This window comes from Nocardioides plantarum (genome assembly GCF_006346395.1).
GTDB classification, from domain to species: domain Bacteria; phylum Actinomycetota; class Actinomycetes; order Propionibacteriales; family Nocardioidaceae; genus Nocardioides; species Nocardioides plantarum.
The window spans coordinates 448827-505313 of the sequence record NZ_VDMS01000004.1 but is presented as its reverse complement, the minus strand read 5'-3'; the positions used below and the strand labels follow the sequence as shown (position 1 = coordinate 505313).

Annotated in this window: 51 protein-coding genes, 1 tRNA gene and 1 rRNA gene (1 of these 53 cut by a window edge); 33 read left to right on the top strand and 20 right to left on the bottom strand. The window is 72.4% G+C overall.

Going from position 1 to position 56487, the window contains the following annotated elements; genetic code table 11:
* Positions 1–188 precede the first annotated feature (188 nt).
* From rrf to FJQ56_RS18555, 3 genes are all read left to right on the top strand, one after another.
* Positions 189–305: ribosomal RNA gene (gene rrf / locus FJQ56_RS18565) — 5S ribosomal RNA — on the top strand.
* 326 nt (positions 306–631) lie between these two features.
* Complete coding sequence (locus tag FJQ56_RS18560) at positions 632–1339, top strand: tetratricopeptide repeat protein (protein WP_246084241.1); 708 nt, start codon at positions 632–634, stop codon at positions 1337–1339.
* A gap of 157 nt (positions 1340–1496) precedes the next feature.
* Positions 1497–2015 carry a DUF3145 domain-containing protein gene (locus FJQ56_RS18555; protein ID WP_140011059.1) on the top strand — a complete coding sequence of 173 codons (519 nt, stop codon included), beginning with the start codon at positions 1497–1499 and terminating at the stop codon, positions 2013–2015.
* Positions 2016–2037: 22 nt separating this feature from the next.
* Here FJQ56_RS18555 and FJQ56_RS18550 read toward each other — a convergent pair whose 3' ends face one another.
* The 7 genes from FJQ56_RS18550 to FJQ56_RS18520 form a co-directional block, all read right to left on the bottom strand.
* Positions 2038–2466: a hypothetical protein gene (locus tag FJQ56_RS18550; protein WP_140011058.1), complete on the bottom strand. Its 429-nt coding sequence runs from the start codon at positions 2464–2466 to the stop codon at positions 2038–2040.
* Positions 2467–2562: 96 nt separating this feature from the next.
* Complete coding sequence (locus FJQ56_RS18545) at positions 2563–3996, bottom strand: acyl-CoA carboxylase subunit beta (RefSeq protein WP_140011057.1); 1434 nt, start codon at positions 3994–3996, stop codon at positions 2563–2565.
* Positions 3997–4004: 8 nt separating this feature from the next.
* Positions 4005–5270 (bottom strand): beta-ketoacyl-[acyl-carrier-protein] synthase family protein, encoded by a 1266-nt coding sequence (locus tag FJQ56_RS18540; protein ID WP_140011056.1) that lies wholly within the window; start codon positions 5268–5270, stop codon positions 4005–4007.
* 2 nt (positions 5271–5272) lie between these two features.
* Entirely contained in the window at positions 5273–5518 is a 246-nt protein-coding gene (locus tag FJQ56_RS18535) for an acyl carrier protein (RefSeq protein WP_140011055.1), read from the bottom strand.
* 46 nt (positions 5519–5564) lie between these two features.
* Positions 5565–6614, bottom strand: a complete 1050-nt coding sequence (locus FJQ56_RS18530) for a beta-ketoacyl-ACP synthase III (RefSeq protein ID WP_379140343.1) — start codon at positions 6612–6614, stop codon at positions 5565–5567.
* Complete coding sequence (locus tag FJQ56_RS18525) at positions 6611–7801, bottom strand: acyltransferase domain-containing protein (RefSeq protein ID WP_140011054.1); 1191 nt, start codon at positions 7799–7801, stop codon at positions 6611–6613. Before FJQ56_RS18525 ends, FJQ56_RS18530 begins: the two co-directional genes overlap by 4 nt.
* 80 nt (positions 7802–7881) lie before the next feature.
* Positions 7882–9126, bottom strand: a complete 1245-nt coding sequence (locus FJQ56_RS18520) for a PucR family transcriptional regulator (protein WP_246084240.1) — start codon at positions 9124–9126, stop codon at positions 7882–7884.
* Positions 9127–9248: 122 nt separating this feature from the next.
* On the opposite strand from FJQ56_RS18520, the gene FJQ56_RS18515 reads away from it, so the two are divergent.
* Entirely contained in the window at positions 9249–10214 is a 966-nt protein-coding gene (locus FJQ56_RS18515) for an alpha/beta fold hydrolase (RefSeq protein ID WP_140011053.1), read from the top strand.
* Between the two features lie 77 nt (positions 10215–10291).
* On the opposite strand, the gene FJQ56_RS18510 is transcribed toward FJQ56_RS18515, so the two are convergent.
* Positions 10292–11794 carry a DEAD/DEAH box helicase gene (locus tag FJQ56_RS18510; protein WP_140011106.1) on the bottom strand — a complete coding sequence of 501 codons (1503 nt, stop codon included), beginning with the start codon at positions 11792–11794 and terminating at the stop codon, positions 10292–10294.
* Positions 11795–12103: 309 nt separating this feature from the next.
* On the opposite strand from FJQ56_RS18510, the gene FJQ56_RS18505 reads away from it, so the two are divergent.
* The gene (locus FJQ56_RS18505) at positions 12104–12844 is read left to right on the top strand and encodes a ferritin-like fold-containing protein (protein ID WP_140011052.1); all 741 of its coding nucleotides are present in this window, start codon (positions 12104–12106) and stop codon (positions 12842–12844) included.
* Between the two features lie 211 nt (positions 12845–13055).
* On the opposite strand, the gene FJQ56_RS18500 is transcribed toward FJQ56_RS18505, so the two are convergent.
* Complete coding sequence (locus tag FJQ56_RS18500) at positions 13056–13277, bottom strand: DUF3107 domain-containing protein (RefSeq protein WP_140011051.1); 222 nt, start codon at positions 13275–13277, stop codon at positions 13056–13058.
* Between the two features lie 93 nt (positions 13278–13370).
* A complete protein-coding gene (locus tag FJQ56_RS18495; RefSeq protein ID WP_140011050.1) occupies positions 13371–14003 on the bottom strand; it encodes a TetR/AcrR family transcriptional regulator in 633 nt (210 codons plus the stop codon).
* Between the two features lie 163 nt (positions 14004–14166).
* Here FJQ56_RS18495 and moeZ point away from each other — a divergent pair, with 163 nt between their 5' ends.
* The 3 genes from moeZ (at position 14167) to FJQ56_RS18480 (ending at position 16837) form a co-directional block, all read left to right on the top strand.
* The gene (gene moeZ / locus FJQ56_RS18490) at positions 14167–15375 is read left to right on the top strand and encodes an adenylyltransferase/sulfurtransferase MoeZ (protein ID WP_140011049.1); all 1209 of its coding nucleotides are present in this window, start codon (positions 14167–14169) and stop codon (positions 15373–15375) included.
* A gap of 170 nt (positions 15376–15545) precedes the next feature.
* Positions 15546–16427: a hypothetical protein gene (locus FJQ56_RS18485; RefSeq protein ID WP_140011048.1), complete on the top strand. Its 882-nt coding sequence runs from the start codon at positions 15546–15548 to the stop codon at positions 16425–16427.
* 104 nt (positions 16428–16531) lie between these two features.
* The gene (locus FJQ56_RS18480) at positions 16532–16837 is read left to right on the top strand and encodes an MGMT family protein (protein WP_342776489.1); all 306 of its coding nucleotides are present in this window, start codon (positions 16532–16534) and stop codon (positions 16835–16837) included.
* Positions 16838–16849: 12 nt separating this feature from the next.
* Here FJQ56_RS18480 and FJQ56_RS18475 read toward each other — a convergent pair whose 3' ends face one another.
* On the bottom strand, positions 16850–19354 hold the full coding sequence (locus FJQ56_RS18475; protein WP_140011047.1) for an SCO7613 C-terminal domain-containing membrane protein: 2505 nt from the start codon (positions 19352–19354) through the stop codon (positions 16850–16852).
* 137 nt (positions 19355–19491) lie between these two features.
* Here FJQ56_RS18475 and FJQ56_RS23090 point away from each other — a divergent pair, with 137 nt between their 5' ends.
* The 6 genes from FJQ56_RS23090 (at position 19492) to FJQ56_RS18445 (ending at position 31706) form a co-directional block, all read left to right on the top strand.
* Positions 19492–20427 carry a peptidoglycan-binding domain-containing protein gene (locus tag FJQ56_RS23090; protein ID WP_140011046.1) on the top strand — a complete coding sequence of 312 codons (936 nt, stop codon included), beginning with the start codon at positions 19492–19494 and terminating at the stop codon, positions 20425–20427.
* 98 nt (positions 20428–20525) lie between these two features.
* Complete coding sequence (locus FJQ56_RS18465; protein ID WP_140011104.1) at positions 20526–21191, top strand: lysophospholipid acyltransferase family protein; 666 nt, start codon at positions 20526–20528, stop codon at positions 21189–21191.
* A gap of 196 nt (positions 21192–21387) precedes the next feature.
* Positions 21388–24657 carry a M14 family metallopeptidase gene (locus FJQ56_RS18460; RefSeq protein WP_211351158.1) on the top strand — a complete coding sequence of 1090 codons (3270 nt, stop codon included), beginning with the start codon at positions 21388–21390 and terminating at the stop codon, positions 24655–24657.
* Between the two features lie 109 nt (positions 24658–24766).
* Positions 24767–25201 (top strand): cupin domain-containing protein, encoded by a 435-nt coding sequence (locus FJQ56_RS18455; protein ID WP_140011045.1) that lies wholly within the window; start codon positions 24767–24769, stop codon positions 25199–25201.
* A 41-nt stretch (positions 25202–25242) separates the two neighbouring features.
* The gene (locus tag FJQ56_RS18450) at positions 25243–28461 is read left to right on the top strand and encodes an ATP-dependent helicase (RefSeq protein WP_140011044.1); all 3219 of its coding nucleotides are present in this window, start codon (positions 25243–25245) and stop codon (positions 28459–28461) included.
* Positions 28458–31706: an ATP-dependent helicase gene (locus tag FJQ56_RS18445; RefSeq protein ID WP_140011043.1), complete on the top strand. Its 3249-nt coding sequence runs from the start codon at positions 28458–28460 to the stop codon at positions 31704–31706. Before FJQ56_RS18450 ends, FJQ56_RS18445 begins: the two co-directional genes overlap by 4 nt.
* On the opposite strand, the gene FJQ56_RS18440 is transcribed toward FJQ56_RS18445, so the two are convergent.
* A complete protein-coding gene (locus FJQ56_RS18440; protein ID WP_140011042.1) occupies positions 31696–32751 on the bottom strand; it encodes an NAD(P)-binding domain-containing protein in 1056 nt (351 codons plus the stop codon). The genes FJQ56_RS18445 and FJQ56_RS18440 overlap by 11 nt on opposite strands.
* Positions 32752–32841: 90 nt before the next feature.
* On the opposite strand from FJQ56_RS18440, the gene nudC reads away from it, so the two are divergent.
* Positions 32842–33753: an NAD(+) diphosphatase gene (gene nudC / locus FJQ56_RS18435; RefSeq protein ID WP_140011041.1), complete on the top strand. Its 912-nt coding sequence runs from the start codon at positions 32842–32844 to the stop codon at positions 33751–33753.
* 18 nt (positions 33754–33771) lie between these two features.
* On the opposite strand, the gene FJQ56_RS18430 is transcribed toward nudC, so the two are convergent.
* Entirely contained in the window at positions 33772–34020 is a 249-nt protein-coding gene (locus tag FJQ56_RS18430) for a mycoredoxin (protein WP_140011040.1), read from the bottom strand.
* A 76-nt stretch (positions 34021–34096) separates the two neighbouring features.
* On the opposite strand from FJQ56_RS18430, the gene FJQ56_RS18425 reads away from it, so the two are divergent.
* From FJQ56_RS18425 to FJQ56_RS22265, 5 genes are all read left to right on the top strand, one after another.
* Positions 34097–36139, top strand: coding sequence for an ATP-dependent helicase (locus FJQ56_RS18425; protein ID WP_140011039.1), 2043 nt, complete (start codon positions 34097–34099; stop codon positions 36137–36139).
* Positions 36140–36289: 150 nt separating this feature from the next.
* Entirely contained in the window at positions 36290–36553 is a 264-nt protein-coding gene (locus FJQ56_RS18420) for a hypothetical protein (protein ID WP_140011038.1), read from the top strand.
* A gap of 182 nt (positions 36554–36735) precedes the next feature.
* Positions 36736–37086 carry a WhiB family transcriptional regulator gene (locus FJQ56_RS18415; protein WP_140011037.1) on the top strand — a complete coding sequence of 117 codons (351 nt, stop codon included), beginning with the start codon at positions 36736–36738 and terminating at the stop codon, positions 37084–37086.
* Entirely contained in the window at positions 37083–37319 is a 237-nt protein-coding gene (locus FJQ56_RS18410; protein ID WP_140011036.1) for a hypothetical protein, read from the top strand. Before FJQ56_RS18415 ends, FJQ56_RS18410 begins: the two co-directional genes overlap by 4 nt.
* A 148-nt stretch (positions 37320–37467) precedes the next feature.
* Entirely contained in the window at positions 37468–37629 is a 162-nt protein-coding gene (locus FJQ56_RS22265; protein ID WP_170215464.1) for a hypothetical protein, read from the top strand.
* 14 nt (positions 37630–37643) lie between these two features.
* On the opposite strand, the gene FJQ56_RS18405 is transcribed toward FJQ56_RS22265, so the two are convergent.
* Both FJQ56_RS18405 and FJQ56_RS22260 read right to left on the bottom strand, forming a co-directional pair.
* Positions 37644–38447: a hypothetical protein gene (locus FJQ56_RS18405; protein ID WP_140011035.1), complete on the bottom strand. Its 804-nt coding sequence runs from the start codon at positions 38445–38447 to the stop codon at positions 37644–37646.
* Positions 38448–38560: 113 nt separating this feature from the next.
* Entirely contained in the window at positions 38561–38719 is a 159-nt protein-coding gene (locus FJQ56_RS22260; RefSeq protein ID WP_091026547.1) for a DUF5679 domain-containing protein, read from the bottom strand.
* 155 nt (positions 38720–38874) lie between these two features.
* Here FJQ56_RS22260 and FJQ56_RS18400 point away from each other — a divergent pair, with 155 nt between their 5' ends.
* From FJQ56_RS18400 to FJQ56_RS18390, 3 genes are all read left to right on the top strand, one after another.
* The gene (locus FJQ56_RS18400) at positions 38875–39666 is read left to right on the top strand and encodes an enoyl-CoA hydratase/isomerase family protein (RefSeq protein WP_140011034.1); all 792 of its coding nucleotides are present in this window, start codon (positions 38875–38877) and stop codon (positions 39664–39666) included.
* 349 nt (positions 39667–40015) lie between these two features.
* Entirely contained in the window at positions 40016–41062 is a 1047-nt protein-coding gene (locus FJQ56_RS18395) for a PHP domain-containing protein (RefSeq protein WP_140011033.1), read from the top strand.
* 9 nt (positions 41063–41071) lie between these two features.
* The gene (locus FJQ56_RS18390; protein WP_140011032.1) at positions 41072–41611 is read left to right on the top strand and encodes a M48 metallopeptidase family protein; all 540 of its coding nucleotides are present in this window, start codon (positions 41072–41074) and stop codon (positions 41609–41611) included.
* Here FJQ56_RS18390 and FJQ56_RS18385 read toward each other — a convergent pair.
* Positions 41539–42156 carry an NUDIX hydrolase gene (locus FJQ56_RS18385; RefSeq protein ID WP_140011031.1) on the bottom strand — a complete coding sequence of 206 codons (618 nt, stop codon included), beginning with the start codon at positions 42154–42156 and terminating at the stop codon, positions 41539–41541. The genes FJQ56_RS18390 and FJQ56_RS18385 overlap by 73 nt on opposite strands.
* Positions 42153–43529 (bottom strand): zinc-dependent metalloprotease, encoded by a 1377-nt coding sequence (locus tag FJQ56_RS18380; RefSeq protein ID WP_140011030.1) that lies wholly within the window; start codon positions 43527–43529, stop codon positions 42153–42155. Before FJQ56_RS18380 ends, FJQ56_RS18385 begins: the two co-directional genes overlap by 4 nt.
* Positions 43530–43564: 35 nt before the next feature.
* On the opposite strand from FJQ56_RS18380, the gene FJQ56_RS18375 reads away from it, so the two are divergent.
* The 9 genes from FJQ56_RS18375 to FJQ56_RS18335 all read left to right on the top strand — a co-directional run bounded on the left by FJQ56_RS18375 (position 43565) and on the right by FJQ56_RS18335 (position 54798).
* Positions 43565–44020: a molybdenum cofactor biosynthesis protein MoaE gene (locus tag FJQ56_RS18375; protein WP_140011029.1), complete on the top strand. Its 456-nt coding sequence runs from the start codon at positions 43565–43567 to the stop codon at positions 44018–44020.
* Between the two features lie 42 nt (positions 44021–44062).
* Positions 44063–44377: a hypothetical protein gene (locus tag FJQ56_RS18370; protein ID WP_140011028.1), complete on the top strand. Its 315-nt coding sequence runs from the start codon at positions 44063–44065 to the stop codon at positions 44375–44377.
* Positions 44378–44443: 66 nt separating this feature from the next.
* Positions 44444–45544, top strand: a complete 1101-nt coding sequence (locus FJQ56_RS18365) for a YlbL family protein (protein WP_140011027.1) — start codon at positions 44444–44446, stop codon at positions 45542–45544.
* Positions 45541–46230: a PPA1309 family protein gene (locus FJQ56_RS18360; RefSeq protein WP_246084239.1), complete on the top strand. Its 690-nt coding sequence runs from the start codon at positions 45541–45543 to the stop codon at positions 46228–46230. Before FJQ56_RS18365 ends, FJQ56_RS18360 begins: the two co-directional genes overlap by 4 nt.
* Positions 46227–49259, top strand: coding sequence for a UPF0182 family membrane protein (locus FJQ56_RS18355; protein WP_140011026.1), 3033 nt, complete (start codon positions 46227–46229; stop codon positions 49257–49259). The genes FJQ56_RS18360 and FJQ56_RS18355 overlap by 4 nt, the downstream gene beginning before the upstream one ends.
* A gap of 79 nt (positions 49260–49338) precedes the next feature.
* Positions 49339–49412: transfer RNA gene (locus FJQ56_RS18350), tRNA-Met, on the top strand.
* Positions 49413–49617: 205 nt separating this feature from the next.
* Positions 49618–52659 (top strand): Ig-like domain repeat protein, encoded by a 3042-nt coding sequence (locus FJQ56_RS18345; RefSeq protein ID WP_140011025.1) that lies wholly within the window; start codon positions 49618–49620, stop codon positions 52657–52659.
* Positions 52660–52753: 94 nt separating this feature from the next.
* Positions 52754–53974: an acetyl-CoA hydrolase/transferase C-terminal domain-containing protein gene (locus tag FJQ56_RS18340; RefSeq protein WP_140011024.1), complete on the top strand. Its 1221-nt coding sequence runs from the start codon at positions 52754–52756 to the stop codon at positions 53972–53974.
* Between the two features lie 50 nt (positions 53975–54024).
* Positions 54025–54798: an endo alpha-1,4 polygalactosaminidase gene (locus FJQ56_RS18335; protein ID WP_140011023.1), complete on the top strand. Its 774-nt coding sequence runs from the start codon at positions 54025–54027 to the stop codon at positions 54796–54798.
* Positions 54799–54928: 130 nt separating this feature from the next.
* Here the strand turns inward: FJQ56_RS18335 and FJQ56_RS18330 are convergent, their stop codons facing one another.
* The 3 genes from FJQ56_RS18330 to FJQ56_RS18320 all read right to left on the bottom strand — a co-directional run bounded on the left by FJQ56_RS18330 (position 54929) and on the right by FJQ56_RS18320 (position 56279).
* Positions 54929–55150 (bottom strand): hypothetical protein, encoded by a 222-nt coding sequence (locus FJQ56_RS18330; protein WP_140011022.1) that lies wholly within the window; start codon positions 55148–55150, stop codon positions 54929–54931.
* A gap of 69 nt (positions 55151–55219) precedes the next feature.
* Positions 55220–55657, bottom strand: coding sequence for an SRPBCC family protein (locus FJQ56_RS18325; protein WP_140011021.1), 438 nt, complete (start codon positions 55655–55657; stop codon positions 55220–55222).
* An 85-nt stretch (positions 55658–55742) separates the two neighbouring features.
* Entirely contained in the window at positions 55743–56279 is a 537-nt protein-coding gene (locus tag FJQ56_RS18320; protein WP_211351156.1) for a CGNR zinc finger domain-containing protein, read from the bottom strand.
* A 38-nt stretch (positions 56280–56317) separates the two neighbouring features.
* On the opposite strand from FJQ56_RS18320, the gene FJQ56_RS18315 reads away from it, so the two are divergent.
* Positions 56318–56487: the start of an EamA family transporter gene (locus FJQ56_RS18315; protein ID WP_140011020.1), read on the top strand. Its footprint extends 820 nt past the window's final position; only the first 170 of its 990 coding nucleotides appear in the window; its start codon is at positions 56318–56320; the stop codon falls past the right edge of the window.

Below are 56487 nucleotides of genomic sequence, written 5' to 3'. Positions count from 1 at the left end.
GGGCTTGCCACACAAACCCTCAACCAACACCACACACGCGTAACACACACAGCACCTAGTTACGCCTCGCGTCCACGAGAACACAACATGACTTGCCCACCACCCACGGTGGCTGGCGATCGTCCCCCCCCGTTTGTGGGGGTTGGTCGACCAGGATCCCCTGGGGTGGGGTGATGGGCACATAGAGTTACGGCGGCCATAGCGACAGGGAAACACCCGGTCCCATACCGAACCCGGAAGTTAAGCCTGCCAGCGCCGATGGTACTGCAATCGCGAGGTTGTGGGAGAGTAGGACGCCGCCGGACAAACATTGGGTAGAGGCCACCGAAAGGTGGCCTCTACTCTGTTTTCCACCCGTTCGTCTTGGACGGGACCAGCAACGTGAAGAGGGAGAGCCATCGTGGCCGACGAGCGTGGATCGCGCCCAGGGGCAGGCGGCGGACGACCGCAGGGCAAGGGCGCGGGGGATCGCCGTGACGGTGCCCGCTCGTCCGACACCCGCGGAGGGCCGAAGAGCGGCGCTGCCCGGGGTGGTGCCCGCGGCGAGTCCCGAGGCGACTCGCGTGGCAAGCCCCCGACGGGCGGCCGAGGCGGCCGCCGTGAGGACTGGAAGCGCCCGACCGACCGCGACGTGCCTCGCACCGTCGAGCAGTCCGTCTACGACGGTCCGCCGCTGCCCGACGACGTCACGGGGGCCGAGCTCGACCGCGCGGTCGCGGCTCAGCTCAAGGGCCTGCCCGACAAGCTGGCGGCACGCATCGCGCGGCACCTGGCGGCGGCCGGGTTGATGGTCGACTCCGACCCGGAGACCGCCTATCAGCACGCCTTGGCCGCCCGCGCTCGCGCGCCCCGGCTCGCGGTGGTCCGGGAGGCAGCCGGTGAGGCGGCGTACGCGGCCGGGCACTACGCCGAGGCGCTGGCCGAGCTGCGTGCCGCGAAGCGGATGAACGGGGCCACGGCCTACCTGCCGATCATGGCCGACTGTCACCGTGCGGTTGGCAACCCTGAGCAGGCCATCAAGCTGGCCAAGAGCCCATCGGTCGCCAACTTCAGTCCCGAGGCCAAGGCGGAGATGACGCTGGTCGAGTCCGGCGCACGTCGCGACCTCGGCCAGCTCGACGCGGCCCTCCGGGTCCTCGAGCTCGCCCCCCTGACCAGCAACAGCCGGCTGCCGTGGGTGGTGCGTCTGCGCTACGCCTATGCCGACACGCTCGTCGCGGCTGGTCGCGAGAAGGACGCACTGGCCTGGTTCCACCGGGCCCACGCGATCGACTCCGAGGAGCTGACCGACGCCGCCGCCCGTGCCGACGACCTCGAGCGCCGGATGGACCTGACCTAAGGTCAAGGCGTCATCCCGCTCCACTGGTGCGAACGCGCCACATGGGTCACAATGAAGTCCTAACTCCACATCCGTCACACCGACTGTCGACGACACCGTCATCTGATTCGAGCCCGCTGGGGAAGGCGTAGCTCGCGCCGGAGATGAAGGAGATGTCGTGACCGTTCGCACTGCTGACCGCACCACCAGCCGCGGCGTCCTTTTCGTGCACTCGGCGCCCTCGGCGCTCTGCCCGCACATCGAATGGGCCGTCGGTGGCCTCCTGGGCGTGCCCACGAACCCGACTTGGTCGCCGCAGCCGGCTCAGTCGGGTACCTACCGTGCGGAGCTGTCGTGGAGCGGTGTGGCCGGCTCGGCGGCAGCGATCGCGTCTGCGTTGCGCGGGTGGAACCACCTGCGCTTCGAGGTCACCGAGGAGCCAACGGCCTCCACCGAGGGCGCGCGGTACTCCTTCACGCCGGATCTCGGGGTCTTCCACGCCGTCGTCGGCATGCACGGCGACATCATGATCCCCGAGGACCGCCTCAAGGCCGCCGTGGTCAAGGCCGCGCTCGGCGAGACCACGCTGGTCAACGAGGTCGACAAGCTGCTCGGCAAGCCCTGGGACGACGAGCTCGAGACGTTCCGGCACGCCGGCGAGGGAGCCCCCGTGCGTTGGCTCCACCAGGTCGTCTGACCAGCCGGCGCTGTCGCGTGGTTCAGCGGCGCTGGACCAGGCGGAAGTGGGTCGGCGCACGGTTGAGCGTGTAGAGGTCGCGGCCCTCGTTGTAGATCATCTGCATGGACACCGAGTAGCGGCCGACCGGTGCGCTCGCGCCGCACAGCTGGAACGTCAGGTGGCCGTGTGTGCGGCCCATGTTGTTGCCCGCGTTGGCGTCCCAGTAGAAGCTCGCGACGCCCTCGCGGCGCGGATTGCGGATGCGAGCCACGACCGTCCAGTCCTCGGTGGGCGGGGTGAAGCTCCACGGCAGGAGGTAGCCGGCGCATCCGCCCTTGCGGATCTGGTTGGGCACCTTGATCACACCGATGTCGTTGTCGTAGGCGGCTGCCGGGGATGACGGCAGCGTCACGGCGAGGCCGACGGCCAGGAGTATCGAGGCGACAGCGGAACGCGAACGGCGCAGCATGGTGGGACCTCCCGTGGATGGTGGCGTCGACATGGTCAACGCCACGGTCGCCGGGAGGTTACGTGACGGCGGTCACCTCGTGGGGTGCCGCCCGGGTCAGAGCGGGATGTTGCCGTGGGCCCCGCGGCGTACGCCGTCACGCTGGACGGCCTCGTCGATGGCCCGGGCGATGGCCGACCGGGTCTGTGACGGCGTGACGATCTCGTCGACGACGCCGATCTCGACCGCCCGCTCGACCCCACCGGCCAACCGCTCGTGCTCGGCGGCGAGCTCGGCCTCGACCTGCGGCCGGATGTCGGGGGAGACCTCGGCCAGACGCCGACGGTGCAGCACCCGGATCGCGGCGACGGCGCCCATGACCGCCACCTCGGCGCCGGGCCAGGCAAAGACCCTGGTGGCGCCCAGCGAGCGCGAGTTCATCGCGATGTAGGCACCGCCGTAGGTCTTGCGGGTCACGAGGGTGACCCGGGGGACCACGCACTCGCCGAAGGCGTGTAGCAGCTTGGCGCCGCGGCGTACGACGCCGTCCCACTCCTGTCCGACACCGGGCAGGTAGCCCGGCACGTCGACCAGCACGATGAGCGGCACGCCGAACGCGTCGCACATCCGCACGAAGCGGGAGGCCTTCTCGGCCGACAGGGAGTCGAGGCACCCGCCCAGGCGCAGCGGGTTGTTGGCGACCACGCCGACCGTGCGGCCGCCGAAACGGCCCAGCGCGGTGACGATGTTGGGGGCCCAGCGGGCGTGCAGCTCCTGGGCGGTGCCCTCGTCGAGCACCTGCTCGACCAGCGGGTGCACGTCGTAGGCACGCTTCTTGGAAGCCGGGAGGGCGTCCTCGAGGTCACGGTCGGCGACGTCGTCGACGACCAGGCTGCCCTGGGAGCCGAGCAACGACGTCACCGTGCGAGCGCGATCGAGCGCCTCCTGCTCGGACTCGGTCAGGATGTGCACCACCCCGGAGCGACGACCGTGCGGCTCGGGTCCACCCAGACGCAGCATGTCGACGGCCTCGCCGGTCACCGACCGCACCACGTCGGGGCCGGTGACGAAGATGCGGCCCTCGGGACCCAGGATGACGACGTCGGTCAGGGCGGGTCCGTACGCCGCCCCGCCGGCGGCCGGGCCCAGCACCACGGAGATCTGCGGGATCTTGCCCGAGGCCTGCGTCATGACCTGGAAGATCCGGCCGACGGCGTGCAGCGACAAGACGCCCTCGGCCAGACGGGCGCCGCCCGAGTGCCACAGGCCGATGATCGGGACCTGCTCGACCATCGCCCGGTGGTAGGCCGCGACCACGACCCGGCAGCCCACGTCGCCCATGGCGCCACCCATCACGGTGGCGTCGGAGCAGAACGTGACGACACGAGTGCCGTGGACCGTCCCGACGGCAGCCAGCATCCCGCTGTCGTCGTCGGCGGTGATCAGTTCGAGACTGCCGTCGTCGAGGAGCGCGCCCAGCCGGTGGACCGGGTTGCGGGGGTCCTCGGAGCGGGGGAGCTTGGCGGGCTTCTGCGGGGCCTGGACCGTCATGGGGTCTCCTAGTACGAGGCGAAGACGACGGCGACGTTGGCGCCGCCGAACCCGAACGAGTTGTTGAGGGCGGCGATGTCGCCGGAGGGGAGGTCGCGCGCGGTCGTGGCGATGTCGAGCTCGACCTGCGGGTCGAGGTCGTCGAGGTTGATCGTCGGCGGCGAGACACGGTCGCGGATCGCGAGCACCACGGCGACGGCCTCGAGAGCGCCGGCGCCACCCAGCAGGTGACCGGTCATCGACTTGGTGCTGGTGACCACGATCTCGTCGACGTGGGGGCCCAGCGTGGCGTGCAGCATGAGGCCCTCGGCGATGTCGCCCTGCGGCGTCGAGGTCGCGTGGGCGTTGACGTGCTTGATCGCCGCCGGGTCGATGTCGGACTCGAGCAGCGCACGCTTGATGGCCCGCGAGCCGCCGCGCCCGGCCGGATCGGGCTGGGCGATGTCGTGGGAGTCGGCGGTGATGCCGGCGCCCAGGACCTCGGCGTAGATGTGTGCTCCGCGCGCGAGCGCGTGCTCCTCGGACTCCAGCACCAGGACGCCGGCGCCCTCGCCGAGGACGAAGCCGTCGCGGCCGGTGTCCCAGGGACGGCTGACCGTCGCCGGGTCGCCGCCATCGGCGCTGGCCGACTTGGACAGCGCCATCATGTTGGAGAAGGCGGCCATCGGCAGCGGGTGGATCGCGGCCTCGCAGCCGCCGGCCACGACCACGTCGGCGCGCCCGAGGCGGATCTGGTCGATCGCCAGGGAGATGGCCTCGTTGCCGGAGGCACAGGCCGACACCGGGGTGTTGACCGCGGCGCGGGCTCCGACGAGGAGGCTGATGTTGGCGGCTGGGCCGTTGGCCATCAGCATCGGGACGGCGAGCGGGGAGACCCGGCGCGGCCCCTTCTCCTTGAGGACGTCGTAGTTGGCCAGCAGCGTCGTGACGCCGCCGATGCCGGTCGCCATCGCGACCCCGACGCGGTCGTGGTCGAGGTCGCCGGCCTCCTGGGCGGCGGCCAGACCCGAGTCGGCCCAGGCCTCGATCGCGGCGACCATGGCGAACTGGGAGCTGCGATCCAGGCGGCGGGCCTTGACGCGCTCGAGCACCTCGCTGGGCTCGACCGCGACGGGTGCGCCGATCTTCACCGCGAGGTCCTCGACCCAGTCGTGCTCGAGGCGGCGTACGCCGGAGCGCCCGGCGAGCATCCCCTCCCAGGTGGTGGGGACGTCACCACCGAGGGGACTGGTCGTGCCGAGGCCGGTGACGACGACGCGTGTGCGGTTGGCCATTCTTAGGCCGTCGCCCGCTCGATGAAGGCCACGGCGTCGCCGACGGTCTTGAGGTTCTTGACCTCGTCGTCGGGGATGGCGACGCCGAACTTCTCCTCGGCGGCCACGACCACCTCGACCATCGAGAGCGAGTCGACGTCGAGGTCGTCGACGAAGGACTTGTCGAGCTGGACGTCGTCGGGCTCGATGCCGGCGACCTCGTTGACGATGTCGGCGAGGTCGGCGCGGATCTCTTCGGTGGTGGCCATGGTTTCTCCTTGGGTGGTGGTGGGTGGAGCTGGGTGAACGGTGGGCTCAGGGGACGACGACGACCTGGGCGGCGTAGGCCAGCCCGGCGCCGAAGGCGATGAGCAGCGCCAGGTCGCCGGAGCGGGCATCGCCCTCGGCGACCATCCGGTGCAGCGCGAGCGGCACGGAGGCGGCCGAGGTGTTGCCCTGGTCGGCGATGTCGCGGGCGATCCGGACGGAGTCGGGAAGCTTCATCGAGCGCGCCATCGCGTCGGTGATGCGCATGTTGGCCTGGTGGGGGACGAAGCAGTCGAGGTCGTCGACGGTGATGCCGGCTCGCTCGACCGCCTCGAGGCCGACCTTGGCCATGGTGAACGAGGCCCACCGGAACACGGCACTGCCCTGCATCGTCAGGGCCGGCATCGCGGGGGAGTCGGTGGTCATCACGTCGCGCCAGTCGAGGGTCTGGCGGATGTGGTCGAAGTGCTCGCCGTCGGAGCCCCACACGACCGGACCGATGCCGGAGGTCTCGCTCGGACCGACGACGACCGCGCCGGCGCCGTCGGCGAAGATGAAGGCGGTCCCGCGGTCGGTGCGGTCGAGGATGTCGGTGAGCCGCTCGACGCCGATCACCAGGACGTGGCGGGCGCTCCCGCCGCGCACCAGGTCGGCGGCCAGGCCCACGCCGTGGCAGAAGCCGGCGCAGGCAGCGGAGATGTCGAAGGCGGCGGGCTTCGGGCAGCCGAGCTCGTGAGCGATGGCCGGGGCGATGGCCGGGGTCTGCATCATGTGGCTGACGGTCGCGACGATCACGGCGTCGACCTGGCCGGCCTCGATGCCGGCGTGGGCGAGCGCCTCGCGGGCGGCGGCGACGCTCATCATCTGCACCGACTCGGAGTCGTCGGCGAAGCGGCGGGTGCGGATGCCGGAGCGTTGCTGGATCCACTCGTCGCTGCTGTCGATGGCCTCGACGAGCTCGGAGTTGGGCACCACCCGGGCCGGGCGGTAGGCGCCGATGCCGAGCACGGCGGCGTGGGTCGCGCCGGTCGTGGTCGACAGGGCCGGTCGCGGGCTCACGGGGTCGACGGGGTCGACGGGGTCGATGGGGGTGGTCACTCGACACCCTCGGGGTGCAGGCGGAGCAGGGGCTGTCCGGGGGAGACGAGGTCGCCGTCCTCGACGAGCCACTCGACGACCTGACCGCCGTGGGCGGCGGTGACGACGATCCGGTCGCGCAGGCTGATGATGGTGCCGATCTCGGCGCCGGCGGTGAGCAGGTCGGCCCCGCCCGCGGCCCCGTCGAGCTCGAAGGTGCCCTTGGCGGGGGAGACCACCATGCGCCACGTCGGGGTGACGTCGATCAGCGAGCCCTCCCCGTGCTTGGCGCAGAAGGCGCGCGCGTCGTCGAGCTGGTCGGGTGTTTTGAGGGCGAAGGTCTCGACCCCCTGGCCCTTGAAGTAGCGCTTGGCGATGCCGGTCAGCGTGCCGGCAGGTGGCATCTCGAGGATGCCGGTGACGCCCAGGTCGGACATCGCGTCGAGGCACAGGTCCCAGCGGACCGGGCTGGCGATCTGCCCGACGATCCGCTTGAGCACCTCGCGCCCGTCGTGGATGACCTGCCCGTCGCGGTTGGAGATCAGCGGGATGCGGGGGTCGTGCGTCGACACCGACAGGGCGAGGCGGGCGACGTGGTCGACCGCGGGGGCCATGTGGTCGGTGTGGAACGCGCCGGCCACGGACAAGGGCATCAGGCGGGCCCCGGGCGGCGGGTCGGCCTTGAGGGCGTCCAGCTGCTCGAGCGTGCCGGCGGCGACGACCTGGCCCGGACCGTTGTCGTTGGCGGGGGTCAGCCCGTGTCGCGCGAGCGCTGCGAGGACCTCGTCGCGGTCACCGCCGAGGAGTGCGGTCATGCCGGTCGGCGTGGCCGCGGCGGCCTCGGCCATCGCGACACCCCGCTCGCGCACCAGGACCATCGCCTGCTCGGCGCTGATCGCCCGTGCGCCCACCGCGGCGGCCAGCTCGCCGACGCTGTGGCCGGCGACCGCGCCGACCTGGTTGAAGCCGTCACCGGGGTGCGGGAAGAGCTCGAGGGTGGCCACGAGGGTCGTGGCGACCAGCAGGGGCTGGGCGATACGGGTGTCACGGATGGTGTCGGCATCGGACACCGTGCCGTGGTGGGCCAGGTCGATGCCGGCCACGGTCGAGAGCCAGTGCAGCCGGGACGCGAAGACGCGGTCCTCGAGCCAGGGGGCGAGGAACCCAGGCGTCTGGGCGCCTTGTCCGGGAGCGACGATGACGAGCACGTCCCTCACTCTGCCTGGTCCGGCGTCCGGGTCGCGCATCAGTCCTGCACGAACCTGGACCGGGAAACTTTGTCGGGTTCCTACAACGTCGTCGGGGCCGACTGGCCGGCGTGAGGTGGTATGCGACCCGACTGCCGACCGAGCACCAGCGCCACCTGCAGCGTCAGGGCGTCCCGGGGCACGCTCGGGGTGAAGCCGGTCAGGTCGGCCACCTGTCGCATGCGGTAGCGCACCGTGTTGGGGTGCACGAAGAGCGCGCGCGCCGTGCCCTCGACCGAGCCGCCCTGGGCGAGGTAGGCCGCCAATGAGTCGGCGAGCCCCCCGCGGGCCGCGGCCAGCGGCAGGTAGACGTCCTCGACCAGGTGTCGGCGGGCGTGCCCGTCGCCGGCCAGGGCCCGCTCGGGCAGCAGCTCGTTGCTCAGGACCGGCCGTGGGGCGTCGGGCCAGCCGGCGGCAGCCCGGTGTGCCGCCAAGGTCGCGCGCGCCGAGACGTGCGCGTGCTGCAGGTCGTCGCTCACCGGGCCGACCACGACCGGGCCCGGGCCGTAGAGGTCGACGAGCGCGGCCCCGGCGGCCCGTGGGTCGTCGACCCCGCCGAGCAGCACGACCAGCCGGTCGCCCTGCGCCGCGCACAGCGCGTCCATCCCCGTGACCCGCGCTGCCCGGCGTACGGCGTCGAAGAGGTCGGAGTCGGTGCGCCGCTCTGGCAGCGTGCCGAGCACGACCGTCACGTCACCGCGGGCCGACCAGCCCAGCGCCGAGGCGCGCGACAGAGTGGTCTCGTCGCCCTCGGCGCGCAGCACGGCGTCGACCACCAGCGCCTCGAGCCGCGCGTCCCATGCCCCGCGCATCTCGGCGGCCCGGGCGTAGACCTCGGCGGTCGCGAAGGCGATCTCGCGGGCGTAGCGCAGGATGGCGGCGCGGACGTCGGGGACGTCGGCGGGCTCGACGATGCGGTCGACGTCGTGCTCGACGACCTCGATCGAGAGCCGGACCAGGTCGACGGTCTGCTGCAGGCTGATGGTCCCGGCCAGGGCGCGGGGCGCGGCGCCGAAGACCGACGCAGCCACGGCGAACGACTCCGAGGCGTCGCTGCGCTCGTCGGACTCGGCGGCCTCGTCGGCGGCGCCGTACCAGTCGACGAAGGCACGGATGCCGGACTGCAGGATCTGACCCACCCAGGCCCGCTCCTGCGCGCTCAGCAGCCGGAACCAGGCCATCTCGCTGTCCATCCGCGCGATCGCCGACGTGCTGAGCGAGCCGCTGGCCCGCACCAGCGCGGCCGCAGCCCGGGCGTGGGGGTGGCGGGGGGCACGGGGGGGCACGCCTCGAGATTAGTGGGACCGATGGTCGACCGGGTCAGGGCTGGTGACACCCTCAGGAGCGTGTGAACGAGGTGCGAGGTCTGGTTGAATCCTGAGCCTGCCGTCGACGGAGGGGGCTCGGCATGAGCGACAAGCGCCACGAGGTGCAGCACGTCACCATCCACGGCCACCGCCGCGCCTACGTCAGGGTCGGCTCGGGCCCGGTCCTGCTCCTGCTCCACGGCCTCGGCTGCGACCACACCACGTGGGAGCCCGTCATCGACACCCTGGCCAAGCGCTACACGGTGATCGCACCCGACCTGCTCGGTCACGGGGAGTCGGCCAAGCCGCGTGCCGACTACAGCGTCGGGGGCTATGCCAACGGCATGCGCGACCTGCTCACGGTCCTCAACATCGACAAGGTCACCGTGGTCGGCCACAGCTTCGGCGGCGGTGTCGCGATGCAGTTCGCCTACCAGTTCCCCGAGCGCACCGAGCGGATGATGCTCGTCGCCTCCGGCGGTCTCGGGCCCGAGGTGTCACCAGGCATCCGTGCCATCACCTCGCCCGGCTTCCACCAGGTGATGGGGCTGCTCACGCTCCCGGTCGTGCGCCACGTCGGCGTCGCCGGGCTCAAGGCGGCCTCCTCGACGGGACTGAGGGCGACGCGCGACCTCGGCGAGGTCGCCGACATCTACGACTCCTTCAAGGACCCGCATGCCCGCGCGGCGATCCGTCACGTGGTCAGGGCAGTCGTGGACTGGAAGGGCCAGATCGTCACGATGGCCGACCGGGCCTACCTCACCGACGCCATGCCCATGGCCGTGGTCTGGGGCCGCGACGACCACGTGATCCCGGTACGCCACGCGAGCAATGCGGCCGCCCTCGCACCCAAGGCGCGCATCGAGGTCATCCCCAACGCGGGGCACTTCCCCCACAAGGACCATCCCGAGAGGTTCGCCAAGATCCTCCACGACTGGATCCGTACGACGCAGCCGGCGACCTACTCGCGCGCCAAGTGGCGCACCCTGCTCCGCAACGGGCAGGTCGGTCCGGCCGCGCCGGCTGGCGTCACCTCGATCCGACGCGCCGGGGCGACCACGGCCTGACGCACGAGCGCCCGGGTCCACGCTGCTGCGTGGCCCGGGCGCCGGTGGTTGGTCCGTGGTGTCGCCTGCGTGGAGGCTCAGGCGTCGGAAGAGGTGGCCGAGGGAGCCGAGGCCTCGCCCGACCCACCGCCGCTGCGCGAGCGACGGCGACGGCGGTTGCGGCTGGCGCCCCCGGTCGAGCCCTCGGTCACGACGACGGCTGCACTGTCACCGGTGCTGACCGGGCCGTCGGTGCTGGCCGCGCCCTGGCCCTGGGAGCCACCACGGGTGCGGGTCCGGCTGCGGTCGGTGCGCTCGCGGGGCTTGCGGTCGCCCCCACGCTCGCCCCCACGGTCGCCACGGGAGTCGCCCCGCCCGCCACGGTCCTCGCGCGGCTTGCGCTCGACCGGTGCGGCGTCGACGATGCGGCCCTTGGTGCCGGGCGCGATGCCCTGGTCGTGGTAGAGGTGCTCGGACGTCGAGTAGGTCTCCTGCGGCTCGTCGAACGGCAGGTCGAGGGTCTTGTTGATCATCTTCCAGCGGTGCAGGTCGGCCCAGTCGACGAAGGTGATCGCGGTGCCGGTGGCGCCGGCGCGGCCGGTGCGGCCGATCCGGTGGACGTAGGTCTTGTCGTCCTCGGGGCAGGTGTAGTTGATGACGTGGGAGACACCGGCGACGTCGATGCCGCGGGCGGCGACATCGGTGGCGACGAGCACCCGGATCTTGTTCTCGCGGAACTTGGTCAGCGCCTTCTCGCGGGCCACCTGGGCCATGTCACCGTGCAGCGGCGAGGCGCTGAACCCGCGCTCGGCGAGGTCGTCGGCGATGCGCTGCGACTGCCGCTTGGTGCGGGTGAAGACGATGATCTTGTCGGCGTCCTCGGCCTGCAGGACCCGGCCGATGATCTCGGGCTTGTCGAGGTCGTGGGCCTGGTAGATGAACTGGGCCGTCGCCGGCACCATCGTCGTGTCGTAGGACGACTCGGCGCGGATGTTCATCGGGTGCCGCATGTGGGTGCGCGCCAGGGTGACGATCGCGGCCGGCATCGTGGCCGAGAACAGCATGGTCTGGCGGGTCTCGGGCGTCATCGACAGCAGTCGCTGCACGTCGGGCAGGAAGCCGAGGTCGAGCATCTCGTCGGCCTCGTCGAGCACGACGGCGTGCACGTGCGACAGGTCGAGCGAGCGGCGCTGGGCCAGGTCGATCAGCCGGCCCGGGGTGCCGACGACGATGTCGACGCCGTCCTTGAGCGTGTCGAGCTGCTCGTCGTAGCCGACGCCGCCGTAGACGGTGAGGACCCGCAGCCCCCGGTCGGCGCTGGCCAGGGTGAGGTCGCTGGAGACCTGGAGCGCGAGCTCACGGGTCGGGGCGACGATGAGCGCCTGCGGCTTGCCCTGGGGGATGTCGGCGTAGTCGGGGTCCTTGGGCGACACGCTGCGCTGCAGCACCGGGATGCCGAACGCGAGGGTCTTGCCGGTGCCGGTGCGGGCCTGACCGATCAGGTCGGTGCCCATCAGGGCCACCGAGAGCGTCATCTCCTGGATGGCGAAGGGGGTGACGATGCCGGCGCGCTCGAGCGCGGAGCAGATCTCGGGGTGCACACCCAGGTCACGGAAGGTGACGGCCTCGCGGGGTGCCGCGGTCTCGGATCCCTCCGAGCCCTCGCGGGTCTCGTCGACCACGGGGGCGTCGGGGGTGTCGGTGCTGTCGATGTTCTCGGGGGTCTCGCTGGTCACAGCGTTCTGCTTTCGATGAGGTTCGGCCGGACGGCCGGCGCAACCGCGCCGACAGATCGCATCGTGCGGCCGACTCACGGAGCCTGAAGGGCGGAGTCAACCGCGCACATACGGGGGCTGGTCGCGGCGTACGGCGACCGGCTCCTGGGCCCACTGTATCGATAGGGTGCGCGCATGGCTGAATCTGGCGGGATCGACCCGGTGTCCGACCCGGTCTCCGACCCGGCGTCCGACCCGGGCGTCGCCGGTGACGACCCCGGCTACCGGGCGGCGGTGATCGACCTCCTCGGGGTCATCTCGTACGGCGAGATCACCGCCTTCGAGAGGCTCGCCGAGGACGCCAAGCTGGCGCCCACGATGCAGGACAAGATGGCCCTGGCGAGCATGGCGGCCACCGAGCTCGGCAAGGTCGCACCGTTGCACCAGCGGGTCAGCGAGCTCGGGGGAGATCCGTTCGAGGCGATGGCGCCGTTCGGCGACGCCATCGACAACTTCCACCGGCACACCGCCCCCTCCGACTGGTTGGAGGGCCTGGTCAAGGCCTTCGTGGGCGACGGCCTGGCCGACGACTTCTACCGCGAGATCGCGGCCTTCCTCGACCCCGTCACCCGCGACCTCGTCGTCTCCTCGATGGACGAGGACGGCGGGCACGCAGTGTTCGTCGTCGACCGGGTCCGCAGCGTCATCGCCGCCGACCCGACGGTGGCCGGCCGGCTGGCGCTGTGGGGCCGCCGGCTCATGGGCGAGGCCCTCACCCAGGCCCAGCGGGTCGCGGCCGACCGCGACTCGCTGACCGCGCTGCTCACCGGCGGGGTCGACCGCCCGGGTCTCGACCTGGCGGCCCTGGGTCGGATGTTCACCCGGCTCACCGAGCGGCACGCCGACCGGATGGCTCAGCTCGGCCTCGACAGCTAGGCCTGCCGCGAGGCCGGCGCGGGCGTCTTCGCGGTCCTCGACTCCGAGCCTTCGGGGGCGGTGAGCTGGCGACGCTTCCCCGCCGGGGTCCGGTCGCTATCTCACCGCTCGAGGATCGGGCGGTGAGGTGGAGGCCTCGACTGCGGGGGTCTCGAGGCTCAGGCCTGGCGGCCTTCGCACCTCGACCGACGTGGGGCTGCGTCCCGACCGACTACGACCTGAAGCCCACCGTGCCGGCGACGCCGCCACCGATCTCGACGTAGGCGATCTTGGCGGCCGGGACGATCACCTTGCGGCCCTTGGTGTCGGTGAGGGTCACGACGCCCTCGCCCGAGACGGCCTCGGCGACGAGCTTCTCGACGGCCTCGGGCGTGTCGTCGGTGTCGACCAGGAGCTCGCGGGGGGAGTGCTGGACGCCGATCTTGACCTCCATGGGAGGGCTCCTTCTGTCGCGGTGCTGGCGGGTTCGTACGGGTGCCGTTGGGCGTGGAACACCCTGCTGAGCAGGATCACACAGGGGTGGTCGTCAGTCGGTGAGCGGGTAGCCGCGGATGCCGCGCCAGGCCAGTCCGGACACGAGCGCCGTGGCCTGGTCGCGGTCGATGCCGCCGGCCTCGGCGAGCCAGAACCGGGCGCTCACCTGCGCCATGCCGACGAGGGACACGGCGAGCAGCCGCGACGCGGGATCGGGCAGGCCGGTGTCGTCGTGGATGACGGCCGCGATGAGCGACGCGCACTCGGAGGTGACCCGGTCGACGTGCTGGCGTACGGCGGGCTCGTTGGTCAGGTCGGACTCGAAGACGAGCCGGAAGGCGCCGGTGTCCTTGCCGACGTAGTCGTAGAACGCGTCGATGGCGGCCGCCACCCGCTGCTTGTTGTCGTGGGTCGAGTCGAGCGCCACGCGACAGTTGTCGATCACCGCGTCGCACGAGGAGTCGAGCAGGGCGAGATAGAGGTCGAGCTTGCCCGGGAAGTGCTGGTAGAGGACCGGCTTGGAGACCCCGGCCCGCTCGGCGATGTCGTCCATCGCAGCGGCGTGGTAGCCGTGCTGGACGAACACCTCCAGGGCCGACTCGAGCAGCTGGACGCGTCGCTCGCGGCGGGGGAGGCGACCGCCGCGCGGGCGCGCGCCATCGAGTTCGGGGGGTGTCGTGGCCACGAGCGAACCCTACCCGCGGGTCCGGATGGCGGGACCGGCCCCGCCCGGCGCCGGGCGGCGGTGGGAACAATGGGGCGCTGGACGAGCGTTCCAGTAGCTCCAGCAGTGCGCGCAGCGGATGCGCGAGCGCTGGACCACCCGCAGACCCCCAAGGAGCAACCCCGTGAGCCTTCCCGCCCTGGTCGAGCCGGCCGACGAGCTGACCATCGACGAGGTACGCCGCTACAGCCGGCACCTCATCATCCCCGACGTGGGCATGACCGGGCAGAAGCGGCTCAAGAACGCCAAGGTGCTGGTGATCGGGGCCGGCGGCCTGGGCAGCCCGGCGCTGCTCTACCTCGCGGCGGCCGGCGTCGGCACCCTCGGCATCGCCGAGTTCGACGAGGTCGACGAGTCCAACCTGCAGCGCCAGATCATCCACACGCAGTCCGACATCGGGCGGTCCAAGGCGATCTCGGCCAAGGAGTCGGTGCTCGAGGCCAATCCCTACGTCAACGTCGTGCTCCACGAGGAGCGGCTCGACAACGACAACGTGCTCCGGGTCTTCGAGGGCTACGACCTCATCGTCGACGGCACCGACAACTTCGCCACGCGCTACATGGTCAACGACGCGGCGTACTTCCTGAAGATCCCCTACGTCTGGGGCTCGATCTACCGCTTCGACGGCCAGGCGTCGGTCTTCTGGCCCCACTCGGGCCCCGACGCCCCGTGCTACCGGTGCCTCTACCCCGAGCCCCCGCCGCCGGGCATGGTGCCCAGCTGCGCCGAGGGTGGTGTGCTCGGCGTGCTCTGCGCCAGCATCGGCTCGATCCAGGTCAACGAGGCGATCAAGGTGCTCACCGGCATCGGCGACCCCGCCGTCGGCAAGCTGGTGATCTACGACGCCCTCGAGCTGGAGTGGCGCAAGCTCAAGGTCCGCAAGGACCCCAACTGCGCGCTGTGCGGCGAGAACGCCACGGTGACCGGTCTGATCGACTACGACGCCTTCTGCGGCGCCATCTCCGACGAGGCGGCCGACGCGGCCGCCGGGTCGACCATCTCGGTGGTCCAGCTCGAGCACATGCTCAAGGAGCGCGACGAGGGGACCCGTGACTTCGTGCTGGTCGACGTCCGCGAGCCCAACGAGTTCGAGATCAACCGGATCCCCGGGTCGGTGCTGATCCCGAAGGGCGACTTCCTCAACGGCTCGGCGCTGGAGCAGCTGCCGCCGGTCGACTCCGGCACCCAGGTCGTCATGCACTGCAAGAGCGGCGTCCGCTCGGCCGAGACGCTCGCCATCGTCAAGGGCGCCGGCTACGACGACGCCGTGCACGTCGGTGGTGGGGTCGTCGCCTGGGTCAACCAGGTCGACCCCTCGCAGCCCAGCTACTGACGTCGAGGGCCGCTCCCGGCCCCTCGGCGCACCGCCCGTTCGGGACGGGGCCCTGGTCAGGCGTGACCAGGGCCCCGTAACCCGTCCGGGCCAGGATCGTTGCTCCCGTCACACGACCACGTCCGCCCTGCCTCGGTGCGGGACGGCCTATCGGGAGGATCCACCAGCAGATGCGTCTCTCCATGAAGATCGCCGTCGCCACGGCCGCCACCGCCGTCGCCGTGGGCACGTCCTTCGCCGGCACCGCCCCGAGCAGCAGCGCCGCGGCCGCGCGCGCCACGTCGTTCGCCCCAGCTTCGAGCGCCACCATCACGCCCGGGGTGCAGATGTACACCCAGGGCGCCCAGTGCACGGGGAACTTCGTCTTCACCGACGCCTCCGGCGGGGTCTACGTCGGGTACGCCGCCCACTGCGCCGGTCTCGGTGAGGCCACCGACACCGACGGCTGCCTCAACGAGTCGGTGCCGCTCGGCACCAAGGTCACCTTCAACAAGGGCGGCTCGCTGGTCTCGGAGGGCACCCAGCTGGGCACCGGCACCCTGGTCTACAGCTCGTGGCGCACTATGCGGGCCCGCGGCGTCACCGACGCCACCACCTGCGCCTACAACGACTTCGCGCTGGTCAAGGTCAGCACCGCCGACGCCGGGAAGGTCAACCCGACCATCCCGTTCTGGGGCGGCCCGACCGGCATCGACACCGACGGCACCGCCGCCGGTGACCGGGTCTGGTCCTACGGCAACTCGAGCCTGCGCGCCGGGGTCACCGCGCTCTCGCCCAAGACCGGCATCAGCCTCGGTGACGACGCCGCGGCGGGCGGGTGGAGCCACCCGCTCTACACCGTGACCCCCGGCGTGCCCGGTGACTCGGGTTCGGCCTTCGTCAGCGCCGACGGCAAGGCGGTCGGCACCCTGTCGACCCTGGGCCTGGCGCCGCTGCCGCTGTCCAACAACATCGGTGACCTGGCGAAGGAGCTCGCCTACGCCCAGTCCCACTCCGGCATCAGCGGTCTGCGGCTGGCCCTCGGCACGGAGCCCTTCAACCCGGTCCTGTGACCGGGGGGGTCAGCCTCCGCCTGAGCACGCGAGACCCCGTCCGCCCCACGGCGTACGGGGTCTCGTGCTGTCCGCACGACGGCAGGCTCGGTAGCGTCGCGTGCGTGGTGCGGGCCGACGAGGACTTCGTGGAGCGCGTGCTCGCCCTGGTCGAGGCCGTACCGCGCGGCCGCGTGACGACGTACGGCGCCATCGCCGACGTCGTCGGCAGCGGCCCCCGCCTCGTCGGCAACGTGATGGCCCGCCACGGCGCCGGGGTCCCGTGGTGGCGGGTGGTGCGGGCCGACGGCTCGCTGCCCCCGAGTCATCACGACGAGGCCCGGCAGCGCTACCTCGAGGAGGGGACCCCGCTGCGACGCTCGGGCGTCGCGGTGGACATCGTCGCGGCGTTCTGGCAGCCGGGGGACTGACGGGGGACCGGCTCAGCGCAGCCGGCCGACGTAGTGCGCGGCCCGCTGCAGCTCGAGCACCCGTCGCTCCCAGGTGATGCCGACGGCGACGAGCGTGGTGCCGGCCAGGCCGATGACCACCCACTGCGGCGTCTGCACGGCGTACGGCGCGAGCTCGACGAGCACGAGCAGGCCACCCACGACGGCGCCGACGAGCAGCGGTGCGCTCCAGCGGAGCTGGGCGCCCCCGACGACGAGCAGCAGGCAGCCCACGCCGAGCAGGGCGGCCCGGGTCGAGACCGGGTCGGTGGCGAGCACCTGCAGGAAGCTCGGGACGGTCGCGAGCGCCAGTCCCGGGAGGAGGGCGAGGGCGGTCGACGCGTCGCGGTCGCGCCGCATCCGGTGCAGGCCGAACGCGACCAGCAGCATCGCGGTGGGCATCGTGTAGGGCTCGGGGGCGTGGACCCCGAGGTCGACCAGCCGGACCCACGTCGCGAGGACGAGCAGCGCGGTCCCCGCCCAGGCCAGCGGCCGCCGCGACGGGTGCACCAGGGAGTGGACGACCACCAGCGCCCCGGCGAGGGTGAGGTGCAGCGCGAGGCTGACGGTCTCGTCGCTCGCGAGCGGGATCGCCGTGACGACGGCGACGGCTCCGGCCAGGCCCGTGGTCGTCTCGAGCTCGAGGCGGGGGACGGCCATGGCGACGGCCGCGAGGACCACGAGCACGGGGACGGCGCGGTAGCCGTCGAGGCCGGCGAGGTCGCCGAGCACCCACGTCAGCCCGGCCAGGGCCGGTGGCAGCGCGAGCCCGCCCAGCTCGGCCGCAGAGGCGAAGCGCCCCACCGCCAGGACGCTCCCCGCCAGCGCGGTCAGGAGTGCGAGGGGGACGAGCTGCAGCTCGGTGCTCGGTGCGGCGACGAGGAGCCCGGCGAGGAGCAGGCCGCCGGCGGCGAGCGTCTGTGCGACGGCCGCGCTGTCGTCGTGGCGCAGCGCCTCGGCGCCGTACGCCGCTGCGACCGCGGCCAGGGCCACGACGACCGTCCAGAGCGGGACGGGGTGCAGCGCAAGGGTCGCGACACCGGCCAGGAGCCCGGCGCCGAGGGCGAGGCGGACGACAGTGCCCTGTCGCGCCGCCTGCGGCACGAGGGCGAGCAGGAGCGCGACGACGGCCACGACGGCCGGGACCAGCAGGGCCGGGGAGCCGACCGGGTCGCCGGGGTCCAGGTGCAGCGCGTCGGTCGGGGTCAGGGCCGACTCGAGGGCCTGTCCGCCGAGGCCGACGGCGATCAGCACGACGGGGCACAGGGCCAGTGCCGCCGGGACCGCCGGCACGGCCACCCAGCCGCGGGGGACGGCGTACGCCGTCAGGGTCCACAGCACGCCGAGGGCGAGGGAGGCGACCCCGATGGCGGTGGTGCCGTTGTCGAGGACCGGGAGCGCCACGACCCCGGAGGTCATCGTGGCGGCCGCCGTGACGCAGACCTGGACCAGGGCCGCGTCGCGACGGACGGCGAGCGGTGCCAGGAGGAGCAGGGCGGCGACCAGCAGTGCGATGCCGCTCTCGGACGTCCACAGGTGGTGGGCGCTGAGCGCCCGGAGGTCCTCGAGACGGATCAGCGCGCTGAGGGTGAGGTCGAGCCAGGTCAGGGTCGCCGCGGCGAGCGCCGCCCAGGTCGTCACCGCGAGTCCGTGCCCGTGGCGGGCTGCGGCGGCGAGCGCCACGAACCCGAGGGTGGCGGCAGCGGCGATCAGCAGGGGGTGGCCGACGTACGACGGCAGCGCGGCCTGGGCGACGAACAGCCCGAGGACCACGGCGACCTGGGGCGCCAGGAGCCGGCCGGCAGGCGCGCGGCGTACGGCGGAGAGGAGCCCACCGGCGGCGGCGAGGGCCAGACCGGTGGCGAGGGCCAGGCCGGCGGTGTCGAGGCCGTCGGCGCCGCCGATCCACCCGGACCGCTCGGCGCCCAGGACGTCGAGCACGAGGAGGCCGAGGGACACCGAGACCAGCGCCTCGCCGGCGATCCGCAGGCCACGGCCGTGCAGCAGCAGGCCCCCGGCCGCGGCGGTCACGGTGAGGGCGGCCAGGACGGCGGTGCGCCCGCCGACGCCGAGCCATCTCCAGGCGACGGCGAGGAAGATGACCGCCGCGACCAGGAGGCACAGCGCGCCGAGGCTGAGCAGGACCGCGGGGACCGAGGAGGTCCGGACCCCGGTGCGCGTCGGCATGACGAGCGGGGGGACGACCGGGGAGGACGGCGAGGTGGCGGCCGGAGCGACGGCCGGAGCGGCGGTCGGAGCGGCGGTCGGAGCGGCGGTCGGTGCGACCAGAGGGACGACCACGGGGGTGGCGACGGGTGCGACGGTCGTCCGCAGCCGCTCGACGAGAGTGTCGACCCGCTGCAGGGCGACGAACACGTCGGCCGCGAACGGGTGTCCGACGGCGACGCCGCAGGTGCTGCAGCGGTGGTCGGGCGACGTCGGCTGGGGGAGGGGCTCGCGGCAGGACGGGCACACGCGTGTGTCGGCGTAGGTGAGCATGGGGACATCGGACCACCGCGGGGCGGCCCCGTGGCCGGTTCCCATGGCTCAGGTCGGGTGAGCACCCGTGCTCAGCCGGGCCGGTCACGAGGGATTGCCCGCTACCTCTCGCCGGTGTCGGCTGGTGTGGTGGTCGTATGCGCCGTGTCCTGGTCGTCCTCATCGCCCTCGTCAGCACGCTCCTCGTCGCGACGGCGGCCCCGTCGTACGCCGCGACGTACCCGACCCTGCAGAACGGCTCCAGCGGCGCCAACGTGACGTCGCTGCAGTTCTTGCTGACCTCGCGCGGGTTCTCCACGACCGCTGATGGCGCCTACGGCTCCGGCACCGAGGCCGCGGTGACGGCCTTCCAGAGCTCGGTCGGGCTGACTGCTGATGGCGCCGCCGGGCCCGACACGTTCGGCAGGCTCGTCAGCACCCTCAGCCAGGGCAGCACCGGCACCGCGGTGCAGGCCCTGCAGGTCCAGCTCGTCAAGCACGGCGCCACGATCGACACCGACGGCGACTTCGGGCCGGGCACCGACGCCGCGGTGCGCAGCTTCCAGTCGGCGAACGGGCTCGACGCCGACGGGATCGTCGGTCCGGCCACCTGGACCGCGCTGCTCGGCACCGGCGGCGGGTCGAGCGGGGGCGGGTCGCCCGGCACGACGTACGACTCGCTGTCCGACGCCCAGAAGGCCAACTCCCGCACGATCATCGGGGTCGGCAAGGGTGCCGGGATCCCGGAGTACGGCTGGGTGATCGCTCTCGCGACCGCGATGCAGGAGTCGACGCTGATCAACATCGACTACGGCGACCGCGACTCGGTCGGGCTCTTCCAGCAGCGCACGTCGCAGGGCTGGGGCACGGTCGCGGAGATCCAGGACGCGGTGCTGTCCAGCAAGGCGTTCTACGGCGTCGCGACGCACACCAGCAACGCCGGCCTGACCGACATCGCCGGCTGGGAGTCGCTCTCGGTGACCGTGGCCGCCCAGGAGGTGCAGCGGTCGTGCTGCCCCGACGCCTACGCGCAGTGGGAGAGCCTGGCGCGCGACATCGTGGCCCACGAGTCCGGCGCGCCTGCGATCCCGTGACCGGCTGCCGGACCGACGTCACCCCGGGTCGACCGGTCGTCCGGTGACTGGATGCGTTCGGTGGACCCACCGGTAACCGCCAGACTGTGGCGGTGGTCATGTACCGGGTCCTGCACGCGGTCGTGCCCCCGCTCGCCAAGGCGGTCTGGCGCCCGACGGTCACCGGGCTCGAGCACGTGCCGCGCACCGGCGGGGTGATCCTGGCCAGCAACCACCTCAGCTTCGTCGACTCGGTCGTCATCCCGGTCGTCGTGCCCCGCGACGTGGTGTTCCTCGCCAAGTCCGACTACTTCGAGGGGCCCGGAGTGCGCGGGGCGCTGCAACGGGCGTGGTTCGAGGGACTCGGGATGCTCCCCGTCGACCGCGACGACACCCGCGCCGCGATCGCGTCGCTCGACGTCGCGCTGGAGGTGCTCGGGCGCGGCGACGCCTTCGGCATCTATCCCGAGGGGACGCGCTCGCGCGACGGCCGCCTCTACCGCGGTCGGACCGGGGTCGCCCACCTCGCGCTGACGGCCGGGGTACCGGTGGTGCCCGTGGGCCTGGTCGGCACCGAGCGTGTCCAGCCCGTGGGATCACGGCTGCCGCGGGTGGTGCCGCTGACCGTCGCGTTCGGGGAGCCGATCGAGGTGTCCGGCCGGTTCGACGACGTCCCCCTGGGCAAGGCGCGGCGGCTGCTGACCGACGAGGTGATGGCGGCGATCGCCGGGTTGTCGGGCCAGGAGCAGGCGGGCGCCTACAACGAGCGCACCCCCGACGCCTGACGGCGGCCCCGAGGTGCCGCGTCTTCCTACGAGCCTGCGGTCGGTCGTCATCGCGACGAAACGCGATGTTGATTCTGAATAGCGAGACGATTCGTCCCGACCTGTGACACGCCGGGGGCCCATCGTGGATTGTCAGACAAGTCCGGTTCCGGACGACTTCCACGACAGGAACGAGAGCTCGTTGAGAACCACTCGCATGCTCGCCGGCTTGGCCGGCGCGACCCTGCTGGCCACCGGCATGTCCGTGCCAGAAGCCGGTGCGGACCCGGCCGAGACCGAGGCCGAGAAGCGCGGTTCGCGCTCGGCCACCCAGACGGCGGGCGGCCGAGGCGCCGGCACCGCCACGACGGTCTCGCCGGTCGAGCGGGCCGAGGTGGTCCGCCGGGCCGCCCGGGTCGACCCACCCGTCGCCGGTGACCCGATCGAGATGCCGACGTCGTACCCCTCCCAGCCGACGCTGCCGCTCTACCGCGACAACCCGGACGACGCCGCCCTGACCCCGAAGCTGTTGGGGCACCCCGACCTCGCGCCGCTCCTCAACGAGTGGATGGGCGAGAGCGACCGGATCTCGGCGCAGGTCGTCGGTCAGTCCACCGCGGGGCGCGACCTCTACCTGGTCACCGTCACCGCCCCGGAGAGCGAGGCGGAGACCGCGCGGCAGACGGCGTGGCGCGAGAAGGTCGCGACCGACCCCGTGGCCGCCGCGGCCGACACGACGCTGCTCGGGCAGTACAAGACCCCGGTCTGGTTCAGCAACAACATCCACGGCAACGAGTGGGAGGGCACCGACGCGGCGATGGCCTACATCGACGAGCTGGTGCACGCCCCGACGTCCGAGGTCGGCTCGATCCTGCGCAACAACCGGCTCTACTTCTCGCTGTCGCTCAACCCGGACGGCCGCACCCTGGCGACTCGCGCGACGGCCCTGGGCCTGGACCCCAACCGCGACCTGATCACCAACACGACGCCGGAGACGAAGTCGTTCGTGCGCACCGCGCAGGCGATCCAGCCGATCTACAGCGCCGACTTCCACGGCTACACCAGCGTGCTCCAGGTGGAGCCGACCGGCCCGCCCCACGGCAGCAACTACGAGTACGACGTCTACCTGCCCCACAACTACGCCCTCGCACTCCAGGTCGAGCAGGACGTCGTCGCCGCCGCGATCCCGGGCAACACCTACCTCAACACCACGACCGGCCAGGTCGTCCCGGCCAACACCAGCGCCGAGACCGCGCACATCAAGATCCCCTACCGCGACACGCCGTCCGGCTGGGACGACTTCCCGCCGATCTTCACCGCGCAGTACGCCGCCTTCTTCGGTGCCTCGACCTCGACTGTGGAGCTGCCGCTGACCCGCGGCGCCGCGGGCGGTCGGCAGACCCCCGAGCGGGCCGCGATCAACAAGGCCGTCGCGGTCAAGACCTACGAGTCGATGGTCGGCTACCTCAACAACACGACCAACGCCCGCGCGATGCTCCTCAACCAGATCGAGGTCTTCCGCCGCGGCGTGCTCGGCGAGCCCAAGACCTCCGTCACCACCGCCAACCTCGCGGACATCCCCGGCCCGCAGCAGTGGAAGCAGCTGTGGGACGTGACCGACGACCAGGAGCCCGTGACCCTGCCCCGCGCCTACGTCATCCCGGTCGGCGACGACCAGCGCTCGGCCTCCGACGCCAACAACCTCGTGCGCCAGCTGCTCTTCAACGACATCGAGGTCGGTCGGCTCACCGCCGACACCACCGTCGGTGAGACCACCTACCCGGCCGGCAGCTACGTCGTCGACCTGCACCAGGCCAAGCGCGGCCTGGCCAACTCGCTGCTCGACCTGGGCGACGACATCTCGCAGAAGCTGCCGTCGATGTACGACATCTCGGCGTGGAGCTACTCCTACCTGTGGGGCGCCAGCGTCGACAAGGTCGGCCTGACGACCGACGCCGCCATCGGCGACGTCGAGCCGGTCACCGCCCCCACGCCGCTGGCCTCGACCCCCGGTAGCGGCTACCTCACGCTGGAGTCCGCCGGCGTCGCCGACATGAAGGCGCTCAACGCGCTGCTCGAGGACCAGGTCGAGGTGTCCCTGCTCGAGGACGGCACCCTGGTCGTCGGACCCGAGGACCGGGCGGCCGTCGAGGCTGTCTCCGAGACCTACGACGTCGCGGTCGACGTCGCCACCGACGAGGAGGTCGAGGCCCTCGACGCCGAGTCCACCAAGGGTCTGACCGACCTGACCGTCGCCTACGTCGGCACCCAGGACGACAAGCTGTCCCTGCTCGAGCTCGGCTTCGACGACCTCGTCAACGTGACCGCAGCCGGGGTCAACACCGCGGCCACCAACGGCACGCCCACGGGTCTGGAGGACGCCGACCTGCTCTGGATCGGCGGCTCCTTCACCCAGGCGGCCGGCTCGCCCGGTCGCGCCGCCGTGCAGGCGTTCGTCGACAGCGGCCGCTCGATCGTGGGCCGCACCAACCAGGCTCTCACCGTCGCCTCGACCTACGGGATCCTCACGGGCACCACGGTCAACGGCAACAGCTCCGGCAACGGCATCGTCGACGTCGACGTGCCCGCCGGGTCAGTGCTGGCGCCGTACGCCGGGGACACCTCGTTCGTCTACCCGGCCTACTGGTTCACCGGCCTGAGCGGCAACGCCAAGGTCGAGCAGACCTTCGGTGCGTCGCCGATGCTCGCCGGCCACTGGCGTCGCGGCACCAGCGGCGGCCAGCCGGTCGCCAACGGGCCGCAGGACGCGGCCGGCCAGGCCTCGGCCGTCTCGGCGGTCGGTCCGACCGGCGCCAAGGCGTTCGTGTTCGGCACGTCGGTCTTCTTCCGCACCCACTTCAAGGCCGGGGCGACCCAGGCGGCCCGGGCGATCTTCTGGGCCGGTCCGTCCGGTGACGGGGTGGCCGGTCCCGACAGCACGACGGTGACGCTGTCCGCGCCTGCCGCGGTGACCTACCCGACGTCGACGACCTTCACGGTGGACGTCACCGCCGAGGGCGGTACGCCGTCGGGTGAGGTGACGATCGTCGACGCGACCGACCGCGAGGTCGGGTCCGCCGCGGTGGTCGACGGGTCGGCCTCCGTCAAGGCCGTGCTGCGGCCCGGTAACGGGTCCTACACCGCGGTCTTCACGCCGGACTCCGCGGAGTTCCTGCCGGCTGCGAGTGCGCCGGTGAGCGTCAGGGTGGCCAAGTCGGCGTCGACCACGGCGTTGTCGGTGACCAAGGTCGGCCCGCGGCTCTTCCGGGTCACGATCAAGCTGACCGCCCCGGTGCCGAGCGACCGGATCGTCAAGATCACCGACCACGGCAAGGAGGTCCGCCGGTTCACGCTGACGGGCAGCACCACCAGCCGCACCGTGTCGGTGACCCTGCGCAAGGGCAACCACGTCCTGCGCGGGGTGTTCCTCGGCAACGACCTCTCGGTCAAGAGCGCGTCGGCCAACCGCACCGTCAAGGTCAACTGACGTCCGACTGAGCGACGCACCCTCGGCGGGGGCGTCCCGGGTTCGCCCGGGACGTCCCCGCCTGCGTCGTCGGGTGTCGGGTGTCGGGAGATCACGGCATGATCGGGTCATGGGTTCGAGGGACGGGTCGACGAAGCCGCCGCTCGCCGAGAGGCTGGACCTGGAGCCACACCCCGAGGGCGGCTGGTACCGGCAGACCTGGCGCTCACCGGTGGAGGTGACGCTGCCCGACGGCCGGGTGCGACCGACGGCGACGGCGATCCACTTCCTTCTCGTGGCCGGTGAGGCATCGGCGTGGCACCGGGTGCGGTCCGACGAGGTGTGGCTGGCCCACACGGGCGCGGTGCGGCTGCAGCACGGCGGGACCGGTGGGCGGCCGGTCGCCGGCCGGGTGGACGTGGTCGGCACCGGCCCTCTCGAGGTCGCGCAGGCCGTCGTACCGGCGGGGGAGTGGCAGCGCACGCTGCCGGGTACGGCCGACGCCCTCGTGTCGTGCGTCGTCTCACCCGGGTTCGACTTCGCCGACTTCGAGCTGGCTCGCTGAGGGGGCGCGGCGCTGTCGGCGGTGGCTGGTTGGGTGGAGCCATGACCACGAGGGACACCGCGGCCGCCGCTGCGTCGGCGAGCTACCGCCTGGTGCGCGAGCACCCGGCCGTCGAGGTGCCGCTCCTCGACGAGCAGCAGCAGGCCGTGGTCGACCACCGGGACGGACCGCTGCTGGTGCTGGCCGGTCCCGGCACGGGCAAGACGACGACGCTCGTCGAGGCGATCGTCGACCGCATCGACGGGGGCCACGCGAGCCCTGACGGGGTCCTCGCGCTCACGTTCTCGCGCAAGGCCGCCGAGCAGCTCCGGGACCGGGTGACCGCCCGCCTCGGTCGCACGATGTCGACCGGTCTGAGCTCGACGTTCCATTCCTTCGCCTACGGCCTCGTGCGGCGCTACTCCCCGGCCGACCTCTACGTCTCGCCCCTGCGGCTCCTCTCGGCGCCGGAGCAGGACGTCGTCCTGCAGGAGCTGCTGACCGACGCGCCCGAGTCGGTGCGCTGGCCCGACGGGTTGCGCGCCGCGGTCGGCACCCGGGGCTTCGCGCGCGAGGTGCAGTCGGTGATCGGGCGGGCGCGCGAGCGTGGCCTCGACCCCGACCAGCTCGTGGAGCTCGGTCGGCGCGAGAGGGTGCCCGAGTTCGAGGCGGCCGGTCTGTTCCTCGGTCAGTACCTCGACGTGCTCGGCGACCAGGCCGCCATCGACTACCCCGACCTGATCGCGCGCGGGGTGATCGAGGCCGAGCGTCATCGGGCCGAGCTGCGACGTCAGTTCACCCACGTCTTCGTCGACGAGTACCAGGACACCGATCCCAGCCAGGTCGCGCTGTTGCGGGCGCTGGCCGGAGACGGCGGCAACCTCACCGTCGTCGGCGATCCCGACCAGTCGATCTACGGCTTCCGCGGCGCCGACGTGCGCGGCATCCTCGACTTCCCGGCCGAGTTCCCGACCCAGGACCGCCAGCCCGCCCGGGTCATCGCGCTCGGCACCACCCGACGGTTCGGGTCTCGGCTGCTCCGGGCCTCGCGCACCGTGGCGGCGTCCATCGGCGTGACCGGGTCCATCCCCGCGTCCGCCTACTCCCAGTTCCGCAACCCGGAGGCCGCGCCACACGGTCTGGGCCGCGGCACCGTCGAGGTCCTCACGTTCGACACCGCCCGGGCCGAGACCGAGCACGTCGCCGACCTGCTGCGCCGCGCCCACCTGGGTGACGGCGTCGCGTGGTCCGACATGGCGGTGCTCGTGCGTTCGGGTCGCGCCTCGATCCCCGCTCTGCGGCGATCGCTGTCGGCCGCCGGGGTGCCGGTGGAGGTGGCCAGCGACGACACGCCCCTGGTGCGCGAGCCGGCCGTGGTGCCGCTGCTCTCGGCGCTCGCGGTCGTCGTCCACGCCGACATCGAGGACCCCACGCACGTCGACTTCGTCGGGGCCGACCGGGTCGAGAGCCTGCTCACCTCGCCGCTGGGTGGGCTCGACGCCACTGACGTACGTTCCCTGACCCGCGCCCTGCGCGCCCGCGACGCCGAGGCGCGTCCCCGTGACCTGCTCCGTCGCGCGGTGCTCGACCCGTCACTGCTCGACGGCATCGGTGGCGAGGCCGCACGTCGTGCGCTGCGGCTCGCGAACCTGCTGAGCCAGGCCCGCGTCTCGCTCGAGCAGGACGCCACGGTCGAGGAGGTGCTCTGGACCGTGTGGGAGGGCAGCGACTGGGGTCGGCGACTGCGCGCGGCGACGCAGACCGGCGGCCAGGCCGCGCGCCTCGGGCACCGCGACCTCGACGCGATCTGCGCGCTGTTCGAGACCGCGGCCCGGGCCGAGGAGCAGAAGGGCCACACGAGTGTCTCCTCGTTCATCGAGACCCTGCGCGCCCAGGAGATCCCGGCCGACACGCTCGCCGAGCGGGGGGTGCGCGGCGAGGCGGTGCGCTTGCTGACGTCCCACCGGGCCAAGGGCCTGGAGTGGCGGCTGGTGGTGGTGACCCACGTGCAGGAAGGCGCCTGGCCCGACCTGCGCCGCCGTGACTCGCTTCTGGGGGCCGACCGGATCGGACGTCACGAGCTGCTCGAGCCGGTGACGCGGCGCGCGATCCTCGCCGAGGAGCGGCGACTGTTCTACGTGGCCGTCACCCGGGCGCGCCAGCGGCTCGTCGTCACCGCCGTCCGCTCACCCGACGACGACGGCGAGCAGCCCTCCCGCTTTCTCGACGAGCTCGGCGCGCGTCCCGACCACAGGATCGGCCGGCCACCGCGTCCACTGTCGATGGCCGGGCTCGTCGCCCAGCTGCGCCGCGTCGTCGCCGATCCGGGTGAGAGCGAGCCGATGCGTCGCGCGGCCGCCGTACGCCTGCGTCGGCTCGCCGACACCGACGTCCAGGGCCACCCGGTCGCGCCCCAGGCCGATCCTTCGTCCTGGTGGGGGCTCCGGGCGCCGAGCCGCTCGACACGACCGGTCCGTCCCGCCGACGAGCCGCTGACGCTGTCCGCGAGTGCCCTCGAAGGACTGCTCACCTGTCCGGCGCAGTGGTTCCTGAGCCGCGAGGCCGGGGGAGCGGTGGTCAGCTCGACGAGCCAGGGCTTCGGCACCATCGTGCACGCCGTGGCGGAACGGATCGCCAAGCAGGAGCTCGAGGTCGACGCCGACCTGATGACCATGGTCGACGAGGTGTGGGCGCGCATGGACTTCCGCACCCCCTGGTCCGGCGAGCGCGAGCGCGAGGCCGTGGCTGCGGTCCTGGGCCGTTTCGTCGCCTGGCACTCGCGCCCGGGCGCCCGCACCGTGATCGCCGTCGAGCCTCGTCTGCGCGCGGAGGTCGAGCTGCCCGACGGGCAGGTGGTCCGCCTGCACGGATACGCCGACCGGTTGGAGCTCGACGAGCACGGGCGAGTCGTCGTGGTCGACCTCAAGACCGGCAAGTACCCACCCACCGGACCCGAGGTCGAGCGGCACTCCCAGCTCGGCCTCTACCAGCTCGCCGTCGACCACGGGGCCGCTGACGAGGCAGCAGACGGCCACGTCGACGGCGCGGTCGTGTCGGGCGGCGCCGAGCTCGTCCAGCTGCGACACGGTGAGGTGCTCCCGAAGGTCCAGCACCAGTCGCCGCCGGTGGGCGAGGGCCCGCGGCTGGTCGAGCTCCAGCTCGCGCAGGCCGCAACGACGCTGCGCGACGAGGACTTCGTGGCCCGACCGGGCAAGCACTGCGACCGGTGCACCTTCAAGGCTATTTGTCCCGACAAGGCTTCCGGGACGGTGCTGTCGTGACCGACCCCCGCCCGCACCGAGCCGTCGCCAACCCGCTCGACACCCGGCTCGACACCCCGGAGCAGCTGCGCGCGCTCCTGGGCGAGACGTGGACCTTCAGCGACCAGCAGTTCGCCGCCATCACGGCCCCCCTCGGGCCCGCGGTGGTGATCGCCGGTGCGGGGTCCGGCAAGACCTCGGTGATGGCGGCCCGCGTGGTCTGGCTGGTCGCCACCGGCCGGGTGGCGCCGTCGGAGGTCCTCGGCCTGACGTTCACCACCAAGGCCACGGCCGAGCTCGAGACCCGCATCCGCGAGAGCCTGCGCCGAGCGGGGTTCCTGTCCGAGCGCTCGGCCCCCCGGTCCGGCGACGACGAGGAGGTCGAGGAGCCCACCGTCTCGACCTACCACTCCTACGCCTCGGCGCTGCTCACCGAGCACGGGCTGCGGATCGGCCACGAGCCCGACACCCGCCTGATCGCCGACGCGAGCCGATACCAGCTCGCCGCGCGGGCGATGCAGCGCTACACCCGGCCCGTGGTCCACCTGAGCGACTCACCGCTCCACGTGGTGCGCTACCTCCTCGCGCTCGACGCCGAGATGAGCGAGCACCTGGTCCACCCGGACCAGGTGCGAGAGCACGACGCCCGCGTGCGCCCGCTCCTCGAGGCGGGTCTGGCCGCCGAGCACCGCAAGACCTACCGGGCCAGGAGCGAGAAGGCGGTCGCGACGATCGACGCCCGAGGCGAGCTCCTCGGGCTGGTCGAGGCCTACCGGCGGCTCAAGTCCCATCTCGGTCTCATGGACTTCTCCGACCAGATATCCCTGGCCGCCCGGCTGGCCGAGACGTGCCCGGAGGTGGGCGCGACCGAGCGCGCCAAGTTCAAGGTCGTCCTGCTCGACGAGTACCAGGACACCTCGGTCGCCCAGGCGCTCATGCTCAGCCGGCTCTTCTCGGGCCCGGACTCCGCGTCCGGCCGTGGCCACGCGGTGACGGCGGTCGGTGACCCCAACCAGGCGATCTACGGCTGGCGCGGGGCCTCGGTGTCCAACATCCTCGAGTTCGGCGCCGACTTCCCCTCGGCCGACGGCACGCGCACGACCTACCCGCTGGTGGTCAACCGGCGCTCCGACGAACGCATCCTGGCCACCGCCAACCACCTCGCCGCCGACCTCTACGCCCTGCGCTCCGACCTACTCCCGCTCGAGGCTCCTGCAGGAGCGGCGCCGGGCGAGGTCCGGGCCATCGTCCACGAGACCTACGACGACGAGCTGGCCTGGCTGGGCGAGCGGGTGATCGAGACGCACGCCCGGCTCGCCGAGCTGCGGGACGGGCCGGTCTGGAAGGAGATCGGCGTTCTGACCCGCGACAACTCCCACGCCGCTGCGGTCTTCGACGCACTGACCGCGCGCGAGGTGCCCGTCGAGATCGTCGGGCTGAAGGGGCTGTTGCGGCTGCCCGAGGTGGCCGAGGTCGTCGCCACGCTCACCCTGGTCCAGGACGTCACGGCCAACGCCGCGCTCCTCACCCTCCTGGCCGGCCCGCGCTGGGCGATCGGCCCGCGCGACCTGGCGCTGCTCGGGCGGCGGGCCGCGGAGCTGGCGGGGTCTCGGACCGGTGCCGAGACCTACCCCGACGTGCACGAGCAGCTCGCGGCCGCGGTCGAGGGCAGTGACCCGACCGAGATCGCGTCCTTGTGCGACGCCATCGACGACCCGGGCGAGGGCGACTACTCCACCGAGGCACTCGATCGCTTCGTGCTGCTGGCCCGCGAGCTGCGGCGGCTGCGGGCCTCGATCGGGGAGCCGATCCTCGACCTCGTGCGCCGGATCATCGAGATCACCGGCATCGACGTCGAGCTGGCGTCGTCCGTCAGCCCGGCCGCGGCAGCACGACGCGACAACCTCGACCTCTTCGTCCAGGCGGTGGCCGAGTTCCAGGCCCCCGACGGGCAGGTGACCCTCTCCGCGCTGCTGGCCTGGCTCGAGGCCGAGGACGAGCAGGGCCAGGGTCTCGACGTCGCGACGCCGTCCGAGGCCGACTCGGTCAAGCTCCTGACGGTCCACCGGGCCAAGGGCCTGGAGTGGGACGCCGTGTTCCTCGTCGGCGTCACCAAGAACAAGTTCCCCAACAACCGGGGCCGGTCGAGCTGGCTCAGCCTGCCCTCGGTCATGCCGACCGAGCTGCGCGGCGACGCCCGCGACCTGCCTCAGCTGGCGGGCTTCGCACCTACGGACCTGCTCGAGCTGGGCGACCGCGCCAAGGCGCACGAGGCCCTCGAGGAGCTCCGCCTCGGCTACGTCGCCTGGACCCGCGCACGTCACACCCTGTGGGTCTCGGCCTGGCGGTGGGCGTCCCACCTCAAGGGCGGGCTCGGGCCCTCGGCCTACCTCGACCGCACCCGGGAGGCGATGGCGGCGTGGGGCGGCGAGCCCGAGGAGTGGCGCGACGTCGTGGTCAAGGGCGAGTCGAGTCCTTACGCCGACCAGGTCGTCGACCAACCCTGGCCGATCTCCCACCACACCGCCGAGGTGCAGCGCCGCCACGACGCTGCGGCCCGGGTCCGCGCGGCCGATCCCCGGGCCGCCGACGACCTCGAGGACGTGCTCGAGCTCGAGCGTGTCGAGCAGTGGGACGATGAGATCGACCGGCTCGTCCAGGAGGCCTCCTACGACCGCTCGCCCGAGATCGTCGTCGCCCTGCCGCCGAGCCTGTCGGCCACGTCGCTCTCGCGGCTGCGCGACGACCCCGCCACGTTCGCACGCGACCTGGCCCGTCCGATGCCCCGCCGGCCGTCCTCGGCCGCCCGGTTCGGCACCCGCTTCCACGCGTGGGTCGAAGCGCGGTTCGGCCAGCAGCTGCTGATCGATCCCGACGACCTCCCCGGCCGGGGCGATGCCGACATCGAGGACGACGCCGACCTGCGCGAGCTCATCGAGGCGTTCGAGCGGGGTCCCTTCGCCGAACGCCCGCCGCTCGCCGTCGAGCCGTCGTTCGCGCTGGTGCTCGACGGTCAGGTCGTGCGCGGCCGCATCGACGCGGTCTACCGCGAGACCCAGGGTTACCTCGTGGTCGACTGGAAGACGAGCCGGGGCCGCACCGCGGACCCGCTCCAGCTGGCCGTCTACCGGCTGGCCTGGGCCGAGCTGCACGACGTCGACCCCCAGCAGGTACGGGCCGCGTTCTACTACGTGCGGTCCGGTGAGCTCGTGGAGCCCGGCGACCTCCCCGGACGCGATGAGCTCGAGCGGCTGCTCAGGCCGTGACGGCGTCGCGACTGAGGTCGAGCGTCTCGGCCACCCGGCGGGCCGCGAGACGACCCGCCCGGTTGGCGCCGATGGTGCTGGCCGACGGCCCGTACCCGACGAGCTGGACCCGTCGGTCGGCCACCGCGGTGGTGCCGTCGAGCTCGATGCCGCCGTACGGGCTGCGCAGGCGCAGCGGCGCCAGGTGTGCCACGGCCGGTCGGAACCCGGTCGCCCACACGATCGCGTCGACCGGCTCGGTGGACCCGTCGGACCAGCGCACCTCGCGCGGACCGATCGAGTCGAACACGGCCCGCCGGTCGTAGGCGCCCAGGGCCTGCGCCGCGCGCTCCTGCTCGCGCAGCGCCAGTCCCGTCACGCTGACCACGCTGGCCGGCGGCAGTCCCCGGCGTACCCGGTCCTCGACCAGTGCGACGGCGGCGCGGCCCGCCTCGGGCGTGAAGTCGTCGGTGCGCCAGACAGGCGGTCGCCTGGTCACCCACAGGGTGTCGGTGACCAGGGCGATCTCGCCGAGCAGCTGCACCGCGGAGGCCCCGCCTCCCACCACCACGGTCCGCAGGCCGCGGAACGCCTCGGCACCCGGATAGCCGGCGGTGTGCCACTGCGGGCCGGTGAACGTCTCGGCGCCCGGGTAGTACGGCACGAACGGGTGCGACCAGGTCCCGGTGGCGTTGACGAGCGCGCGGGTGTGCCAGGACCGGCCTCCGGCCTCGACGACGAGGAGGCCCGCGTCGTCGTGCACGCGCTCGACGCGGACAGGTCGGACCACGGGCAGGTCGTGCTCGCGCTCGTACGACGCGAAGTAGGCCGGCACCGCCACGTTGGCCCGGGCGCCGTCGTCGGCCTCGAGCGCCGTGGCGTCGGGGAGCGCCGCGACGCCGTGGACGTCGTGCATGGTCAGCGAGTCCCACCGGTGCTGCCAGGCGCCGCCCGGCGTCTCGTCGGCGTCGAGCACGACGTGGTCGATCCCGCGCCGCGTCAGGTGGTACGACGCCGACAGCCCGGCCTGCCCGGCGCCGAGCACCACGCTGTCGAGAACGTCCATGTCGGGGCAACGCCGACGTCTCGGGGCTTAGTCCCGACGCCGGTCCGGGTGCCCTAACGGCGAGGTCCGGGCGCGATCTAGGCTCGTGGGGTGAACCACCCGCACCTGCTGCTGACCGCCGGGACCCACGACCGGCTCGGGGTCCACCGCAAGGACGAGGCCTGGCTGGCCGAACGCTGGGACGACGACCGGTCCCGGGTCCTCGTGGTGTCCGGGACCCTCGTGCGGCCGGTCGAGGGGACGCTGCCGTGGGTGGCCCCGGGCGAGGCGCCCGACGGCCTCCGCGTGCTGCTCGGCGAGCGTGACGGCACGACCCACTGGGCGGTCATCACCGGACCCGAGGTGGCGGCCTCGCAGGAGGGGGAGTGGTACCCGTTGCGCGGGCTGCTGCCGGGCCTGGCCGGCGACGGCGTCGTCGACGCGCCGCTGGTGTTCCACGCGCTCGGTCTGGCGGAGTGGCACTGGGCGACCCGGCACTGCCCGCGCTGTGGAGGCGCGCTCGCCGCGACCGCCGCGGGCCACGAGCTGCGGTGCACGCAGTGCGGGCGCACCCAGTTCCCGCGTACCGACCCGGCGGTCATCATGCTGGTCGCCACGGGAGAGCCCGGGAGCGACGACGAGCGCTGCCTGCTGGGTCGCTCGCCGCAGTGGCCGGCGGGTCGCTTCTCGACGCTCGCCGGGTTCTGCGAGCCCGGCGAGACCCTCGAGGACGCCGTACGCCGCGAGGTCGCCGAGGAGGCCGGCATCACCGTCGGCGAGGTGACCTACTTCGGCAACCAGCCGTGGCCGCTGCCGCAGAGCCTGATGCTGGGGTTCCTCGGTCGCGCGCTGACGACCGATATCCACATCGACGAGGACGAGATCGAGGACGCCCGCTGGCTCACCCGCGCCGAGATGCGCGAGCAGGCAGCCGCGGGCACCCTCGTGCTCCCCGGCGGCGTCTCGATCAGTCGCTCGCTCATCGAGCACTGGTACGGCGGCCCGCTGCCGGGCTCGTGGTGAGCGGGCCCCGAGCAGGGCTCAACCGGCCAGCGAGGCGACCTTGTCCTTGACCTGGGCCAGCGACGGGTTGGTCTGGGCGGTGCCGTCGGAGTAGACGAGCGTCGGCACGGTCTGGTTGCCGTTGTTGGCGGTCTCGACGATCGTGACGGCCTCGGGCACCTGCTCGATGTCGACGATGTCGTAGGCGATCCCCTCCCGGTCGAGCTGGCTCTTGAGCCGGTGGCAGTAGCCGCACCAGGGCGTCGTGTACATCGTGAAGCTGCTCATCGCTGAAGTGTCCCCTCGGACGTCTAGGGTCGGGTGTCGTCCGATCCAACCACCTGCCCGGGAGTGTTGTTCCACCATGGCTGCCGCCGATCTCCTCTCCGCGCTCGACCCCGAGCAGCGTGCTGTGGCCGAGACCCTGCGTGGCCCGGTCCGGGTGCTCGCCGGCGCGGGGACCGGCAAGACCCGGGCCATCACCCACCGCATCGCCCACGGCGTCGCGACCGGGGTCTACGCCCCGACCGAGGTCCTGGCCGTCACGTTCACGACGCGGGCCGCCGGCGAGATGCGGGGCCGGCTGCGCTCGCTCGGCGCGCCGACGGTCCAGGCCCGCACCTTCCACTCCGCCGCCCTGCGCCAGTTGCGCTACTTCTGGCCGCACACCCACGGCACCGAGCTGCCGGAGCTGACGGCGTCCAAGATCTCCATGGTGGTGGCTGCGGCCCGCACGCTGCGACTGCGGCCCGACCAGGCGATGCTGCGCGACCTCGCCTCCGAGATCGAGTGGGCCAAGGTCAGCAACGTCCGTCCCGACGACTACGCGGCGATCGCCGTGGCGCGCGGTCGCTCCGTGTCCAAGGTCGAGCCCGAGGTGGTGGGCCGGATGATCACCGCCTACGAGGACGTCAAGCGCGCCCAGGGCCGCATGGACATGGAGGACGTCCTGCTCCTCACCGCTGGCCTGCTCGCCGAGGACGAGCGGGTCGCGGCCCAGGTACGCCGCCAGTACAAGTGGTTCGTCGTCGACGAGTTCCAGGACGTCTCGCCGCTCCAGTCGGCCCTGCTCGACCTCTGGCTCGGGGGACGCGACGAGATCTGCGTGGTCGGTGATCCCGCCCAGACGATCTACTCCTTCGCCGGCGCCAACGCCGACTACCTGCGCGACTTCCCGGTCAAGCACCCGGGCACCACCTCGGTCGAGCTGGTGCGCAACTACCGCTCGACCCCGCAGGTCGTCACCGCGGCCAACACCCTGCTGGCCGGCACCGGCTCGACGAGCGTCGAGCTGCGGGCCCAGCGCCCGGCCGGGTCCGCGGTGAGCTACCACGGCCACCCCGACGAGGTCGCCGAGGCGAGCGCCGTGGCGCGCGAGATCGCCCGCCAGCGCGCGGCCGGGCGGCCGCTGGCCGAGATAGCGATCCTGTTCCGCATCAACGCCCAGTCCGAGGCCTACGAGGAGGCCCTGACCTCGGCCACCATCCCCTACGTCATCCGCGGGGCGGCGCGCTTCTTCGACCGGCCCGAGGTCCGCGAGGCCGTGACCCGCCTGCGCGGTGCGGCGCGCGGGGGAGTCAACCCCGCCGACGGCGACACCTGGGTCGACCTGGTGCGCGACACCCTCGCGGGCCAGGGCTGGACCCCCGACCCGCCCGAGGCCCGCGGTCAGACCCGCGACCGCTGGGAGTCCTGGCAGGCGATCGTCAGCCAGGCCGAGGCCCACGCCGCCGAGGCTCCGAGCCGCGACCTCGGCTCGTTCGTCGACGACCTCGACCGCCGGGCGTCCGAGCAGCACGCGCCGGTCGCCGAGGGCGTCACGATCGCGACCTTCCATGCTGCCAAGGGCCTGGAGTGGGACTCCGTCTTCCTCGTCGGTCTCCAGGACGGCACCCTGCCGATCACCTACGCCCAGACGCCGGCCGCGATCGAGGAAGAGCGCCGCCTGCTCTACGTCGGGATGACCCGCGCGCGCGTCGACCTCGCCCTGTCGTGGGCTCAGGCGCGCAACCCCGGGCAGGCCGCCCGCCGCAAGCCCTCGCGCTTCCTCGACCCGCTGCTGCCCGACGCGGACCGCGCGCCCGCCAAGGCCAAGGGCTCCCGCGGAGCCCGCACCTGCGTCGAGTGCGGCAAGCCCCTCTCCGGCACCGACAAGGCCCGCCGGCGCTGCACCGACTGCCCGGCGCCCTACGACGAGGCCCTCTTCGAGCGGCTGCGTGGCTGGCGCCTGGAGCGGTCGCGCGCCGAGGAGATCGCCCCGTTCATGGTCTTCAGCAACGCCACGCTCGAGGCGGTCGCCGAGCTCAGGCCCTCGTCCCCGAAGGCGCTGCTGGCGATCAGCGGCATCGGTCCCGACAAGCTCGACCGCTACGGCGAGGACGTGCTGGCGTTGCTCTCCGAGGACTGAGGTACCTCATTTCGACCGGATCGGAGAAATAGGTCATAAAATAGTTTGCTCCTTACATCGGGGACCGCGTAGCGTCCCCGTCAACAACCAGTCCGCGCACCAGGGCCCTGACAAGGCCCGCGCCAGAAGATCCGAAGGAGGTGGCCCCTGATGGAGATCACCCAGAACATCCAGACGCCGAGCACGCTCGCCCCGAGCAGCGTTCGACCCGCGTCCGGCTTTGGCATGTCCTTCGACGGCCAGTCCTGCTTCGGCGTCCTCACCGAGGCGCGCACCACGTGGATCCCGGCCACCGGTCTCTCGACGACCGATGGTGCGGATGTCCGCAACCGCAAGGACCTGGCTGCCAAGGGACACGTGGCTATCGCCGCCTACGTCCCGGGTTACCCCGCCTGGAGTCCGCCGATCTGTTGAGCACCAACAGATGAGCTGCCTCCAGGCCGCGGAACCCGAACACCGGGATCCGCGGCCTTTCTGTTTCCCACGACGCTTTCGAGCAGCACCGCACAGGAAGCCAGGAGATGACCTGCAGCACCCAGCACCACCAGCACCACCCCTCAGCACCATCCGCGATCGAACAAGAAAGAGGTGACTCGATGACTACCAGCGTTCTCCAGCGCAGCGACGGCAAGCTGGTCGAGTTCCAGGCCAGCGCCGGCCCCAGCCTCGGCTACCTGCACGACGAGGCCGACCGGTTCGGGGCGGTCGACGAGACCCTGCTCCCGTGCCGGGGCAACGACCCCGAGCTCTGGTTCGCCGAGCTCCCGGCCGACGTCGAGTTCGCCAAGGCCCTGTGCCAGGACTGCCCCGTGCGGCAGGTCTGCCTCGGCGGCGCACTCGAGCGGCGCGAGCCGTGGGGCGTGTGGGGCGGTGAGCTGTTCCTCCAGGGAACCGTCATCCCCCGCAAGCGACCCCGAGGCCGACCCCGCAAGGACGCCGTCGCATGAGCCAGACCGTCGTGGCCGGCGCCACCAGCACCCCCATCCAGACCACCGAACCGAATCGGAGCACCACCGTGAACACCATGCACGAAGACCTCGCGCGCGCCCATATGGACGCGCGCCTGGGAGAGGCGCAGCAGCTGCGTGCGGGCCACCAGCTCGCCCGCGCCAGGCGCTTGAGCCGCAAGGCCGAGCGCGCCGCGCAGCAGGCCCGCCTCGCCCTCGCTCGCGTTCTGTAGGACCTTCGGAGCCGTCACCTCCGGAACACCCATGATCGCGGGTGGACGCACCACAACTACACAGGTACGACCGACCGGAAGGCCGGGCCCGACACCCGTCGGGCCCGGCCTTCCCGGTCGTGGTGGGTGGGGTCCGTAGCCTGTCGAGATGACCGTGACCTGCGACCTGTGCGGCCTCCAGGCCGAGGAGGCCGATGCGCTGTCCTGGACCACCAGCACCGAGCACCAGCGGTTCCGGCGCTACTGCGACGCCTGCTCGCGCCGGCACCTGCGGGCGATGGAGGGCAAGCTCGACTCGGAGCACTGGTAGCCGAGGCAAGGCCGTCAGTAGGGGAGCACGTCCCAGGCGCAGCCGCAGTGCGGATGTCGCTGCCACGTGCGGACGACGGGGGCGATGCCGTCGAGGTCGACCGTGCCCGACCAGGTCAGCGGGCGCCGACCGTCGAGGAACGTCACGACCTCGCGTGCCGCCCAGGCGAGAGCGAGCGACACCAGGGCCGGGTCGAGCGGTCGCGCCGGCAACGCCGCGAGCTGCTCGACGACCAGCGTACGGCGCGGGTCGCGCGCGGCCTCGGCGGCGTCGACGCACCGCTGGCAGGCGGTGGTGCCGGGCTCGACGAGCGGACCCAGCCGCAGGCTGCCGGGGCTGCCCGTGCCGGCCAGCAGCAGGTGTGGCGCGCCCTCGCCGATCCAGCCGTCGAGGCTGGAGCGCGACACCGGACGCGGGCTGCCCAGCACGAACAGGTCGGGCGGGTGGCCGCCGGCCGCGGGGCGGACCCCGCTGCGCGCGAGCAGGGCCCGCAGCGGGTCGAGCCCGAGCCCGAGGTCGACCAGGGTGACGGTCCCGGTCACGCGCGGTGATCGGGACGACGAGGGTGGTGGGTCCTGGGTGTCGACGAGCAGACCGGCGCGACGCAGGGCGGCCAGGGTCGTGACCGCCTCGTGGGTCGTGACCGACGGCGGGCGGCCACGCTCGAGGTCGTCGAGCAGGGCCAGCAGGTCGGGGCGGCGGCGTACGAGCACGCGGGCCGGCGGGTCGAGCCCGACCTGGACGTGGTCGTCGTCGCGGGGGACCACGTGCACGCCCGGGGCGAGCCTGGGGGTGTCCGCGGTCGGGGTCCTGGCCATCTCGAGACCCTCGCACGGTGACCGTGGGGCCCGTCGGCGTCATCCACAGGCGGCGGGAAAAGCGCGCCGACCCGCCGCGCAGGCGACGGGTCGGCGAGAAGATCCGGTGTGGCTCAGGCCTTGCCGAGGATCCGGTTGAGGTTGGTGCTGCACACGGGGCACACGGCCTTGGCCATGCGGGTGCCCTTGTCGTTGACGCGGACCTCGCCCTCCGCCTCGCGCTTCTCCTTGCACTTCACGCAGTAGAACTCACCGCTCCAGGTCTCCGCCATGACGGCCTCCTTGCCCTTGATCTGTCTGGGTAGCCACGGCGGGGGACATCAGGGAAGCCCGCCCGGGGACCCGCGCACCGCGGGGCCGTCTCGACCCTACGACACCCTGTCGGGGCCCGTCGGCAGGCGCCCGGCGCGCCGTTATCGTGCTCGGCATGCCCGAACTCGCCCACCTGCGCCTCGAACGCCCCTCCGCCGGGGTCGCGCTGCTGGTCCTCGACAACCCCGACCAGCGCAACGCCATGTCGCCGCAGATGACCGAGTCGTGGGTGGCCGCGATCGACGAGCTGGCCGCGGACCCGTCCGTGCGGGCGGTCGTCGTGACCGGCGAGGGCCGGGCCTTCTGCTCCGGAGGCGACACCAGCTGGATCGCCGGCGAGCCCGACGCGAGCGTCGACCGCCTGCGCTCGCGGATGCTCCCGTTCTACCGCGCCTGGTTGTCCGTACGACGCCTCGAGGTGCCGACCATCGCGGCCATCAACGGGGCGGCGATCGGTGCCGGGTTGTGCCTGCCCCTCGCGCTCGACCTCCGGTACGCCGCGCGCGGGGCCATGCTGGGGGTGCCGTTCCTCAAGCTCGGCATGCACCCGGGCATGGCCGGGACCTACCTGCTGCCCGAGGTGGTCGGTGAGGCCGCCGCGCGCGACCTGCTGCTGACCGGCCGCCTGGTCGAGGCCGATGAGGCCCTGGCCCTCGGCCTGGTCTCGCGGGTCGTCGCGCCCGAGGCGCTGCTCGACACCGCGCTCGAGGCCGCCGCGGGCATCGCGGCGACCGCGCCCGTCGCCAGCCGCTTGACCACCCTGGCGCTGAGGCAGCGGCACGCCTCGCTCGAGGCGGCCCTGCAGTGGGAGGCCCTCGCCCAGCCGGTGACGTTGGCCACCGAGGACCTGCAGGAGGGGATCCGGGCCGCCCGCGAGAAGCGGCCGCCGAGGTTCGAGGGGCGCTGACAGCCACCCGGTCGGCCTTCTGGGACGGTCACCGCACGACCTGCGCGACACCGAGAACGAGGAGGGCCCCCGCACCGGCTCACGACACGTGCCTTCCCCTTGCGCGTGTCGCTCGCCGGCCCGGGGGCCGTCTGTGGCACACCGTAGGGTCGCCACGAGGGGTGGTCAATCCCGGCCCACCCGACCCTGTGGACAACGTTGTGGACAAAGCTGTGGATGACGCGCAGAACCGTGGAGACACGCCGGGGCAGCCTGTGGAACCTGTGTGCACAAGAGCCGCGTTCCAAGCCGCTACCAGCGCCGTGACCTGCACCGATGCTCGTCCACTGCCTGTGGAGGACAGACACCCGTGACCGACGAGTACGACGCCGGCCCGGTGGCCGCACTGCGACGGATCGCGTTCCTGCTGGAGCGCCACCGTGAGGACACCTACAAGGTCAAGGCCTTCCGCAACGCGGCCGCCGCGATCCTGCCCCTGGGCGAGGACGCGGTGGCCCGGGCGGTGGACGACGGCTCGCTCACCGACGTCCCCGGCGTCGGGGCGAGCACGGCCGCGGTGATCGCGTCCGCCGTGCGCGGCGAGCTGCCGGACCGGCTGGCGCAGCTGGAGAGCACCCACGCCGCCCCGCTCACCGCCGGCGGCGCCGAGCTGCGTGCCGCGCTGCGCGGTGACTGCCACTCCCACTCCGACTGGAGTGACGGCGGGTCGCCGATCGAGGAGATGGCGATGACGGCCATCGAGCTCGGCCACGACTACCTGGTGCTCACCGACCACTCGCCCCGCCTCAAGATCGCCCGCGGGCTGAGCGTCGAGCGGCTGCGACGTCAGCTCGACGTCGTCGACGCCGTCAACCAGCACCTCGGCGGCGCGGGCGGCGACGGGTTCGCCCTGCTGCGTGGCATCGAGGTCGACATCCTCGACGACGGCTCGCTCGACCAGACCGACGAGATGCTGGACCGTCTCGACGTCCGCGTCGCCAGCGTCCACTCCAAGCTGGCGATGGACGCCACCCCCATGACCCGACGGATGATCGGTGCGGTCACCAACCCACGGACCAACGTGCTGGGTCACTGCACCGGCCGGATGGTCACCGGCAACCGGGGCACCCGGGCGCAGTCGACGTTCGACGCCCGGGCGGTGTTCGAGGCGTGCGCCGAGCACGACGTCGCGGTCGAGATCAACGCGCGACCCGAGCGCTGCGACCCGCCGGACGACCTGCTCGCCCTGGCCCGTGACGCGGGGTGCCTGTTCTCGATCGACTCCGACGCCCATGCGCCGGGGCAGCTCGACTTCCTGGTCCTGGGGTGCGAGCGCGCCGAGGATGCCGGTATCGAGGCCGACCGGATCGTCAACACGTGGCCGCGTCAGCGACTCCTGGAGTGGGCCGCGAGTTAGTTTGACCCCATGACCGGCTCCGACGACGTCGAGGTGCGCCGTTCCAAGCGGCGCCGGCGCACCGTCTCGGCCTACCGCGACGGTGAGCGGATCGTCGTCCTCATCCCGGCGGCGTTCAGCGCCGCCGACGAGGCGGAGTGGGTCGCGACGATGGTGGCCCGCATCGCGCGCTCGGAGGCCAGGGCCGAGATCACCGACGACGACCTGCTCCTCCGGGCCCAGCGGCTCAGCGACGAGCACCTCGGTGGACTGGCGACCCCGGGGTCGGTGCGCTGGGTCAGCAACCAGCACACGCGGTGGGGCTCCTGCACCCCGGTCGATCGCACGATCCGGCTGTCGGAGCGGCTCAAGACGATGCCGGGATGGGTGGTCGACTACGTGATCGTCCACGAGCTGGCCCACCTCATCGAGCCGGGTCACGACGCCCGGTTCTGGGCGTGGGTCGACCGCTACCCGCGCACCGAGCGGGCCAAGGGCTACCTGCTGGGCTGGTCGGCGGCCGCGGAGATCACGCCGCCCTCGGAGTTCGAGCCCGCCGACAGCGACTGAGCGCGCCGGGCCAGCCCCACCAGCTCGACGAGGTCGGGTTCGGGCAGGTCGTCGACCGGCCACCACCGGACGTCGAGCGACTCCTCGCTCACCTGCGGTACGGCGGCGGGCGGCGCGACCGCGACGAACCGCACGTCGAGGTGGTGGACGACCGGCCCGTCGTCCGCCTGGCCGCCGCCACCACAGAAGGGGACGGCGTGCTCGTCGAGGTGGACCGGTGCGGGTCGCAGCCGCAGGCTCGGCAGACCCGACTCCTCGGTCGCCTCGCGCAGGGCCGCCCCGGCCAGCGTGAGGTCGTCGACCTCAGGGTGCCCGCCGAGCTGGAACCATCGGCGCGCCTTGGCGTGCAGGGTCAGCAGCACGTGGGACCGGTCGTGGGAGAGCACGACGGTGCTGGCGGTGAGGTGGTCGGGCCGGCAGGCGCGGGTCATCGCGTCAGGGTGGGACTCCAGGTGGGTGACGTAGCGGTCGCGCAGCGCGGCCTGGCCGGGAGTCGGCGGTGCCCACGCTCGCAGGGTGGCGAGCGCGTCGGCGTGCAGGCTCACTCCGGAGGGTTGCCGGTCTCGTCGGTCTTGTCGGTCGGGTCGTCGCCGTCGAGCAGCCTGCGCAGCTCGGTGTCGAAGGCGTCCTCGTCGAGCTCGACGGGGGCGGCAGCCTCCTCGCGGAACCCGAGCGGGTCGTCGAGGTCGGCGGAGGTCGGCAGCAGGTGGGGGTGCAGCCAGACGCCGTCGCGGGCCTCGGTGCCCTGGCGGGTACGCAGCGAGGCCCACAGGGTCGAGGCGTCGCGCAGCCGGCGCGGGCGGAGCTCGAGCCCGACCAGTGCGGCGAAGGTCTGCTCGGCCGGACCACCGGCAGCGCGGCGGCGGCGTACGGCCTCCTGGAGCTTGGCGGCCGCGGGCATCCGCTGGGCCGTGGCCTGGCCGACGACCTCGTCGACCCAGCCCTCCACCAGGGCCAGGGCGATCTCGAGACGCTCGAGCGCGGCGGTCTGGGCGGGGGACTGGGGCAGGTCGAACAGCCCGCCCTCGAGGATCTGCTGCATCGACCCGGGGCTCGACGGGTCGACGCCGCGCAGCTGCTCCTCCATCCGGCGCTGGAGGCTCTCGGGGTTGATCTCGACCCCGCGGGCGTAGTCGGTCACGGCACCGAGGAGGTGGTCGCGCAACCACGGCACGTGGCTGAAGAGGCGGTGGTGGGCGGCCTCGCGCAGCGCCAGGTAGAGCAGGACGTCGGCCTCGTCGAGGCCGAGTCCCTCGGCGAACGCGGTGACGTTGGTAGTGACCAGGGCGGCCTTGCCCGGGGCGGCGAGGGGGAGCCCGACGTCGGAGGCCGTGAGGACCTCGCCGGCGAGCTCGCCCAGCCCGGATCCGACCTGGGTCGCGAGCATCGCGCCGACGGCCTTGCCGAGGATGCCGATCAGCGGCCCGGCCTGGGCCGCGGCCTCGGGGGGCAGCGCGCCGCTGAGGCCGTTGACCGACTGCTCGGCGACGGGCTCGACCAGGACCTTCCAGACGTCGAGGGTGCCGACGACCCACTCGGCGCGGCTCCACGCAGCGCTCGAGACGACGCCGGAGGGGAACTCGGTGGCCTCGTCGAGCCAGTGGTCGGCCAGCCGGACGGCGTCGGCGACGGCGTCGGCCTGCTTGGTGCTCGGTGTGGGGTCGGGGCTCTGCGCCACGCCCTTGCGGGCCAGGTCGGCGGCCACGTCCCAGTTGAGGGGGCCGTCGTAGGGCTGCATCAGTGACTGCAGCTGGCCGAACAGGGCACCGAGGTCGGGCATGCCGCCCCCACCCGGGCCGCCCAGCCCCAGGCTGCCGAGGTCGAAGCCGCCGAGCCCACCCTGCCCACCGGCGAAGAGGTGCTCGAACGGCGTGCCCTTGAACGGGTTGGGCTGCTCGTCGTCGGGCTTGTCGCTCATGCCTCCACGGTACGCCGCACGCATAGGGTGCCCACGTGACCTCCAGCGTGACCTCCAGCACCGGATCCCACGGCCCCGTCCGGCTCGTCGAGATCCGCGACACCCCGCTCGTCGTCGACGACGTCCTGGCCAGCCTCGACGAGGACGTCGACGGTGGCGTGACCCTGTTCGTCGGCAAGGTGCGCGACCACGATGGTGGTCGCGCGGTCCGCGGGCTCGACTACTCCGCCCACCCCAGCGCCCTGGACCGGCTGCGCGAGGTCTGCGAGCAGGTGGCCGCGCGCCACGACGTGCACGGGGTCTCGGCGATCCACCGGGTCGGGCTGCTGTCGATCGGCGACCTCGCCGTCGTCGTCGGGACGGCGGCCGCGCACCGCGGCACCGCCTTCGAGGCCTCGCGCGACCTGATCGACACCCTCAAGAACGAGGTGCCGATCTGGAAGCACCAGGTGTTCGCCGACGGCACCGACGAGTGGGTCGGCACGCCGTAGGACGTCCCGGGGAACGACGCTGCCGCGACCTACCCTCGAGGGATGGTCCTGCTCTGGCTCGTGCCCACGGTCGTCGTGACGGTCGTCGCGATGCTCTGGGTCGGGTGGGCCGGCCGCGAGGGCCGTGGCGAGGTCGACCGCGAGGTCGCGCTGCGTCGCGTGGCCCGGGCCCTCGACCCGTCCCCGCGTCGCCGGGTCCTGTCGCGCAGCCGACGTCGTCCGCTGCCGTCGTACGTCGCCCCGGCACGCCGTGAGCGCAGCACCGGGGTGGCCGTCCGCCCCTCGCGCCCGGCCACGCGCCCGGCCACGGCCCCGACCCCGGTGGTCCCGACCGAGCAGCAGCGCCGCGCCTCCTGAGTCGTCGCGTGTCGTCGGCCACGACCCGTCCGGGATCGATTGGGGTCGGATGAGAGGCTGTGGCCCATGAGTCAGCGTCTGGTCGCCGCCCTGGTCGCGGCGCCGTTGATCGTCGCGCTGTTCGTCTACGCGCTGCTCAACCCGTTGCCCTACGCGACCTACCAGCCCGGCACGACGGTCGACGTCCTGGGCTCGGACCCCGACAACGGGGGAGCGGAGGTCATCCAGGTCGCCGGGCACAAGACCTACCGCGACGACGGGCAGCTGCGGATGACGACGGTGCGCGTCTCGCCGCCCGCGCCGCCCGGAGGGGACGAGGGCGAGAACCTCTTCGGCCTGCTCGGCGTGTGGTTCGACGGCGACAACGCGGTGTTGCCCTACGACGACGTGCACGAGCCGGACGACACCCCGGAGAAGAGTCGCGCAGAGGGACAGGTCCAGATGACCACCTCGCAGGACGCGGCGATCGAGGTGGCGCTGTCCGAGATGGGCATCGACGTGCCCCAGGTGATCCAGGTGGGTGCCCTGATCAAGGGCCTGCCGGCGAGCAAGGTGCTCGAGGTCGGCGACGTCATCCGCACCGTCGACGGGACGTCGGTCGACGACGCGGACAAGCTCGTGGACCTGATCACGACCCGGCCGGCCGGCAAGCCCCTGACCATCGGGATCACCCGCTCCGGCAAGGATCGCGACGTCGCGATCACCCCGGTGGCCCAGGGTGGCCGCACGCTCATCGGCATCACCCCCGTGGTCGCCGACTACGACTTCCCGTTCGAGGTCAAGATCAACATCAGCCCGCAGATCGGCGGGCCCAGCGCCGGACTGATCTTCTCGCTGGCGGTCTACGACACGCTGACCAAGGGGTCCCTCACCGGCGGCCACGAGATCGCCGGCACGGGCGAGATAGCGCCCGACGGCACCGTCGGGCCGATCGGCGGGATCCAGCAGAAGATCGCCGGAGCCCGCGAGGACGGTGCCGACCTCTTCATCGTCCCGATCGACAACTGCGACGAGGCGCTGGGCGCCGACAACGGCGACATGCGCCTGATGATGGCCCAGACGATGCACGACGTCCGCACCTCCCTCGAGGCGTACGCCGCCGACGAGGACGCCCCGCTCCCGTCCTGCCAGGACGCCGACAAGATCCTGAAGAAGGCGGCGCGATGAGCGACCCCGACCCCGACCTGCTGCCCGACTCGGAGACCGAGCCCGAGACCGAGCTCGAGACCGGTGAGGACGTGCTGACGGCCGACCCGCGCTGGGGCGACCTCGACGCCGACCCCGCGCTGGCCAGTGCGGTGATCGAGATCGAGCGGCACCTCGCCGGCGAGGGCTGGGACCAGCCCGCGCGCCTCTACGCGCTGGTCGACACCGCCGCCCTCGCGGCCCAGGAGCCGGCCCTCGCGGCCGCCATGGGCCTCGACACCGAGGCCGAGCAGGGCTCGCTCTCGGCGGTCGAGCAGGAGGCCCTCGACCCGGCGAGGCCCCTCGAGCAGGTCCTGGAGTCGATCGTCTGGCCGCCGGCCGTGACCGGCTGCGCGGTGATGGTCGAGCGCCTGGTGCTGCCGCCCGGGTCCGACGACGACCTGCCCGACGACGTCGAGGCCGCCCAGGCGTTCGCCCGCGACCACCCCGACCGTCAGGAGGTGCGCATCGTCGCCGGCGCGACGCGCACCGGCTCGACCTACTGCGCCCTGCGCCTGCGGGCCCACGACGAGGACACCTCGGTCGTCGGCGGCCTCGACCTGGTGCCGGGGCTGATCGAGCTGGTCCGCGCCACGCTCACCGACGACCCGACCGACGACCCGACCGACGACCTGCACGACGACCACGAGAAGGACGAGACGCCGTGAGCGAGCTCTTCGACGACGACCCCCGGGCGACCGCGCCCTCCCGCACCGGCGGTGGCCGTTCCCGGGCCCTGGTGATCACCGCGGTGGCGCTGCTGGTCGTGATCTTCGCCCTGACCGCGTTCGCCAAGATCTACACCGACCGCCTCTGGTACCAGTCGGCCGGCTACGGGCAGGTCTTCTCGACGATGCTCTGGACCAAGGTCGTGCTGTTCCTGGTGTTCGGGGTCCTGCTCGGTGGGGCCGTGGCGCTCAACATCTACCTCGCCTACCGTTTCCGGCCGCTGTTCCGGCCGACGTCGCGCGAGCAGTCCAACCTCGACCGCTACCGCGACGTGGTCACCCCGATCCGCACCTGGCTGCTGATCGGCATCGTTGTCCTCGTGGGCGCTTTCGCCGGAGCCTCGGGCCTGAGCCACTGGCGCACCTACCTGCTGTGGCGCAACGGCCCCGACGTCCAGGCCACCGACGCCTACTTCGACAAGAGCATCGGGTTCTACCTCTTCGACCTGCCGTGGTGGCACTTCGTCGTCGACTTCACGATGGCGACGATGGTGATGGCACTGATCGCGGCGATCGTCACCCACTACCTCTACGGCGGCATCCGGCTGCAGGTCACCCGCGACCGGCTCTCGGGCTCGGCGCAGGCCCAGCTCTCGGTGCTGCTCGGGCTCTTCGTGCTGGCCAAGGGGGTCGACTACTACCTCGACCGCTTCGACCTGGTGACGCAGAAGAACCGGCTCTTCACCGGCATGAACTACACGGGCGAGAACGCCGTGCTGCCGGCCAAGAACATCCTGATGGCCGTCGCCGTGATCTGCGCGGTGCTGTTCTTCCTCAACGTGTGGCGCCGTACCTGGCAGCTGCCGTCGGTCGGTCTCGCGCTGCTGGCGCTCTCGGCGGTGCTGATCGGGATGATCTTCCCGGCCGTCGTCCAGCAGTTCCAGGTCAAGCCGTCCGAGGCCGACAAGGAGGAGCCCTACATCAAGGCCAACATCGACGCGACCCGTCAGGCCTACGACATCGGCGACGTCGAGACCGAGCCGTTCTCGCCGACCAACGCCAACCCTGGGATCGAGCAGCTGATCTCCGACACGAGCTCGGTCCCGTCGGTCGACCCCAAGCTGCTGTCCCCGGCGTTCGAGAACCTCCAGCAGCGTCTCGGCTACTACTCGGTCCCCCCGGTGCTCGACGTCGACCGCTACGAGGTCGACGGCACCCAGCGCGCGCTCGTGCTCGGGGCCCGAGAGCTCCAGCAGAGCTCGCTGGCCTCCGATGCCCGCAACTGGTCCAACCTGCACACCGTCTACACCCACGGCAACGGCATCATCGCGGCCTACGCCAACCAGCGCGACAGCGGCGACGACGTCTCGGGCGCCTCCAACTCCAACGAGTCGGGCCAGCCGCAGTGGGCCCAGGGGCTCGGCGGGCAGGACGACCTCACCGCCGAGCTCGGCGACTACGAGTCGCGCATCTACTACGGCGAGCAGAGCCCCGACTACTCGGTGGTCGGCGGCGACAACAACGTCGAGCTCAACCTCCCGGTGCCGGGCTCCGACCTCGGCGAGCGGACGACGTACGGCGCCGACGGCGACGCCTCGGTCGGCAGCACGTTCAACCAGCTGATGTTCGCGCTCAAGTTCGGGGAGCCCAACTTCCTGCTCTCGGGTCGCGTCAACGGCGACTCCAAGGTGCTGTTCGAGCGCAAGCCACAGGAGCGCGTCGAGAAGGTCGCCCCCTGGCTGACCGTCGACTCCGACGCCTACCCGGTGATCGTGCCGGGGCAGGACGGCAAGAAGGGGCGCATCCTGTGGGTCCTCGACGGCTACACGACGACCGACCGCTACCCCAACGCGCAGCGCGAGTCGTTCGAGTCGATGATCGACGATGCCCTGCAGGTCAACACCGGCCTGCAGACCGTGCCGACCGACGAGGTCAACTACATCCGCAACGCCGTCAAGGCGACCGTGGACGCCTACACCGGCGAGGTCACGCTCTACGCGTGGGACGAGAACGACCCGATCCTGCAGGCGTGGCGCGAGGTCTTCCCCGGCAGCGTCCTGGACGCCGACCAGATGCCCGAGGGCCTGCGCGAGCACCTGCGCTACCCCGAGGACCTCTTCAAGGTGCAGCGCTACCAGTACGCCCGCTACCACGTCACCGACGCGGGGGACTGGTACGCCAACAACGACCGGTGGGAGGTGGCCCGCGACCCTGAGGTCACCAGCCGCTTCCAGGCGCCGTACCGGCTGTTCATCGACGGAGACCAGGCCCAGGACTTCGCCCTCACCTCGGTCTACGTGCCGTACAAGCGTGGCAACCTGGCCTCGGTCGTGTCGGTCAACTCCGACGCGACCAGCGACGACTACGGCCGCTTCGAGGTCCGGGAGCTGAGCAACGCCAACAAGGACTCCGAGAGCGACCAGACCTCGGGCCCGGGCCAGGTGGCCAACGACTTCGCCAACGACGACGGCATCAACGACACGCTGACGTCGCTGCAGATCAACGCCAAGGTCACCTTCGGCAACATGCTCACGTTCCCGGTCGGCAGCTCGATCATGTACGTCCAGCCGGTCTACGCGCAGAACAAGCAGGCCGACACGACCAGCTATCCCGAGCTGCGCTACGTCCTGGTCAAGTACGGCAACACCGACCGCTACATCGGCTTCGGGACCAATCTGGAGGCGGCGATCCGCAACACGTTCGCCGGCACCGACCCCGGGGCCACTCCGCCGCCCTCGAACGAACCGGGCAACCCGCCGTCGGGCGGGCAGACGCTCCAGCAGCAGCTCGACGCCGCGCTCGACGTCGCCATCCAGGCCTTCAAGGATGCCGACACCGCCCGCGACGCCGGCAAGTTCGAGACCTACCTGGCCGAGATCGACAAGGCCCAGGCCGCGCTCGAGGACGTCGCGGCCTTCCGGGCGCGGATCGACGGCGGGGAACCGGGGGACGAGGTGCCGACCGAGACACCGTCCGCCACTCCCAGCGACGAGCCGTCCGCCGGGGCCACGGAGACCCCCGCGGGCTGACCGGGCCCGGCCGACGGGCCCGGTGGGGCACCCCGATTTGAGTCCCACCGAGCCCGTCCGGTAACGTTCTGTTCACCGGCGCGGGGTGGAGCAGCTCGGTAGCTCGCTGGGCTCATAACCCAGAGGTCGTAGGTTCAAATCCTACCCCCGCTACAAGACACAAGGCCCGATCTGCAGAGATGCAGATCGGGCCTTGTTGCGTCGGTGGGCACGGCCGCCCGCGCTGTGCGGTGCCCGTCGAGACACTTCCGCTAGACCAGTTGCATTGTTTTGTCGCATTCGCAGACAAAAGTCCCGGAGTCGGCCCCATCATGGGGCGTCGTGTGATCGTCGTCACCACCTCCGGAAGGAAGTCTCCGTGTCCTCAACCCTCAGCACGCGCGCACCGCGAGGGCGCCGTGCGCGCCACCTGCTCGCCGCCGGGCTCGCCCTGACCCTCGGCGTCGGGGCCGTCCAGACCGCCTCCGCGGCGTCGGCCTCTGCTGCCGACTCGGGTGCCGGCCACGAGCGCGCCGCGGTCGGGACCGTCTACGAGGCCGAGGACCAGGTCCTGACGGGCGTCACGAAGCAGACCGAGCACGCCGGGTACAGCGGCACGGGCTACGTGGGCGGGTTCGGGGCCACCGGCAACAGCGTGCTCACCACGGTCACCGCCGCCGCGACCGCGACGTACGACCTCGACGTCCGCTACGCCAACGGCGGCGGCACCAAGACGCTGACGCTGGTGGTCAACGGCACCGAGCGCCAGCTCACGCTGCCCGGCACGGGCGGCTGGGCCAACTACGGGACCCTGCCGACCCGCATCGACCTGACCGACGGCGCCAACGTCGTCGAGCTGCGGCGCAACGCAGCCGACAGCGGCAGCCTCAACCTCGACCGCCTCAAGGTCGTCCCGCAGATCGGCACCCGCTACCAGGCCGAGGACGCGGCGCTCACCAACGGCGCCGCGGTGTCGACGGAGCACGCCGGGTTCACCGGCACCGGCTTCGTCGGTGGCTACTGGAACGAGGGGGCGACCACGACGTTCGCCGTACCGGCCGACGAGGCCGGGGAGAGCCCCGCCGTGCTGCGCTACGGAGCCGGACCCAACCCGTTCAACGGTGCGAAGCGGGTGACCCTGGTCGTCAACGGGGCCTCCCAGCCGATCATCCTGCCGGGGTTCGACACCTGGAAGGACTGGGGCGAGTTCCCCCTCTCCCTGCCGCTGCGTGCCGGCGCCAACGAGGTCGCGATCCGCTTCGCCCCCGGTGACGACGGCAACGTCAACATCGACCACCTCGACGTGGGTGCCCCGGTGCCGCCGACGTGCGACGAGACGATCGTGGCCGACGACGCCTTCGACGGCGACGAGCTCGACCGCTGCCGGTGGACGACGATCCTCAACGAGTCCGCGGACGGCTACCGCGTCGCCGACGGTGCCCTCGAGATCGACGCCCGCGACGGTGACCTGAGCGGCGGCGTCGCCAACGCGCGCAACGTCGTCCTGCAGCCGGCGCCGACCACCGATGCCTGGATGACCGAGACCGCCGTCTCCCTCGACGGCACCGACAACTACCTCCAGGCCGGGCTGGTCCTGTGGGGCAACGCCGCCAACTTCGCCAAGATCATGGTGATGCGCACGCCGGCCGACGGCTGGACCGTCGAGCTCGGCAAGGTCACCGACGGCAAGCACCAGTACGCCGACTCCGCCGCCCTGCCCACCGGTGCCCAGGACGACGTCCGGCTGCGCCTGTGGGCCGACGCCGGTCGTCTGCGCGGTTCCTACTCGCTCGACGACGGCGCCACCTGGACCGTGATCGGTGCGGAGTACGGCACCGAGGGCCTCACCAGCCCCTACGTCGGGCTCGGCGCGTTCAACGGCACCGGCGCGGAGACCGCTCGCTTCGACGAGTTCACCGTCGGGGCCCCGGTCCGCGTCGACTCCACCGTCACCGTGTCCGCCACACCCGCCTCGGTCGCCGTCGGCGAGCCCTCGGCGGTCACCGTCCAGGTCGCCGCACCCGGCGCCACGCCTACCGGCGACGTGACCCTGTACGACGGCCCCGTGGTCGTCGGCTCCGGCCCCCTGACCGACGGCAGCGCGACCTTCCAGGTCGGCCCCTACACCGCGGCGGGCGACCACCCGCTCAGCGCCACCTACGCCGGTGACACCGCCGTGGCGGGCTCGACCGGCACCGGCTCGCTGGTCGTGGTCGCGAACCCCGACCCCGTCGAGTCCACGGTCACCGTCTCGGCAGCGCCCAGCACCGTGCCGGTCGGGTCGTCCTCGATCCTCACGGTGCGGGTCGCGGCCCCGGGCATCACGCCCACCGGACAGGTCAGCGTGCGCGCGGGTGACGAGGTGATCGGGTCGGCCGACCTGAACGACGGCACCGCCACCTTCCAGGTCGGGCCGTACGCGAGCGCCGGCGTCCGCACCTACACCGCGACGTACCTGGGCAACGACGACGTGGCCGGCTCGACCGGCACCGGCTCGCTGACGGTGACCGCCGCTGACCCGCAGACGATCGCCTCCGTGGTGACCGTCACGGCGGCGCCCGGCAGCGTGCAGGTCGGCGGGTCCGCGACGATCACCGTCGCGGTCTCGGCCGAGGGCGCCACGCCCACCGGCAAGGTGACCCTGCGCGAGAGCGGCGTGTTCGTCGGATCGGGCAACCTGGTCGACGGCACCGTGTCGTTCGAGGACGGGCCGTTCTCCAGCCCCGGCACCCGCACCTACACCGCGACGTACGACGGCGACGACACCGTGGCCGGCTCGACCGGCACCGGCTCGCTGAGCGTGACGGCGGTGCCGGACCCCGAGCCGGTCGCCTCGACGGTCACCGTCGTGGCCAGCCCCGGCACGGTGCAGGTCGGCCAGCGGGCCGCCGTCACCGTCACCGTCGCCGCGGACGGCACCACGCCCGCCGGCGCGGTCACCCTGCGCGACAACGGCCGGGTCCTCGCGACCGGGACCCTCAGGAGCGGCAAGGCCACCTTCACGGTCGGGCCCTACGCCGGCGCGGCCACGCACACCTTCATGGCGACGTACGCCGGCAGCGCCTCGGTCGCCGCCGGGTCCGGCACCGCTCGCCTGGTGGTCAAGGCCGCGCCGCGCCCCGCGATCAAGGTCCGGTCCAAGGTCGTCGACGCCGTGGCCGACCGCAGCACCGGCCGGATCAAGATCGAGTGCGTGCCCGCCGGGGTGCGCTGCGTGGGTCCCGTCGAGCTGCGGGCCGGCGGCAAGCTGCTCGGCCTGGGACGCATCGACGTCGCCGGTGGGCGCACGTCGAACGTCGTGATCCGGCTGTCGGCACGGGCCAAGGCCGCGCTGGCCAAGCAGCCCAGCCTGCGCGCCAACCTCACCGTCACGCTCAAGGGTGGCGGCGAGAAGAGGATCCTGGCGACGCTCAAGCGCTGATCCAGCCGATTCACCGACGCACAGCGAGGGTGCCGCCCGGTGGGTGGCACCCTCGCTGCGTCGGTGGCGGGGTGCGGCTGGTGTCATGGGTGCCATGGACCTGACCACGGCGCTGCGTCGCCTGCCGCCGGACCCCCGCGTGCTGGTGAGCGGCAACCACGCGACGCCGTGGCACACGCTGTCGCTGGTCGACGCCGCGCTCGACTCCTACCGGCTCTGGGCGCTCAACGGTCAGCGCGGGCTGCCGGACCGGGCGGGCGTCGTCCTCGAGACGTCGTTCGTGGGTCCGGGCATGCGGGGGAGCCCGCGGTTGAGCTACGTGCCGTCGCGGCTGTCGTTGGTGCCGCTCCTGCTGAGCACGACCCAGGTGCCCGACCTGGTGCTGCTGCACACGACGCGGCCCCGCGGCGGACGGGTGTCGCTCGGCATCGAGGTCAACGTGCTGCCGGCCGCCGTCGACGCCGTACGACGGCGCGGCGGCCTGGTCGTGGCCCAGGTCAACGACCGGCTGCCCTGGACGTTCGGCGACGCCGAGGTCGACCTCGACCTCGTCGACGTGCTCGTCGAGGCCGACGAGCCGCTGCCGGTCCCGGTGCACGTCCCGGTCGACGAGGCGGCGGCGGCGATCGGGGCGCTGGTGGCCGAGCGGGTCCCGGACGGCGCCACGCTGCAGGCGGGGATCGGTGCGGTGCCCGACGCAACGATGCACGGGCTCGTGGGGCGGCGGGGGCTGAAGGTGTGGACGGAGATGTTCTCCGACTCCGTCCTGGCCCTGGAGAAGGCGGGCGCCCTGGACCGGTCGGCCCCGGTCGTCGCCTCGTTCCTGTTCGGCTCCGACGAGCTGCTCGACTGGGTCGACGGCAACGAGCGGATCCGGATGGTGCGCACCGAGGTCACCAACGACCCCGCGCGCATCGCCGCCAACCCGGCGATGGTGAGCGTCAACACGGCTCTGCAGGTCGACCTGTTCGGGCAGGCCAACGCCTCGCGGATCCGGGCGCGCATCCACTCCGGCTTCGGCGGGCAGACCGACTTCATCGTCGGTGCACTGCACAGCCCGGGCGGACAGGCCGTCATCGCGCTGCGCTCCTGGCACCCGCGGGCCGACGTGTCGACCATCGTGCCGATGGTGGAGGAGCCGGTGACGTCGTTCCAGATGAGCGCGGTGGTGACCGAGCAGGGCGTTGCGGAGATGTTCGGCCGTGACCAGACGACCCAGGCCGTCAACCTGATCGAGCACGCGGCGCACCCCGACGTACGAGAGGAGCTGCGCGAGGAGGGAGTCGCCCTCGGGCTGCTGCCGGTGACCGGCTGAGCGGCGGCTCCGCCGAGCCGCCGGTGCGACCGGGTGCGTACCGTGGCGGTGTGCGTCGTCTCCTGGGTCTGCTCCTCGTGTCCGTGCTGCTCGTCCCGATCGGAGGCGGTACGGCGTACGCCCGGGTGGAGCCCATGCCGCGCGGCACCGACGCCGACTACCAGCTCGGCGGCGAGGACTCGGTGCCCGCGCACGTCGGCATCGTGGCGCGCGACCGCACCGAGCGCTCGGTCGGCGGGAAGTACAACATCTGCTACGTCAACGGCTTCCAGACCCAGCCCAACGAGAAGCGGTTCTGGCAGCACCGGAGCCACCGCGACCTGGTGCTGCGCAAGAACGGCAAGCCGGTGGTCGACGAGAACTGGGGGGAGTGGCTGCTCGACATCCGCACCCCGGCCAAGCGCAAGCGGATCGCCTCGATCATGGGCCGATGGGTCGCCGGCTGCGCCAAGCACGGCTTCCAGGCCGTGGAGTTCGACAACCTCGACTCCTACACGCGGTCCCGGTGGCTGATCGAGCGCGCCGACGCCGTCGCGTTCGCCCGGCTGCTGGTGCGCGAGGCGCACTCGGCCGGACTGGCCGCCGCCCAGAAGAACCTCGCCGACCTCGACGGCACCCGGCTCGGGTTCGACCTCGCGGTGGCCGAGTCGTGCGCGGAGTTCGCCGAGTGCTGGCGCTACGCGCGCTACTACGGCAGCCAGGTGGTCATGGTGGAGTACCGCCGGGCCGACTTCGACAAGGGCTGTGACCGGTACGGCCGGACCCACCCGATCGTCCTGCGCGACCTCGACCTCAGCCCGTCGTACACGCCCAGGTTCTGCTGACCGGTCGTCGGGCGATCCTCAGCTGCCGTCGGGCCCGTGGCCCTTGCGGTGCGGGTCGCGGAGCATGCGGACGCCGAGCCAGGCGGCCAGCGGGATGCCGATCACGAGGATCAGCACCACCACCCACGCCTCAGGCAAGGACGTCACCGGCGTCGGCGTCACCGGCGTCGGCCTCGATCGCCGCGACCAGGGCCGAGACCTGGTGGTCGCCGAGCGTGATGCCGGCCTCGTCGAGGCCCTTGCGGAGCTCGGACTCGACCGTGCCCTCGGTGGCGCCGTCCTGGTAGGAGGAGACGCGGTCGACGACCGCCTGGATCGCGGTGACCTGGTCAGGATCGATCGTGGAAGCCATGGGTCCTGTGTAGTCGAGCCGCGCGTCCGGGACGGACACCTCCCGGGGTGAGTGCCCGGCGGCGACGCGTCACGCAGGAAGGCCGTCGAGGACCTCGGTCATCTGCTTCTCGGTCTTGGTGCCGATGCGCTCGAAGAGCAGCTTGAGCAGCGGCTCGCCGAGCTTGCCGGCACCCTTGGGCTCGATCACGGCGTCATAGGTGATCTCGCTGCCGCCGCCCTTGGCCTGCACGGTGATGGTGTCGGTGGTCGAGGCCGAGTCGTTCTCGCCCCGGAAGACGAGCCGGCCGGGCGTGAGGGTCTCGAGGGTGTAGGTCAGCTCGGTGGTCACGCCGGCGATCTTGGAGACGTTGTGCCAGCGGGTGCCGACGCGGATCTCGCCGGGCGACTCCTGGGTGCACTTCTCCGTGCCCGGGTCCCATGCCTCGGCGTGGGCGAAGTCCTTGAGGTAGTCGATGACGACGGCAGGCTCGGGCTGGACGAGGAAGGTACGGCTCACGGTGGTCATGACTCGACGCTAGGTAGACCGCCCGGCGACCGGCTCACCCGGGCGGCTGACCGGGGCTGGTCGGGGCTGGTCGGGGAGGGCCGGCTCAGCCCGCGGACTGGCGGGCGCGGTAGGCCGCGACGGCGTTGCGGTTGCCGCAGGCGGTGGAGCAGAAGCGCCGCGACCGGTTGCGGGACAGGTCGAGGACGACGCCCTCGCAGTCGTCGTCGGCGCAGACCCCGAGGCGGGACATCTCGTCGGCGCGGATGACGTCGATCATCGACATCGCCGTCTCGACCCGGATGCGTGCCGCCCAGGTCGCGTCGGGGGCGACCGCGTGGAGGTGCCAGTCGAACTCGTCGTGGCGCTCGAGCCGGGGGACCGCACGCTCCTCGGCCAGCATCCGGTTGACCAGGGTGACGGCGTCGTCGCGCTCGGCGGTGAGCAGGGTGCGCAGCTCGTCACGCAGGGCGAGCACGGCGCCGAGCTCGGCGTCGTCGCGGTCGTGACGCCCGGTGTAGGCGTAGGCGGTGAAGAAGTCCGACAGCTCGTCGACGGTGCTGATCGTCACTGGCTCGAGGGCGCTGTTGGCGAGCACGACCGCAGCCTGCAGGGCCATCTCGACGTCATGGGCGAATACCACGTTGACAGATTACAGCACCGGACCTACGGTCATGAGCCATGACCTCTTTGGCTGATGACGCCGCCCGGACCGGCGGCTCGACCTCCCGCCGTACGCCGGCCGTGTCCGGGCTCGCACTGGCGCTCACCTCGGCGGTCACCTTCGGGCTCTCCGGCGCCCTGGCCCGCCCGCTGCTCGACGCCGGCTGGACCGCCGGGTCGGTCGTCCT

What these genes read in the sequence shown, in the direction of transcription:
- FJQ56_RS18475 (WP_140011047.1), bottom strand. Translation starts at nt 19,354, where the DNA reads ATGCTCACCTACGCCGACACACGCGTGTGCCCGTCCTGCCGCGAGCCC.
- FJQ56_RS18540 (WP_140011056.1), bottom strand. Translation starts at nt 5,270, where the DNA reads ATGGCCAACCGCACACGCGTCGTCGTCACCGGCCTCGGCACGACCAGT.
- FJQ56_RS18380 (WP_140011030.1), bottom strand. Translation starts at nt 43,529, where the DNA reads ATGAGCGACAAGCCCGACGACGAGCAGCCCAACCCGTTCAAGGGCACG.
- FJQ56_RS18390 (WP_140011032.1), top strand. Translation starts at nt 41,072, where the DNA reads ATGACCGGCTCCGACGACGTCGAGGTGCGCCGTTCCAAGCGGCGCCGG.
- FJQ56_RS18370 (WP_140011028.1), top strand. Translation starts at nt 44,063, where the DNA reads ATGGTCCTGCTCTGGCTCGTGCCCACGGTCGTCGTGACGGTCGTCGCG.
- FJQ56_RS18460 (WP_211351158.1), top strand. Translation starts at nt 21,388, where the DNA reads ATGCTCGCCGGCTTGGCCGGCGCGACCCTGCTGGCCACCGGCATGTCC.
- FJQ56_RS18505 (WP_140011052.1), top strand. Translation starts at nt 12,104, where the DNA reads ATGGCTGAATCTGGCGGGATCGACCCGGTGTCCGACCCGGTCTCCGAC.
- FJQ56_RS18545 (WP_140011057.1), bottom strand. Translation starts at nt 3,996, where the DNA reads ATGACGGTCCAGGCCCCGCAGAAGCCCGCCAAGCTCCCCCGCTCCGAG.
- FJQ56_RS18365 (WP_140011027.1), top strand. Translation starts at nt 44,444, where the DNA reads ATGAGTCAGCGTCTGGTCGCCGCCCTGGTCGCGGCGCCGTTGATCGTC.
- FJQ56_RS23090 (WP_140011046.1), top strand. Translation starts at nt 19,492, where the DNA reads ATGCGCCGTGTCCTGGTCGTCCTCATCGCCCTCGTCAGCACGCTCCTC.
- FJQ56_RS18420 (WP_140011038.1), top strand. Translation starts at nt 36,290, where the DNA reads ATGGAGATCACCCAGAACATCCAGACGCCGAGCACGCTCGCCCCGAGC.
- FJQ56_RS18430 (WP_140011040.1), bottom strand. Translation starts at nt 34,020, where the DNA reads ATGAGCAGCTTCACGATGTACACGACGCCCTGGTGCGGCTACTGCCAC.
- FJQ56_RS18405 (WP_140011035.1), bottom strand. Translation starts at nt 38,447, where the DNA reads ATGGCCAGGACCCCGACCGCGGACACCCCCAGGCTCGCCCCGGGCGTG.
- FJQ56_RS22260 (WP_091026547.1), bottom strand. Translation starts at nt 38,719, where the DNA reads ATGGCGGAGACCTGGAGCGGTGAGTTCTACTGCGTGAAGTGCAAGGAG.
- FJQ56_RS18500 (WP_140011051.1), bottom strand. Translation starts at nt 13,277, where the DNA reads ATGGAGGTCAAGATCGGCGTCCAGCACTCCCCCCGCGAGCTCCTGGTC.
- FJQ56_RS18515 (WP_140011053.1), top strand. Translation starts at nt 9,249, where the DNA reads ATGAGCGACAAGCGCCACGAGGTGCAGCACGTCACCATCCACGGCCAC.
- FJQ56_RS18340 (WP_140011024.1), top strand. Translation starts at nt 52,754, where the DNA reads ATGGACCTGACCACGGCGCTGCGTCGCCTGCCGCCGGACCCCCGCGTG.
- FJQ56_RS18415 (WP_140011037.1), top strand. Translation starts at nt 36,736, where the DNA reads ATGACTACCAGCGTTCTCCAGCGCAGCGACGGCAAGCTGGTCGAGTTC.
- FJQ56_RS22265 (WP_170215464.1), top strand. Translation starts at nt 37,468, where the DNA reads ATGACCGTGACCTGCGACCTGTGCGGCCTCCAGGCCGAGGAGGCCGAT.
- FJQ56_RS18440 (WP_140011042.1), bottom strand. Translation starts at nt 32,751, where the DNA reads ATGGACGTTCTCGACAGCGTGGTGCTCGGCGCCGGGCAGGCCGGGCTG.
- FJQ56_RS18425 (WP_140011039.1), top strand. Translation starts at nt 34,097, where the DNA reads ATGGCTGCCGCCGATCTCCTCTCCGCGCTCGACCCCGAGCAGCGTGCT.
- FJQ56_RS18330 (WP_140011022.1), bottom strand. Translation starts at nt 55,150, where the DNA reads ATGGCTTCCACGATCGATCCTGACCAGGTCACCGCGATCCAGGCGGTC.
- FJQ56_RS18400 (WP_140011034.1), top strand. Translation starts at nt 38,875, where the DNA reads ATGCCCGAACTCGCCCACCTGCGCCTCGAACGCCCCTCCGCCGGGGTC.
- FJQ56_RS18410 (WP_140011036.1), top strand. Translation starts at nt 37,083, where the DNA reads ATGAGCCAGACCGTCGTGGCCGGCGCCACCAGCACCCCCATCCAGACC.
- FJQ56_RS18325 (WP_140011021.1), bottom strand. Translation starts at nt 55,657, where the DNA reads ATGACCACCGTGAGCCGTACCTTCCTCGTCCAGCCCGAGCCTGCCGTC.
- FJQ56_RS18550 (WP_140011058.1), bottom strand. Translation starts at nt 2,466, where the DNA reads ATGCTGCGCCGTTCGCGTTCCGCTGTCGCCTCGATACTCCTGGCCGTC.
- FJQ56_RS18455 (WP_140011045.1), top strand. Translation starts at nt 24,767, where the DNA reads ATGGGTTCGAGGGACGGGTCGACGAAGCCGCCGCTCGCCGAGAGGCTG.
- FJQ56_RS18485 (WP_140011048.1), top strand. Translation starts at nt 15,546, where the DNA reads ATGCGTCTCTCCATGAAGATCGCCGTCGCCACGGCCGCCACCGCCGTC.
- FJQ56_RS18360 (WP_246084239.1), top strand. Translation starts at nt 45,541, where the DNA reads ATGAGCGACCCCGACCCCGACCTGCTGCCCGACTCGGAGACCGAGCCC.
- FJQ56_RS18465 (WP_140011104.1), top strand. Translation starts at nt 20,526, where the DNA reads ATGTACCGGGTCCTGCACGCGGTCGTGCCCCCGCTCGCCAAGGCGGTC.
- FJQ56_RS18450 (WP_140011044.1), top strand. Translation starts at nt 25,243, where the DNA reads ATGACCACGAGGGACACCGCGGCCGCCGCTGCGTCGGCGAGCTACCGC.
- FJQ56_RS18535 (WP_140011055.1), bottom strand. Translation starts at nt 5,518, where the DNA reads ATGGCCACCACCGAAGAGATCCGCGCCGACCTCGCCGACATCGTCAAC.